The sequence below is a fragment of the Blastomonas ursincola genome (assembly GCF_013607875.1).
Classification (GTDB): Bacteria; Pseudomonadota; Alphaproteobacteria; order Sphingomonadales; family Sphingomonadaceae; genus Blastomonas; species Blastomonas ursincola.
The window spans coordinates 209363-266086 of sequence record NZ_VDES01000003.1; the positions used below are offsets into that span (position 1 = coordinate 209363).

Genomic DNA, 56724 nt, shown 5'->3' on the forward strand with positions numbered 1-56724 from the left:
TGCCAGCTCGGCCGCTGGACGAAGGGATGCACGGTGCCGCGCCAGGCCATGACCACGCCGGTGCCGCGCAGCGAGATCTGCGCGACGACATGACCACCGGTGCGGTTGGCCTCCTCGCAGGCGGCCATCTGCTCCGTCCAGTGCATCTGCTTCATCGGCGATTGCAGCATCGCGAAGGTCACGGGCAGCCCGGTCTCCTTCGACAGCGCGGTCATCCAGTCGAACTCCTTCCATTCGGGAACGAGGTCGGACGCCATTTCGAACACGCCATAGCCGACATTGCCCATCGCGCGGCCGATGCCGATGAGCTCGCGCGCGGTGGCTGTCGTGCCCGGAACCAGCTCGCCATCGACTGACTTGTGCAGCACGGTGCGCGACGAGGAAAAGCCGAGCGCGCCTGCGCGCAGGCCATCCTCGACGATTCTGGACATCGCAGCGATATCGGCGTCGGTCGGCTCCTCATTGGCCGCGCCGCGCTCGCCCATCACATAGGCGCGCACAGCGCCATGCGGCACGTGCGTGCCGATATCGATCGTCCGCGGCAGGCGCTCGAGCGAGTCGAGATATTCGGGGAAAGTCTCCCAGTCCCAGCTCATACCTTCGGCCAGTGCGGTGCCGGGTATGTCTTCGACCCCCTCCATCAGACCGATCAGCCATTCGTGCTTGTCGGGCGCGGCGGGCGCGAAACCGACGCCGCAATTGCCCATCACCACAGTGGTCACCCCGTGCCAGGACGATGGCGCCATGACGTCATCCCAGGTCGCCTGGCCATCATAATGCGTGTGGACATCGACAAATCCGGGGGTGACGATCAGCCCTTCGGCATCGATTTCTTGGCGTCCCGGTCCGTTGACCTTGCCCACCACCGCGATGGTGTCGCCGGTGATGGCGATATCGCCGACAAAAGGCGCTCCACCCAGGCCATCGTAGATCGTGCCATTGCGAATGATCAGGTCGTACATCGGTTCAGGCTCCTCATCCTTGCAGCTGCGCCGGGTCTGCTGCCCGGTCGTCTGGCGGTTTGGTGAGGATGCTACGCGAGTTTCGGCGAAAGGAAAGGGGGTAGCGGTATGGTTGCGCAACCGCTCAGGTCGTCTCCATCGCCCGCGCCACCGACAGGAACTCCTCCACGCTCAGCGTCTCCGCCCGCCGCGCCGGATCGATGCCCACGGCTTCCAGCGCCGCGAGCGCGCCGGGCAGCCCCTTGAGGCTCTGCCGCAGCATCTTGCGCCGCTGGCCGAACGCGGCGGCCGTGATCGCCTCGAGCCGCGCGGCCCTGATCCCGTCGGGCATGTCCGCAGGCGTCAGATGCACGATCGCCGACATGACCTTGGGCGGCGGGGTGAAGGCGCTGCGATGGACCTTCATCGCCAGCCGCGCTTGGCAGCGCCACTGGCTGAGGATAGCGAGCCTGCCATAGGCATCGCTGTCGGGTGCGGCGACGATCCGGTCGGCGACCTCGCGCTGGAACATCAGCGTGAGCGATCGCCATTGCGGCGGCCAGTCCTGGCCGCTCAGCCAGCCGATCAGCAGCGCGGTTCCGACATTATAGGGCAGGTTCGACGCGATATGGCACGGACCGGGCATCACGCTCGCGAGCGGGATCTCGAGCGCATCGCCCTCGATCACCTTCAACTGACCCGGAAAGGCCTCGCCCAGCTCGGCGAGGGCCGGCAAACAGCGCCGATCGCGTTCGATCGCGGTAACGTTCGCGCCCGCGCGCAGCAGCGCCCGTGTCAGCCCGCCAGGTCCGGGGCCGATCTCGAGCACATCCTGCCCATCGAGGTCGCCGGGCACCGCCGCGATCCGGTCGAGCAACTGTTCGTCGAGCAGGAAATTCTGCCCGAGCGCCTTGCTCGCGGCCAGGCCATGACGCGCGATCACCTCGCGCAGCGGGGGCAGGGCAGTGACGGGCGTGCGCATCAGCCCTCGTACGACTGGCGATGCGTCCAGGCCGCTCGCGCCATGCGGATCGCGGCGATCATCGAGCGCGGGCTGGCCAGCCCCTTGCCCGCGATGTCGAACGCGGTGCCATGGTCGGGCGAGGTGCGCACGATCGGCAGGCCCAGCGTCATGTTGACCGCATCGTCGAAATGCAGCGCCTTGACCGGGATCAGGGCCTGATCGTGATACTGGCACAACGCGACATCATAGCGATCGCGCGCAGCGGCGTGGAACATCGTATCGGCGGGCAGCGGACCTGCGACCAGAAAGCCCTCGTCGCGCAGCAGGTCGATTGCGGGCTGGATGATCTCCATCTCCTCGCGGCCCATGCTGCCTTGTTCGCCCGCATGCGGGTTGAGCCCGGCAATGGCGAGGCGCGGGCGCTCGATCCCGAAATTGCGCGCCATGCCCTTGGCCGCCGCGCGCGCCCGGTTGACGATCAGCTCGGTCGAAAGCGCCCCCGGCACATCCGCGATACCGATATGCACCGTGATCGGAATGACGCGCAGATCGGGACCGGCGAGCAGCATCGCGACATTCTGGCGCGAAACGCCGCAGGCCTCGGCGATGAATTCGGTCTGGCCGGGAAAGTTGAAACCGACCTTCTGCAGCTGGATCTTCGAGATCGGCCCCGTCACGATGCCGCATGCGGTACCTGCGCGCGCCAGACCCACGCCCATTTCCAGTGCTTGCAGCGCGCAGCGCGCGCCGTCGAGATCGGGTTCGCCGGGGATCACCGGGCCGCTGTCGATGACCGGCAGCACGGGCAAGGCAGTGGCAAAGGCATCTCGCGCCTCCCCGGGGTCGCCGATCACCTCGATCGGTCCGTGCCAAACAGCCTCGAACGCGCGTGGGTCGCCTACCGCGAAAAACGGCGTCAGACCCTCGGCCTCGCGCGCGTCCCAGCTCTTGCCGATGATTTCCGGGCCGATACCGGCAGGATCACCGGCCGAAATGGCCAGCAATTGCGTCACGCGAGGCACCGACCGGGGTGCATCAGTTATACTCGATCACGGCGTCGCGGCGAAGGTCGCGCAGATAGATCTGCGCGCGACGATTGACCTTGTCCTCTTCCATATTGGCCATCAGCTGTTCGGGGCTGGGGCCGCCATCGGCCGAAGGATCATCGCGGCCGCACAGGACGAGGACGCGCACGCCGTCCTTGACCGAGCCGAAGGGCTGGGTCGCTTCGCCGATCGACAGCGCGATCAGCGTGTCCTGCAGCGGCGCAGGCAGTTCGCGCACGGGCACCTGATCGTTGTTGGTGACGGTGGCGCCGAGCTGCTTGGCGATCTCGTCGGCCGCGCCGCAACCCTTGATCTGCCGTGTGGCCGAGGCGAACTCGGACGCGCGCCTGGTCGCTTCAGCTTCGGAGATGCCGGGCGGAAAGGCGATCGACAGCTGCTTGAGGCCGAGCAGGGCATCGCGCGGGTTGGCGGTCAGCACCTGGCGCTTGTCGATCAGATAGATCAGCGAGAAGCCGCCGGGAATTTCGATCGGCCCCGCGAGCTGGCCGACCTGCATGTCGCGTGCAACGACGCCCAGCGCTGGCGGCAGCTGTCCAAGCTGGATCCAGCCGAGATCGCCGCCCACCGCTGCGGTCGACGCTTCGGAAAACTGGCGAGCATAGGCGACGAACGATCCGCCCTGCTGCAGCTGCTGCACGATCTGTGCGGCGTTCTTTGCGACTTCGGCGCGGTTCTGCGAGTTGGCGGAGAGGTAGATCTCGCCGATGCGATATTCCTCGGTACCCTTGTTCGCCTTCAAGCGCTCGATGACTTCCTTCACCTCCTCTTCGGAGACGTTGATGAAGGGTGTGACGTTGCGGCCGAGCAGGCGCTGCCACGCGAGTTCGCCGCGGATCTGGCGCTTGAGCGAGCGCGGCGAGGAGCCGATGCTGGCCAGATACTTGTCGAGCGCGCCGGTATCGCGACGGAAATTCTGCTGCGCGACCTGCGCATAGGTCCGCTCGACCTGGTTCTCGTCGACCTTGATGTCGTTGGCGGCAGCTTCCTGGATCTGCAGTGTCTCGTCGATCAGGTTACGAAGGACCTGCAGGCGCAGGCGTTGACGCTCTTCTTCCGATACGGGCGCATCGTTGGCTGCGAGGATCAGCGCCACGCGCTCGTCGATATCGGTACCGGTGATGATCTCGCTGTTGACGATCGCGGTGGCGCGGCGGACATTCGGGTCCTGCTTGCCGAAGATCGTCAGCCCCTCGGGCACTTTGAGCGAGGTGTCGGGCATCGCCGCCGCGTCATCCTGCACCGTCTGGCCGGTGGCGGGGAGGGCGAGGCCGGCGATCAGCGCGCTGGCCAGCGTGGTCCGGGCCAGCTTGCGGGTACGGATCGCGATAGTGTTCAATGCGTGCAAGCTCATATCTTCCTGAATGGGACAAAGCGACCCCTTGCCCAAAATCGGCTTAACCGTGGCTGAGCGGGGCGGTGAATATCGCCTTTGCGATCAAAAGCCAAGGTTGCGCAGGGCGACACGCAGCAGAAAGGTATCACCGCGCTGGGCATCGCCCACCGGGATATAGTCGCGCCGCCAGGTAACGCCGAGCTCGAGGCAGTCATCCTCATAGGCGACGCCCAGCCGCGTGCGGATCGGCTGGAAGCCGTCCGCCTGCAGCGCCGGGTCTTCCTCGCGGTCGCTGAGATCGAACACGCCTGCGCCGAAGATCGACCAGTAGCGCGCGATGCGCACCCGGCCTGCAACACGCAGTTCCTCGCGGTCCTGCAGGTCCTCGATTTCCGGACCTATATCGCGGTTGAGTCTGAGATAGCCGACCTGGACATAGGTCTGGCGACCACCCACGGTGACATCGACTTCGTTCCGGCGCACGGCCAGGTTGTCCTTGTCGAGCCGGAAGCGGTGGGTGTAGCGGATGAAGTTGCGCAGCTTCAGGTCGAGCCGGCCGACCACGTCCGACGTGCGGTTGCCGAGGCCCGTGCCTTCGGGCAGGAAATCGCGCTCGTCATCGAAGCGATAGCTCTGTCCGACGACGGCATTCAATTGCATGCCCGGGCGCTGGAGCGACCATTCGACACCGTAGACGACGCGCACGCCTTCTTCCATCCGGTCATAGCCGGGCAGGCGATTGAGCGAGAAGAGGTTGCTGTCTTCCAGTTCGATCGCGCGCGAATCCTCGTTGGGCAGTTCCAGATTGCCCGTGGTGGGAGTCGCTACGACCTGCACGCGCGGGCTCAGCACCTGGGTGCCGCCAAAGGCCTCGCCGACGAACGGCCAGCGCATGTCCGCCGCGATCGATCCGCTGGCGCGCGCCCTGAGTCCGGACTCGCCGCGATAGATCAGCGTGTTGGTGAGCGCATTGTCGCTGCTGTTGTAGACGTCGCCGCGCGCCAATGCGGTCAGCGTGAATTCCTGGCCCAGGCCGGTCAGGCGGCGCATGTCCCAGCGGGCCTGTGCAAAGGCCCGCTGCGTGTCCTGGCCCGAGGTGCGGCCGATGGCGAGCGTGTTGAGCTGGAACTCGACCTTCCCGCCTGCAACCTGGTTGGGCATGCGATAGCGCCAGTCGACCACCGGCAGCGCGATTGGCACCTGGCCCTGCGGATCATTGACGCGCAAGGTCTGCGTCGCCCAGCCAGCCAGCGAGAAATAGCTGTTCGGCCCGATCCGCTCCGCCTCGATCGTCGAGCGCAGCCGGTCTTCGCGGCTCACGTCATAGCGGCGCAGGAAGGTGCGGTCGGTAACCGCACGGATCGATCCGCTGATGCTCCACGCCTCGTCCAGCTGGAACCGCCCGGTCGCATCGAAATAGCCGCGAAAATCGTTCTGGCTGTCCGGCGCGACATTGCCGGCACCCACGGGAATGCGCGATCCGGCAGTGGCATAGCCGGTGATCTGATAGGCGCCGCGATCGGTGAGCGCGCGATAGGTCGCATTCACCATGGGAAGCGCTTCGGTGAACACCGATCCGGTGACGGTCAGGTCGCGATTGGGCGCCAGGCTAATATAATAAGGCAGGCTGAGCTGAACGCCATTGGCCTGGCTGAAGCGGATATCGGGAACGAGTATGCCCGATCCGCTGCCTTCGCCGACCGGGTGGCTGAGCCCTGGCATCGGAATGACCGGAAGGCCGAACAGCTCGAGCCGCGCGCCATCATAGCGCACGCGCTTGTCGGCAGGGTTGTAGACCACCTTGATCGCGCGGAGCTGCCAGCTCGGCTTCTTGGGCTTGCCGGTGGGGGTTTCCACCAGACAGGCCGAATAGGCGGCATTTTCGAGCGTGATGACGCCATCGGTCCGGGTGCCACGGCTGGCGACCATGCGGCCGCCGGCTTCGAGCACGACCAGGATATTCTCGATCACGCCGTCGCGGATCGATTCGGTCAGCTCGATCGAATCGCCATAGAGCTTGTTGCCTTCGGCATCGGTGATCTGGACGCCGCCATTGGCGCGGACCTGGCCGGTCTTGCGATCCCAGGTGACGCTGTCGGCGACCAGCGACTGGTCTGCGCGGACCAGCAGCACGTTGCCGGTGGCAGTGACGACATCGGCATTGCTGTCGTAATCGAGCCGGTCGGCGGTAAACTCGATGACCTGCTGTTCTTCGCCGGCGGCGCCTGCGGCAGGCGCGTTCTGTTCATCGGCATATTGCACGATGTCCTTGCGCGTGAACGTCAGATTTTCGCCGAGCAGATAGCTGGTGCGCGTGCAGACGGGTTGCGCTGCGGCCTGATCGGCGGCGAGCGCAGGGGCTGCCTGCGCTGCGAGCAGCGCTGATCCCAGCAACAAACCTGTCCGTGAAAAGCGCAAGCCAGCCATCCGTCGATTCATGCGGTGGTTGTCATCGCCCAGAATCACGGGCCGTCCACGCGCCAGAATCGCGCCTATTGCACTGCAAAAGCCCGAGCGCAAACCGCTTTCGATGGTCCGTTTAAGGCTGCGGCAAATGCTGGCAAACAAACCGAACCTGTCCTATCGCTTGCAAGCTGCGATCTGCCACCAATATGGCACGCAGCGCCGTGTCGCCCCTTTGCGCCGCTCCGTCTTAGGCGCGACATGGTTCACAATCGATTAACCGGCCGACCGGCCCGCCTTTCGGGGACCCTTTGATGAACATTGTTTTCGACGCTTCCGCAGACGCTTATGCCGTGATCGCCTATCCGGTCGCCAAGGATGAGCTGGCCAGCCTCAACCTGCCGCTCGAATCCGGCAAAGTGGTGATCGATGGCGCGAAAGCGGCGCGTTTCGAGGGCGGCGCGGGCGAGGTGTTCGACATTTTCGTGGGCGAAGGCGGCAAGACGCTGCGCGTCGCGCTGGTCGGCACTGGCGGTCAGTCGCGCACCGATCTGGAGCGAGCTGGCGGTCAGCTGGTCGCCAAATATCAGCGCTCGGGCGTGGTCTCGCTCGCCGTCGACATGGGGCTTGGCGCGCTGGGCGGCAATCGCGAGGGCGCGAGCCAGTTCCTGTTCGGTGCGACGCTGCGCAGCTGGGCGCACGATCATTATCGCACCAAGTTGCCCGCGAAGCAGAAGGTGAGCCTGGGCGAGATCGGCGTCGTCAATGGGCCAGCGGGCCTTGGTGCGGTGTGGACCGACCAGGCCGCGATTGCCGAGGGCGTCGCCTTCACCCGCGATCTGGTGACCGAGCCGGCCAATGTCATCTATCCCGAAAGCTTTGTCGAACGCTGCAGGCATCTGGAATCGCTCGGCGTCGAGATCACCGTGCTGGGCCAGGAAGAAATGGCCAAGCTGGGCATGGGCGCGCTGCTCGGCGTTGCGCAGGGCTCGGTCCGTCCGCCGCGGCTGATCGCGATGCGCTGGAACGGCACCGGCGACGCAAAGGCCAAGCCGGTGGTTCTGGTCGGCAAGGGCGTGACCTTCGACACCGGCGGCATCTCGATCAAGCCCGCTGCCGGCATGGAAGACATGAAATGGGATATGGGCGGCGCAGGCGCGGTCGCGGGCACGATGAAGGCGCTCGCCGGACGCAAGGCCAAGGCGCATGTCGTCGGCATTTGTGGGCTGGTCGAGAACATGCCCGACGGCAATGCCCAGCGCCCCGGCGACGTGGTGACCAGCATGTCGGGCCAGACGATCGAGGTGATCAACACCGACGCCGAAGGCCGTCTGGTGCTGTGCGACGCGCTGCACTGGGCGCAGGAGAATTACGAGCCCGAGTATATCGTCGATCTCGCGACGCTGACCGGAGCAATCATCATCTCGCTGGCGGACCAGCATGCCGGGCTGTTCAGCAATGACGATGGCCTTGCCGAAAAGCTGACCGCAGCAGGCAAGCTGGCGGGCGATCCGCTGTGGCGCTTCCCGCTGAGCAGCGCCTATGACAAGATGATCGACAGCCCGATTGCCGACATGAAGAATGTCGGGGCCAAGGGCGGCGGGTCAATCACGGCGGCGCAGTTCCTCCAGCGCTTCATCAAGCCCGGTGTCAAATGGGCGCATCTTGACATTGCCGGCATGGTCTGGGCGGACAAACCCGGCCCGGTCTGGGACAAGGGCGCGACCGGTTATGGCGTTCGCCTTCTGAATCAGTGGATTGCGGATAATTTCGAGAATTGATCCGAACTCTCGAGTGGTGGTTTTCGAGGTCACCCCCGCGAAGGCGGGGGGGCCGCTTTTGCACAAGGGTCACTGCCTGATCAGGATTTCCGCTTTCGCGGGAATGACGATGCATGATGCGAAGGGGCTGAAATGCAGGTCGATTTCTATCACCTGACGCGCGATCCCGCCGAGCGGGTGTTGCCGCTTCTGGCGGAGCGCACGCTGGCGCTTGGGCAGCGCATGCTGGTGCTGTCATCCGATGCCGCGCATCGCCAGGCGTTGAGCACCGCCTTGTGGTCGCTCAAGCCCGACAGTTTCCTCGCGCACGGGGAGATCGACGGGCCTAATCCCCAGGTGCAGCCGATCCTGCTCGCCGATCGGGTGGAGCCCGCCAATGGCGCGCGGTTCATCGCGCTGGCGGACGGGCAGTGGCGCGACGAGGCGCTGGGCTTCGACCGGGTGTTCCTGCTGTTCGGCGAAGCGACGATCGCCGATGCGCGCAAGGCCTGGGTCGCGCTGGGCGAACGCAAAGGGCTGGAGCGGCATTACTGGAAGCAGGATGGCGGCAAATGGGTTGAACAGACCCCCGGCAAGCGTCAGGATGCGCGCGAACCATAGGAGACGGTGGAATGCGCAACTCTTTGATGGCAGTCGCAGCGGTGGTGCTGCTGGCAGGCTGCGGCGGCGAGAAGACCGTCTATAGCGATGCCGAGGGCAACGAGGTGAAGGTCACCCGCGAGGGGGACGGCGACGCGTCGGAGGTCAAGATCACCAGTGCGGACGGCTCGGCTACCGTCAACATCAACGCCGGCCCAACCGATGCCAAGCTGCCGTTCGGGCTCGAAGTCTATCCGGGCGCCAAGGTCGTCTCGACGATGAACAGCAACAGCGATGGCAACAAGGGTGCCATGGTCGTCATGGAAAGCAGCGCCAAGCCCGATGCCGTCATCGCCTGGTATCGCAAGTCGGTCGAGGGCAAGGGCTTCAAGGTCGAGACAGAGATCACCACCGGTGACATGCGCGCGATTGCAGGAGCCAAGGACGGTGGCTCGTTCACCTTGCAGGTTGCCCCTGCCGATGCCGGATCGTCGATCACGCTGATCGCAGGGGCCGGCTGAACGGGCGTACCCGACCGGTCTTTCGGCGGTTTTTCTTGCAGCGCACCATACGGCCCGCTAGGGGCGGCGGCGAATCGCGCCGTGCGTGCGCGAGGCATATCACCTAAAGCAGGAGCATCCCCATGGCCGTCACCCGGACCTTTTCGATCATCAAGCCCGACGCCACCCGTCGCAACCTGACCGGCGCGGTCACCAAGATGCTGGAAGAAGCCGGCCTGCGCGTCGTCGCTTCCAAGCGCATCCACATGACCCGCGAGCAGGCCGAGGGCTTCTACGCCGTCCACCGCGAGCGTCCGTTTTTCGGTGAACTGGTCGAGTTCATGATCTCGGGCCCCGTCGTCGTGCAGGTGCTGGAAGGCGAAGACGCCGTGAAGCGCAACCGTGACATCATGGGCGCCACCAACCCCGCCAATGCCGAACCCGGCACCATTCGCAAGGAACTGGCCGAAAGCATCGAAGCGAACTCGGTCCACGGTTCGGACAGCGAAGAGAATGCCGCGATCGAGATCGCCTATTTCTTCAAGCCGGAAGAAATCGTCGGCTGATCATCATGCCACGCGCTGCCGGGCCCGACCTGAACCCGGCAGCGCTGGCATCGCCGCCCATGCGCGCCACCCGCGATCGCCTGGCCAGGCTGCGGATCGCGATGACCTATTTCTGGCGGCACCATCGCCTGCCGGACCTGGAAGATCCCCGACGCTTCACCGAATTCGTCCAGCGCCGCAAGCTGATCGACCGCGACCCGCGAATGCCGGTCTGCTCGGACAAGGTCGCCGCCAAGGCCTATGTCGCCGACCGGCTCGGACGCGAATGGACCACCCCGACGCTCTGGCAGGGTGACGTGCTGCCGAAAATTCCAAGCTGGCCCCTGCCGCTGGTCGTCAAGTCGCGCCATGGCTGCAATCAACGCGCCTTTGTCCGCAGTTTGCGCGATGACTGGGAGGCGGTGCGACGCAGGAGCAAGGCCTGGATGGCCCAGCCCTATGGCCTCTGGCTCGATGAATGGCTCTATCTTGAGATCCCGCGCGGGCTGCTGGTCGAACCCTTTATCGGCACAGATGGGCAGCTCCCCATCGACTACAAGCTCTATGTCTTCGGCGGCGAGGTGGCGTGCATCCAGGTGCATCTGGAACGCGAGACGCGGCATCGCTGGATGCTGTTCGACCGCCAATGGCGGCGCTTCTCGTCGCCGACACGCGATCCCGACCCTGCCAGGCCAAGCTCGCTGGACCGGATGATCGAGGCTGCCGAAACGCTGGGGCAGGGCTTCGATTTCGTCCGCGTCGATTTCTACGAGATCGACGGAGCACCGCGCTTCGGCGAGATGACCTTCTATCCGGGCTCGGGGCTCGATCCGTTCGATCCGCCGGAGATCGACCTGATTCTGGGGCGACTCTGGGCGGAGGCCCGCAGGTAACGCCGCCGATCAGAATTCCGCCGCGATGTCCATGAACCTGGTCAGCCGCTTCGGCGCGACGCTGCGCCAGCTGCGGTGCAGCCAGTCGGCAATATGGTCCCAATCGGTGCGGCCCGTGTCCAGCCGGATCGCGATCCAGCCCGACGGCGCGTAGAATTTGGGCAGGTAATAAAGTTCGGGGTCCTGATCGACCAGCGCGGCCTGTTCGTCCGCGCCGCTCGTCTTGACGAGCAGCGCGATCGCTTCCTCGCCATGATGGTGGATCGAGACATAGGCGAAATATTTGCCGGCCTTCTCGCCGCCGACGCGCCAGCCGGGCGCGCCGTGCGAGGGGCGCGCGTCGGTCTCGGGCAGCGCCAGCGCCAGTTCGCCGACCTTGGCGACGATCCAGTCGGGATCGCTCTCGCGCGCGACATAATCAGCGAGCGTGCGCGAATAGAGCTGATGCTCGGCGATCAGCACGCGCGCGGCGAGGCTCTCGGCGCTGTCGCCGGGCAGGATCGCGACCTCGGTCTGGCCGAGCACCGGGCCGTCATCGAGCTCTGCCGTCACCAGGTGCACGCTGCACCCCGCGACCTTGTCACCGGCGTCGAGTGCGCGCTGGTGCGTGTGCAGCCCCTTGTACTTGGGCAGTAGCGAGGGGTGGATGTTGAGCATCCGTCCTTCCCAGCTGCGCACGAAGCCCGGGGTGAGGATGCGCATGTATCCGGCCAGCGCGACATGGTCCGCACCCGATTGCCGGATCGCCTTGTCCATCGCCCCATCATGGCTCTCGCGGTCCATGCCCTTGTGCGACAATGCGAAGGTCGGGACGCCTTCGGCCTCGGCGAGCTTCAGCCCGCCCGCGTTCGGATCGTTCGAGGCGACGAGCACCACCTCATAAGGACAGGCCGGTGCGCGCGAGGCGTAGAGCAACGCGGCCATGTTGGTGCCGCTACCGGAAATCAGGATGGCGACGCGCGCCTTAGCCGGCATGGGTGGCGCTCCAACCCGATTTCGCGCTCCAGGTCTCGATCGATCCGCTGACGGTGCAGCCCTTGTCGCCTGCATCGATGCGGCCGATGCGGTGAACGGTCTCGCCCGCCGCTTCCAGATCGGCGGTCACGCTGGCGACATCGCTTTCGGCCACCACCAGCACCATGCCGATGCCGCAGTTGAAGGTGCGCGCCATTTCCTCGGGCTCGATATTGCCCTGTGCCTGGAGGAACGCCATCAGCCGGGTCTGCGCCCAGGCATCGGCATCGACATGCGCATGGGCGCCCTCCGGCAGCACGCGCGGGATATTCTCGAGCAACCCGCCGCCGGTGATATGCGCCATCGCGGCAATGCGGCCCGATTTTACCACCGGCAGCAGTGAGGAAACATAGATTCGCGTCGGCGCGATCAGTGCGTCGATGAGCAGAATCTCCTGGTCGAACAGCGCGGGGCGGTTCATCTTCCAGCCCTTGTCCGCTGCCAGACGGCGGACAAGCGAATAACCGTTCGAATGCACGCCCGACGAGGCAAGGCCCAGCAGAACGTCGCCCGGCTTCACGCGGTCGCCGGTCAGCACCTCGTCGCGCTCGACCGCACCGACGCAGAAGCCCGCGAGATCATAATCGCCCGGCGCATACATGCCCGGCATCTCGGCGGTCTCGCCGCCGATCAGCGCGCATCCGGCGAGCTTGCAGCCATCGGCAATGCCTGCGACGACACGCTCGGCCACGCCCGTATCAAGCTTGCCGGTGGCGAAATAGTCGAGGAAAAACAGCGGCTCGGCACCCTGTACGATCAGATCGTTGACGCACATCGCGACGAGATCGATGCCGATCGCATCATGCCGGTCATGATCGATCGCGAGCTTGACCTTGGTGCCCACGCCGTCGTTCGCGGCGACCAGCAGCGGGTCCTTGAACCCGGCGGCCTTGAGATCGAAAAAGCCGCCAAAGCCGCCCAGTTCGGCATTGGCGCCGGGGCGGGCCGTCGCCTTGGCCAGCGGGCCGATCGCCTTGACCAGCGCATTGCCCGCGGCAATCGAAACGCCCGCCTGGGCATAGCTGTACGAAGTCGGATTTGGCGCGTCGCCGGTCTTGTCAGTCATGGCCAGAGCGGTTAGCGACTTCTCGCTTGGATTTCCACGCCATTGTCGCCAAAAGAGCGGCCACGCCGCCGCCGGAGACGGGCAGGGGGCGACAAGCTCGTTTTCGCGCGGTTGTTTGAAGCTAGGATACATTGATCACCAGCCTGCCCCTGCAACGTCCGGCGCCCCGATTTTCCCGCGTCTGGATCGCCTTCGCCCTGTTCGCGCTGCTGCTTGGCGCGGGCGCGCTGGTCTATGCCCAGATCGAGGGCGATCGCGGCATTCCGCCGATTGCCAGCGGCGGCGATTTCGAGGTGAGCGGGGTCAAGGTCGATGGCTCGGGCAAGAATGCCGATGAGGCGCGCTCCAACGCCTGGCGCGACGCGCAGCGCAAGGGCTGGCAGAAGCTGTGGTCGCAGATGAACCGTTCGGGCGCAGCGCCCAAGCTCAGCGATTCGGCTCTCGACGGCATCGTCTCGGCGATCGTCGTGGAGAACGAGCAGATCGGCCCGCGCCGCTATATCGCCACCCTGGGTGTGCTGTTCGATCGTGCGCGTGCCGGTGAGCTGCTCGGTGTCAGCGGATCGGTGCTGCGATCGGCGCCGATGCTGGTGGTGCCCATCTATATCAGCGGCGGCTCGGCGCAGACCTTCGAGAACCGCACGCCCTGGCAGGCAGCCTGGGCGCGTTATCGCACCGCCGAAAGCATTGTCGATTATATCCGTCCTTACGGATCGGGCGCGGATTCGCTGCTAGTCAACGCCGCGCAGACCGGACGCCGCAGCCGCACCTGGTGGCGCCTCATTCTCGACCAGTTCGGCGCTGCCGATGTGGTCATCCCGGTGGTGCAGGTCGAACGGCAATATCCCGGCGGGCCGATCACCGGGCGCTTCGCTGCGCGCTTCGGCCCGGATAGCCGCCTGCTGGGTAGCTTCACGCTGAAGGCCCGCAACAGCGACGGGCTGGCCGCGATGCTCGATCAGGGCATCAAGCGGCTCGACCGCATCTATGCCGGCGCCGTCCGCTCCGGCGAACTCCGCCCCGATTCCTCGCTGATCATCGAGAAGCCGGTCGAAGTGGTCGAGGAGATGCTCGACGACAGCCTGGCCGAGGATATGCCCGTCGAATCGGGCGGTCTGACCACGGGCACGCAGATCATCTCGATCCAGTTCGACACCCCCGATGTGGCGGCCGTGCAGGCGGGCGAACGGCTCGTGCGCAGCATTCCGGGCGTCAATTCCGCCAGCACCGCCAGCCTTGCCCTGGGCGGCACGTCGGTGATGCAGGTCAATGCGCAGATCGATATCGATGCGCTGCGGGGTGCGCTCGAGGCGCGCGGTTTCCGCGTCCAGCAAGGGGCAGGGGTGCTGCGCATATCGCGCGCGGCCCCGGCGCCCGGCGGCGGATGACATGACTCGCCAGTTCGCTCTGCCCTTTGCGGCAGCCGGACCGGACGGTGACAGCGAATTCCTGGTCACTGCCGCGAACCGTGCGGCGATCGACCGGCTGTTCGACTGGACCCGGCTGCCCTTTGGCGCGGCGGTACTGATCGGCCCGACGGGATCGGGCAAGACCGTGATCGGCAGGGCCTTTGCCGCAGGCTCTGGCGGTGACTTTATCGACAATGCCGATGGCGAGAGCGACGAGGCACTGTTCCATGCCTGGAACCGGGCGCAGACTCAGGGGCTGCCGGTGCTGTTTGCCGCGAGCACGCCGCCGGGCGAATGGGGCATTAAGCTGCCCGATCTGCTGTCGCGCCTCGGGGCATCGTTGCTGATCGAGATTCCGCCGCCCGACGAGGAGATGACGCAGCTGCTGTTGCAGAAGCTGCTCGCACGGGCCGGGCTCGCCTTGCCCGATGGCCTGGCGCATTATGCCGCGTTGCGCACCGAGCGATCCTATCCCGCCATTCGCGACCTGGCGCGCACGATCGACGAGATGGCGCTGGCAATGCAGCGCCCGATCGGCCAAAGACTGGTGCGCGAGGCACTGGTGAAACTGGCAGGAACCGATGGCAGCCCAACCGACTGAGATCGAAGCGAAACCGGCGGGTTCTATCGAATCGCAACGCCGCTATTTCAACCGAGAGCTGAGCTGGCTGGCGTTCAACGATCGCGTGCTCGAAGAGGCGTGCAATCCGCGCCATCCCTTGCTCGAACGGCTGCGTTTCCTGTCGATCTCGGGCAACAATCTCGACGAGTTCTTCATGGTCCGCGTCGCCGGGCTGGTCGGTCAGGTCGCGCAGCATGTCGAGGAGCGCTCGGCCGACGGGCGCACGCCGGTGCAGCAGCTTGCCGCGATCGAACGGGCCGTCGACCGGCTGAATGCCGAGCAGCAGCGCGTGTGGAGCGAATTGCGGACGCTGCTTGCCGATACCGGCGTGGTCGAAGCCAATGTCGAGGATCTGGGCGAAACCGACCGCGCCTGGCTGCGCGAGCATTTCGTGACGCAGATCTTCCCGGTGCTCACCCCGCAGGCGCTCGATCCGGCGCATCCCTTTCCGTTCATCCCCAACAAGGGGCTGAGCCTGATCTTCGATCTCAAGCGCCGGTCGGATGGCAAGACGGTGCGCGAACTGGTGATGCTGCCGGCCACCATGCCGCGTTTCCTGCGCATTGCCGGGGGGCGGGGCCTGTATCTGGCGCTCGAGAAGATCGTCGTGGCGTTCGCCGACAAGCTGTTTCCCGGCTATGATGTGCGCGGATCGGGGCTGTTCCGCATCATCCGTGACAGCGATATCGAGGTCGAGGAAGAGGCCGAAGACCTGGTGCTCTATTTCCGCACGGCGCTGAAACGCCGGCGGCGGGGGCAGGTGATCCGCCTGGAGACTTCGCGGCTGATGGACAAGGGGCTGGCGCAGCTGCTCGACGACAATCTGCTGCACGAGGGCGGGACCAAGTCGTCGGATGACGGCTTTCTGGGTATCGGCGATCTTGCCGCGCTGGTCGACGAGGATCGCCCCGACCTGAAATTCCCAGCCTATACGCCGCGTTTTCCTGAACGAATTCGAGAGCATAACGGCGATTGTTTCGCAGCTATCCGAAGCAAGGACATCGTCGTCCACCACCCTTATGAAAGCTTCGAGGTCGTCATCGCCTTCCTCAAGCAGGCCGCGGCGGACCCCGATGTGGTGGCGATCAAGCAGACGCTGTATCGCGCCGGCAAGCAGTCGGCGGTGATCAACGCGCTGATCGCTGCGGCGGAGGCGGGCAAGTCGGTCACGGCCGTGGTCGAACTCAAGGCCCGGTTCGACGAAGAACAGAATCTGCTCTGGGCCAGCGCGCTCGAACGCGCCGGAGTGCAGGTCGTCTATGGCTTTATCGAGTGGAAGACCCACGCCAAGATCTCGATGGTGGTGCGGCGCGAGCCCGAGGGATTCCGCACCTATTGCCATTTTGGCACCGGCAACTACCACCCGATCACCGCGCGCATTTATACCGATCTGAGCTTCTTCACCGCCGATCCGCGCGCCGGACGCGATGCCGCGCAGCTGTTCAATTACATCACCGGCTATGTCGAGCCTGAGCAACTCGAACTGCTCTCCATGTCGCCGCGCGATCTGCGCAAGGATCTGATCGCGCTGATCGATCACGAGATGGAAGAGGCGCGGGCCGGGCGGATCGGAGCGATCTGGGCCAAGATGAACTCGCTGGTCGACCCCGCCATGATCGAGAAGCTCTATGCGGCGAGCAGCGCCGGGGTTCAGATCGAGCTGATCATCCGCGGCATCTGCTGCCTGCGCCCCGGCGTGCCCGGTCTGTCGGACAATATCCGGGTGAAGTCGGTCGTCGGGCGGTTTCTCGAGCACAGCCGCATCTGGGCCTTCGGCAATGGCGATGCGCTGCCCAATGACAAGGCGAAGGTCTTCATCAGTTCGGCCGACTGGATGCCGCGCAATTTCGATCGGCGCGTCGAGTACATGCTGCCGATCGAGAACCCCACGGTGCACGATCAGGTGCTTGAACAGGTCATGGTTGCCAATCTGCTCGACAACGAACAGAGCTGGGAACTGGATGCCGATGGTTGCTATCATCGGATAAAAACCGAGGACAAGCCATTCAATCTGCACCGCTATTTCATGACAAATCCGTCGCTTTCGGGCCGTGGCAAGGCGCTCAAGCATAGCGAGGACGTGCCCAAGCTCAGCCTGCATCGGCGCGCCGCGAAGATCGATTGAGCCGGACGTCCCCGTGAATTTCTTCATTCGCAAGCAGAACCAGCCGGTTCACCTCTATCGTACCGCGATCATCGATATCGGCTCCAACTCGGTGCGCCTGGTGGTGTTCTCCGGACCGCGGCGCAATCCGGCGCTGATCTTCAACGAGAAGGTCATGGCCGGGCTAGGGCGCTCGCTTGCCGAAACCGGCATGATCGACGAGCCATCGATGGCGCGCGCCATCCAGGCGCTCGAACGTTTTCGGATCGTCGCGCGCGAAATGGATGTCGACGAGACCGTGTGCGTGGCGACCGCGGCGGTGCGCGATGCCGGCAATGGCGAGGAATTCACCCGCAAGGTCGAGGCGCTGGGTCTGGATATCACGATCCTGTCGGGCGATGACGAGGCGCGCACGGCGGGCTTGGGCGTGATTTCGGCTATTCCCGATGCCGACGGCATTGTCGGAGACCTGGGCGGTGGCAGCCTCGATCTTGCGCGCGTCGCCGGCGGCGAGGTGCTCGATACCGCCACCCTGCCGCTCGGCGTGCTGCGCGCGGCCGCCATCCGGCGCGGCGATTCGGCGGCGCTGTCGCGTACGTTCAAGAAGATGGTGGCGGCCTATCCATGGCTCGCCACGCATCCGGGCAAGCCCTTCTATCTCGTCGGCGGCTCCTGGCGCGCTTTCGGGCGGCTCGACATGCACCTGACGGCCTATCCGCTCAAGGTTCTGCACCAGTACCGGATCGATGTCGCACGGCCCGAAAAGGTGCTGGCGGGCTATCGCAGCATGGAGCGGGATGCGCTGCGCCAGGCGACCGGGCTCGCACCGTCGCGCATCGAGACGCTGCCCGATGCGATCGCGCTGCTCCGGATGATGCGAGACCTGGTGAAGCCAAGCGCCTTCGTGCTGTCGTCCTTCGGCCTGCGCGAGGGCCTGCTCTACGCCCGGATGGACCCGGAGGTACGCCAGCGCGATCCGCTGCTCGTCGCCACCGAACGTTTCGGCCAGCTGCAGTCGCGCTTCGGTGAGGATGCGCGCCCGCTCTTCGACTGGATATCGCCGGTGTTCGGCGACGACCCGCCCGAATGGCAACGCTGGCTGATGGCGGCGTGCCACCTGTCCGATGTCGCCTGGCAGGCGAGCCCTGATTTTCGCGCCGAACGCGGGCTGGAGATCGCGCTGCACGGCAACTGGGTCGGCATCGATGTCATCGGGCGGTCGATGATCGGGCAGGCGCTCTATACCAATTTCGGCGGTGGGCCGCGTCCGTTCCCGCTCGAACGCCATGTCGCATCGGATGCCATGCTCAACCGGGCGATCGGTTGGGGACTGGCGATGCGCCTGGCGCAAAGGCTCGCGGCGGGCACGCACGATGTCTTGCGTCGATCGCGATTGCAGCGCAGCGGCGATGCGCTCGAACTGGTGCTGGAACCGCGCGACAAGGCCCTGATGGGCGAGGTGGTCGAGCGCCGCCATCGGCGTTTGGCGCAGTTTCTCGGGCTGCGGGCAACCGCAATCTGAGCGGCCCTACTGGTAAAACGCCAGACCAGGGTTTATCTAGCGGCAAACGCAGCTGCAAAGGGATGGCGCATGTTCGGCGCACTGAGCGAATATCTGGACTCGATCCGCGTGCGCGACCCTGCTCCGCGCTCCCGCTGGGAAATCCTGCTTTATCCGGGTGTGCTTGCGCTAGGTCTGCACCGCGTGGCGCACTGGCTGTTTACCGGAGAGCTGTATTTCCTCGCCCGGTTGGTCAACCATATCTCGCGCTTCCTGACGGCGATCGACATCCATCCGGGCGCGCAGATCGGCAAGTTCTTCTTTGTCGATCATGGCTTCGTCGTCATCGGTGAGACCGCCGTCATTGGCGACAATGTCACAATTTATCAGGGCGCGACGCTGGGCGGGCGCAACCCCACCGATGGCGTAGGCGGCAAGCGTCACCCCACGATCGAGGACGATGTCATCGTCAGCCTGGGCGCGGCGATCCTGGGCCCGGTGACCGTCGGCAAGGGCGCCCGCATCGGCGCCAATGCGGTGGTGACCAAGGATGTCGCTCCGGGATCGGTGATGGTCGGCATTCCAGCGCGGCCGACGCCGGTCGACGCTGCCGAAAAGCAGCGCGGGTTCGTGCAATATGGCACGCCGTGCAGCCAGACGTTCGATCCCAATACGCAGAAGCTCGAGCTGCTGCAGTGCGAGATCCGCCAGATGCAGGAGAGGATCGCGCAGCTGATCGACGAGCGCGACGAGGCTCGTCGCGCCGCGCTGCCTGCCGAGCCTGATCGTGACAGCGGGACCGCTGCTTGAGCATCGGCGGCAACGTTTCGCTCTTTCCGGTGCCGGGAGCCCCGGGCCAGGTCGGTTTCGACCGAGAGGAGCTTGGCCGCATTCTCGACCTGTATGGCCGTATGGTCGCAGCCGGCTTGTGGCGCGATTATGCGATGGACCTGGGCCGCGATGCGGCGGTGTTCTCTGCCTTCCGCCGGGCGACCGAGCGGCCCGAATATCGCATCGAGAAGCGTCCTGCGCTGCGCCGCAAGCAGGGCCAATGGGCGCTGGTGGGAGAAGGCGGTGCGGTGCTCAAGCGCGGACACGAACTGTCCGGCGTACTCGCCCCGCTCGAGCGCAAACTGGTAAGGGTCGTCGACTGACCCCGGCTCAGACGTCCATCTCGTGCTCGCCGTGCGGCTCGAGACTGGCCGTGTGGAGCAACTGGCCGAGCCAGGCCGCAATCACGCACATCGCGGCACTCAGCAGCAGCTGGTAGATCACGTCGAGCCCGGCGACGCTGAGGCCGATCGCGATCAGCGAGCCGATCACCATCGCGCCCGAATTGACGATATTGTTCGCCGCAATCGTGCGCGCCGCCTCGCTCTTGTGCACGGTGGTTGTAAGAAACGCATAGAGCGGCACCACGAACATGCCGCCGGCGACCGCAATGCCGAGAAGCGAGAGCAGCAAGGGGATCGCCATCGGATGGGTGACGAACTCGCCCACGCTGAACAGCGATCCGGGCTCGTCGGGCACCCATTGACGGCAGACGAAGAAGAACGCGACGACGAACAGACCCATGACGATCACCGATACCGGCGAATAACGTGCCGACACGGTGCCCTTGAGCAGCGCGTTGATCGCGACCGATCCGATCGCGACGCCGATCGAGAATACCACGAGAAACAGGCTCGCGACCTCCTTGCTTGCGGTCAGCACGTTCTTGGCGAGCGGCGGGAACTGGATGAACAGCACCGCGCCGATCGTCCAGAAGAAGCTGATCGCGATGATTGCCAGGAATACGCGACGCACCCGGGTGGTCGCCTTGATCAGCGCGATCGAAGCGCGGATGAAGTTGAAATCGAGCTTGGTCGCTTCGGTCATCGGCGGGGCGGGCGGCACCTGGCGTCCGGTGAAATAGCCGATGATCGCGGTCAGCACGACCGCGATGCCTGCGACCTCGACCGGAATCCAGCCCGCCAGGATGGTGCCGAGCAGGATCGCGATATAGGTCCCCGCCTCGACCAGCCCGGTGCCGCCGAGCACCTCTTCATCGTTCAGGTGCTGCGGCAGAATAGCGTATTTGATCGGCCCGAAAAAGGTCGAATGCACGCCCATGGCGAACAGCGCCAGCATCATCAGCGGTATGGCGACCGTGTGCACCGCGGTGCCCGCCCAGGCCATGTATAGCCCGGTTCCGCCGACCAGCATGATGATGATCTCGCAGAACTTGACGATGCGGATGATCACCGCCTTGTCGCGTGTATCGGCAAGCTGTCCGGCCAGCGCGGACAGCAGGAAGAACGGCAGGATGAAGATCGCGGTCGCAATCGCGCTAAACCAGGTTTCCGCCGTCTCGTCGTTGTACACGCTGTACACGACAAACAGAACCATGGCGTTCTTGTAGAGATTGTCGTTGAACGCGCCGAGCAGCTGGGTCACGAACAGGGGGAGAAAGCGCCTCTTGTTCAAAAGCGCGCCAGCTGAAGCCATGCTGAGTGTTCCTCGGTGGTTTGCCCGCAAGGCCCTCCGCCATCCGGCCCGCCCGGTGCGGGCGAGCGGCGATACGAAAAGCCTTGGCCGCCGTATCGGGTTCATGGGGCAGACGGTCAAGCCATTTCCATTGTCGGATAATCCGGTTATGAGGCGCACAGCCTATGCTCACCGTGCCCAACATCCTCACGCTCTCGCGGATCGTCACCGTGCCCTTGCTGGCCGCCCTGCTATGGTGGCCCGAATGGGCGACCGGCTATCTCATGGGCTTTGTCGTCTATTGCCTGATGGGCATTACCGACTATTTCGACGGCTATCTGGCACGTGCACAGGGCGCGGTCTCCAGGCTCGGTATCTTCCTCGATCCGATTGCAGACAAGATCATGGTCGCGGCGGTGATCCTGATTCTGTGCGCCAATGGCAATATCCACGGTCTGCACGTCATCGCCGCGCTGATCATCCTGCTGCGCGAGATCACCGTTTCGGGCCTGCGCGAATTTCTCGCCGGATTGCAGGTTTCGGTGCCGGTGTCGCAACTCGCCAAGTGGAAGACGACGCTGCAGCTGCTCGCGCTCGGCACGCTGATCTTCTCGGGCGGCTTTCCCGACCAGCCATGGATGCAGCAACTGGGCCTGGCCGCGCTATGGACCGCAGCGATCCTGACGCTGATCACCGGCTGGGACTATCTGCGCGTCGGTATCAAGCACATGGATTGACCGCTTTCTCCGCTCGCGCAAGCGGGAGGGGAGAAACGCGTTTCAACCCGCGCATTTCCCCTCGGCATGGCCGCGCCGCAGGATGTCAGCGAGCATGCGGAATTCCTCGGCGCGGGGGCTGTTGCGGCGCCAGATGATCGCGATGTCGCGCGAGGCATGGTCTGCGAGCAGCGGGCGCGCAACAACATCGGTGTTGTTCAATATGCCCGCATCGATCGCGATCTGCGGCAGCAGGGTCAGGCCCAGCCGGTTGTCGACCATCTGCACCAGCGTGTGCAGCGAGGTGCCGAACATCATCGCGCTCGCGCGCAATTCGGGCCGGTTGCAGGCGGCGAGCGCATGGTCCTTGAGGCAATGGCCGTCCTCGAGCAGCAGCAGCCGCGATTCGTCGATCAGTTCGGGCGCGACCTTTTCCGGCGGGTCGCGCGGATCGTCCTTGGGAAAGGCGACATAAAGAGCATCGCTGAACAGGATTTCATGCTCAACATCGCCCGCCGGAAAGGGCAGCGCCAGCAGCACGCAATCGACCTGGCCGTGGTGCAGCGATTCGACCGCTGCGCCGCTGACCTCCTCGCGCAGGAACAGCTTGAGCTCGGGCTGCTCGCGGCGCAGACCCGGCAGCAGCCGTGGCAGCAGGAACGGCGCGATGGTGGGGATCACGCTCATCCTGAGGTCGCCCGACAGCGGCTTGCCCGAAGAGCGGACGAGATCGGCAAGCTCCTCGGCCTCGCGCAGGATGCGGTGTGCCTTGGCGACCACCTTGTTGCCGAGCGGGGTGAAGCGCACCACGCGCCGCGTGCGTTCGACCAGCACCACGCCGAGCAGAGTCTCCAGCTCGCGTAGGCCCGCCGACAGCGTCGACTGCGTCACGAAACAGGCGTCTGCTGCCTTGCCGAAATGCCCATGCTCCTCGAGCGCAACGAGATATTGCAGCTGCTTGAGCGTGGGAAGGTACGAGGTCATGGCTGCTCCGCGAGCGCGGCGGTCACCACCACCTCTTCGGGCTCGACGGCGAGTTCGGTGCGGGTCATCTTGATCCGGCCATCCGCGATCGCGAAGGCCATGCGCCCTTCGACCAGCGCCAGCGCATCGCGCCCGAACTGCTCGAACCGCCAGCCTTCCAGGATCGGCAGTCCCTTGCGCACGCCTGCCGCCAGGGCCTCCAGATCGTCGCTGCGCGCCAGCAGCCGAGCGGCCACGTCGATCTCGCGCGAGCGGATTTTGAGCAGCAGCTTGAGCAGGTCAGCGACGAGCGCGCCTTCCTTTCCCAGCGCGGGGCCACGCGGGCTCTTCGGCGGCATCTCGGCAGCGGTCAGCGGGCGCGCCGCGAACAGCGCGTCCATCATTCGCGCGCCAATGTCATTCTCGCGCCAGGCGCCGGACAGCCCGCGGACCTTGCCGAGTTCGGCCTGGGTCGAGGGCGGATGCGCGGCGATATCGGCGAGCGTCTCGTCCTTCATGATGCGGCCGCGCGGCAGGTTCTTGTCCTGCGCTTCGGTCTCGCGCCACCAGGCGAGCGCGCGCATGCGGCCCAGAATCTGCGCGCTGCGGCCCGGCGGGCGGATGCGCTGCCACAGGGTGTCGGGATCGGGCTTGTACTGGCGCGGGTCGCCCAGCTTCTCCATCTCGATATCGAGCCACGCGCCGCGTCCGGTACGGCGGAGCTTGTCGAGCATTTTGGGGAAGATCTTCGCCAGATGCGTGACATCGCCGATCGCATAGTCGATCTGCCGCGCCTCGAGCGGGCGGCGCGACCAGTCGGTAAAGCGCGCACCCTTGTCGACGGTCAGCCCCAGCCAGCTTTCTACCAAATTGGCATAGCCAATCTGCTCGGCCTGACCCAGCGCCATGGCCGCGATCTGCGTGTCGAACAGCGGGGACGGCGTCTTCCCGGTGAGGTTGAAGATGATCTCGATATCCTGCGGCCCTGCATGAAACACCTTCAGCACATCGTGATTTTCGGTGAGCAGGTCGAGAAGGGGGCCAAGGTCGATCCCGGGCGCCTTGGGATCGATTGCCGCTGCCTCTTCCAGATTGCCGATCTGTACCAGGCACAGTTCCGGCCAATAGGTGTTTTCGCGCATGAATTCGGTGTCGACCGCGACGAAATCGGATTGGGCGAGGCGATCGCACAGCTGCGCGAGGGAATCGGTGTCGGTAATCAGCGGATGGATTTTCATGGGCAACCTATACAGCCTGCGCCTGCCGCCGCAAACCATCGCGCAAGTCCACAATCAATCCGTATTGGATGAGAATAACAAATTGGTATCTTTGAGAATCATGGGCTCTCCGTCTATGTAACGCACCGTATTCGCGGATGCCGGGGGCAAGCATGTGGGTGTATCAGCTGATCATCGTTGTTCTGGCATTGGCATTGTTGGGCCAGTTGCTGGCTCAGGGCGGTGACGCGTTTCTCGTGCTGGAAAACTCTCGGCCCGTAGGTGGCGATCGCGAGGTGCTGACAATATTGGCCTGGGGCTTTGCAACGCGGGCCGGGCGAAGCGCCTGTATCTCCGATCCGGTCGGGCACGGGATCAACGATATGCGCTTTTCGATGAGCATGGGGCAGATTCTGCTGTCGCTGATCACGCTGGGTTTCGTGCGTCGGGTGAACATCGATTACCGCCTGCATTCGGGCAACAGCCCGGTCGGTGGAACCTGATGCCTCGTCCCTTGCGCCATGGCCCGCGTCACTGGGTCAATTATCATGGCACGGAATCGGCAGAGCTCGGCGATCTGATCGAGCTGCTGAACAGCGAACGGGAGGGCGGGCGCAACGTCCTGCACGAAGTGGCCACTGACGTGCTGGCCTTGTTGCAGGATGCCAGCCGAAGCGGGGCGAGGCTGCGCCCGCTGGGTGCGGGCTGGTCGCCATCGCCGATCGCGATCGTGCAGGGAGGCTGGCTTGTCGAGACGCGGCGGATCAACCGTTGCTTCGGCCTCACCGCGCAGGATGTCGTTCGGGGGACCGATCCGTCACGATTGATGCTGGTGCAGGCGGGGGCCACCGTCGACGAGGTCAATGACTGCGCCGAGGAACTGGGTCTCAGCCTGCGGACCGGTGGTGCGAGCAATGGCCAGACCTGGGCAGGAGCCTGCGCCACGGGCACGCATGGCAGCGTTCTGGATGCAGGGGGCATTCAGGATCATATCCGTGCGTTGCAGGTGGTGACGCCTTCCGGAATATTCTGGGTGGAGCCGCACAGGCCCGTCATGTCGCCGGAATTCGTTGCGGCGACCGGGAGCACGATCTTTCGCGATGATGATGTCTTTGCGGCCTGCCAGGTCGCCGTCGGTGCGATGGGCTTCATCACCGCGATGGTGATCGAATGCGTGCCCATATACATGGTGCGCAACATCCAGAAGCGCGCGCGCATCGAGAGGGAGGATATCTCGCGCCTCGCCGAGGGCGACTTTCGCGGCTTCTCCCGCGCGTTCGGGCTGAACGAGGAGCCGCATTTCCTGCAGGTGATCCTCAACCCGTTCGCCCCGTTCGAAAAGGATGCGCTGCTACGCATGCTCTATCTGCGCGATTTCGACCCCGCTATCCCGCCGCCCCCGCGTCCGCTGACCGGCGCGGGCTATGATGCGCTTACCCTGATCGGCAAGGCGATGGCGGGCATCGATCTGCTCCGTGCCGACATCCTGCAGCTGGCGATGCGTGCGGGCTATGCGGTGCAGCGCGACATTCATGATCCCGAAGCGGTCGCCACCTGGGGACACACCACCGAGCCGCACAATCCGATCGCCAATCTGTTCAACGGTTCGGTGACGATGCAGCGGTCCGATCTGGAACGCGCCTTCGATCCGCTGATCGAGGCGTTTCTGAGCGGTGGGGGAGGAACGGTTGTCACGCTGCGCTTCATGCAGCGTGCTGCCGGTCTGCTCGCCCCGGCGCGGTTCGACAGCAACGTCGTGATCGATTTCGATGGCCCGCGCAGCGACGTCAGCCATCGCAGCTATCGCGCGGTGGTGGCGAAGCTCGATGCTCTGGGCATCCGTTTCACCCGTCACTGGGGCAAGACCAACGATCTCGATGCCGTGCGCGTGGCCCGCGATTATGGCGACGACTATCGCCGCTTCCGCGTTGCGCAGCGCCGCCTGATGCCCGATTCGGCAGATATAGCGGTGTTCCGCTCCGACCCATTGGTGCATCTCGGGCTGATCGACTGATCCGGTTCGGGGCGCGATCGCGCTGAAAGCTTGACAAAAGCGCACCGGCACGGTGTTAGCCGCGCTATCGGCTGGCCTTGCTATCGGGCAGGCTCATCATCGCCCATTTTCGATCAGGATCCATGGTTCTCATGCACGCATATCGCACTCATAGCTGCACCGCGCTTCGCGCTTCCGATGTTGGCCAGCAGGTCCGCCTGTCGGGCTGGATCCATCGCAAGCGCGACCATGGCAACCTGCTGTTCATCGACCTGCGCGACCATTACGGACTCACCCAGATCGTTACCGACAGCGACAGCCCGGCCTTTACCGCGCTCGAGCGGCTTCGCGTCGAAAGCGTCGTTACGGTGACCGGAACCGTCGTCGCGCGTTCGCCCGAGACGGTGAACGCCAACCTGCCGACCGGCGAGATCGAGGTCCGCGCTGCCGAGGTCGTGATCCAGTCCGCCGCCGAAGAGCTGCCGATGCCGGTCGCGGGCGAGCAGGAATATCCCGAGGATATCCGGCTGCGGTACCGCTTCCTCGATCTGCGTCGCGAGCGGCTGCACCGCAATATCATGCTTCGTTCGCAAGTGATCGCGTCGCTGCGCCGCCGGATGGTCGAACAGGGCTTTACCGAGTTCCAGACGCCGATCCTGACCGCATCCTCGCCCGAAGGCGCGCGTGACTATCTGGTCCCCAGCCGCGTGCATCCCGGCAAGTTCTATGCGCTGCCCCAGGCACCGCAGATGTTCAAGCAGCTGCTGATGGTGGCGGGCTTCGACCGCTATTTCCAGATCGCGCCGTGCTTCCGCGACGAGGATGCGCGCGCCGACCGCAGCCCCGGTGAATTCTATCAGCTCGACCTCGAGATGAGCTTCGTGACCCAGGACGATGTTTTCGCGGCGCTCGAGCCCGTGCTCGCGGGCGTGTTCGAGGAATTCTCGGGCGGCAAGCATGTCACACCCGCTGGCACCTTCCCGCGCATTCCCTATCGCGAATCCATGCTGAAATATGGCTCGGACAAGCCCGACCTGCGCAACCCGCTGGTGATCAGCGATGTGACCGATCATTTCGTCGGATCGGGCTTCGGCCTGTTCGACAAGATTGTCGGCAGTGGCGGCAAGGTCCGCGCGATCCCGGCTCCGGGTGCCGGCGCGATGAGCCGCAAGTTCTTCGACGACATGAACGACTGGGCGCGCAGCGAAGGGCATGCGGGCCTGGGCTATATCAACATCAAGGATGGCGTGCCCGGCGGCCCGATTGCCAAGAACCATGGTGAGGAAGGCACGGCCAAGCTGATTGCCGAACTCGGCCTCGGCCCGAATGATGGCGTCTTCTTCGCCGCGGGCAAGGAACTTCAGGCCGCCAAGCTGGCCGGCGCCGCGCGCACCCGCGTCGGCGAACAGCTCGGACTGATCGAGCAGGGCGTGTACAAGTTCTGCTGGATCGTCGACTTCCCGATGTTCGAATATGACGAGGACGCCAAGAAGATCGATTTCAGCCACAACCCCTTCTCGATGCCGCAGGGCGAGATGGAAGCGCTGGAAACGATGGACCCGCTCGACATCCTCGCCTGGCAGTATGACATCGTCTGCAACGGCGTCGAGCTGTCCTCGGGCGCGATCCGGAACCATCGCCCTGACATCATGTACAAGGCGTTCGAAATTGCTGGGTACAGCAAGGAGGATGTCGAGAAGAACTTCTCGGGCATGCTCAACGCGTTCAAATATGGCGCGCCGCCGCACGGTGGATCGGCGCCCGGCGTCGACCGCATGGTGATGCTGCTCGCCGACGAGCCGAACATCCGAGAGGTCGTGCTGTTCCCGATGAACCAGAAGGCCGAGGACCTGATGATGGGCGCGCCGTCGCCGGTCAGCCTCAAGCAGCTGCGCGAACTGAACATCCGCGTGGTCGAGCCCCAGAAGAGCTGAAGCCGGGCTGATTGTGAAAACTGTGAAACTGTGATACTGCGGTGGTCATGAAAAACGTGACCATCGCGCTTGATGACGAAACGCACCGGCTCGCCCGCATTCGTGCGGCCGAGCTGGGCACGTCGCTGTCGGCCATGGTCAAGGCGTATCTGCAGGGTATTGCAGCGGGCGATGATCCCGCATTTGTGCCCCCAGCCGGAGCGCGTGAAATGCCGATGCCCTATGCCGCCGTTCCTCCCGCCGATGATTTCGTGCCGCTGAAAAAGCCCCGGCAGCCGGGCGCGCTGCGCGGCAAGATCCATATGGCGGACGATTTCAACGAATGGCCGGAGGACATTCTGGCCAGCTTTGAAGCCTGGGATTACGGCAATGGGCCGAAAACGGCCTGACGCTAGCCCTGCATGAAGCTCATCATCGATACCCACATCATGCTCTGGTGGCTGGACGATGATTCCAGGCTTTCCCGTCGGTCGCGGGCCGTCATCGCCGCTCCAGACAATTGCGTGCTGGTGAGCCAGGTTTCGCTTTGGGAGATTGCAATCAAGCATCGCGTCGGCAAGTTGCATGTTGGACCTGCCGATATCTTTCCCCGATTGACAGAATTTGGTTTCGAGCTGTTGCAGCTGGCCAACGCCCATTTGTTCGCCCTGGAACGATTGCCGGTTCTGCATGGCGATCCCTTTGATCATCTTCTGCTAGCGCAGGCCGTCCACGAAGAGGCGGTGATGATGAGCGCGGACCGGATCATGCAGCAATATGGCGTGCCCTGCTTGCCTGCCTGATCCCGTCTTTGCAGTGACCTCTGGCACAGCTTTGCCGCATGACTTGGGCAAGGATTGTGTTACATTTCAACGGAATCGCGCTGCCATGGCGGCGCTGCAATCTGGGGCGAAAGGCATGGGGACTAAGTTTGGATCACGGGCGCGCAAGCTGCGCCTGGCGATGGTCATGGCCGGGCTGGCATGGTCAGGCGTCGGTCATGCCGAGACGCTGACGGTCGACGCGCTCTATCCCGCGCGCGACCGGGACGCCGCGCAGGTCGGCTCGCTGGTGGTCGAACGCTTTGGCGGACGCGATGGCGCGGAACTGTCGTTCGCTCTGGAGGGCGTGCTGAACGAGGTCATCGTCTATGGTCAGCCCTATTTCAAGGTGGTCGCCGAACGATCCTCGGCGCCGGCCGACGCGGTGCTTTCCGGTATCGCCACCGCGCAGGTGCAGAACCAGCCGGTCGAGGAAAATCGCAAGGAATGCGTCGAGCGCGACGGTAACGACAAGTGCATCCGCGAGGAGCAGGTGAAGATCCGCTGCAATCGTCGGATCGTCTCGCTCAACCCGTCGCTGCGCATGGCGCGGATCGACGATGGCGCGATCGTCTATCAGCGCCAGATATTCAAGAGCGACCAGGTGGTGACCTGCCCTGACCGCCAGGCCAATCGCAGCCTGCCCGATACGGTGTCGATGCTGGTGGAGCAGGTCGCGGATGAGGTGCGCGATGACATCGCCCCGGTGTTCCGCAGCGACGCCATCCGCGTGCTGGAAGGCCGCAAGGGGCTCGACAAGGACCAGTCGAACCGGTTCAAGGATGCGCTCAAGGCAACCTTCCGGGACCCCGGCCAGGCCTGCTCGATCTGGCAGTCGCTCGATACCGAGGCGCCGGGACAGAGTTCGGTCGTCTTCAACCTCGCACTGTGCGCCGAGCAGCGCGGCGAGCTTGATGAGGCCATGACGCGCTATCGCCAGGCGCAGACGCTGCTGCCGCGCGAACCGGCGATCCGCGCGGCGTTTGACCGGATTGCCGCCCGGCAGGCTGCAGAAGCCGATTACAACGCCCGCGAGGCGCGACTGGGGGGAACGGGCTCATGACCATCAAGCTATCCGACTATGAGAAGGGCGCCGGCTTTGATGGCGACTACGTTGCCGCTTTGAAGGACCTGCAGGAACGGCTGTCGCATGCGCATGCCCGGCACATCGTCCATGGCCACCGCGCGATCATCGTCATGGAGGGCTGGGACGCGGCGGGAAAGGGCGGCATCATCAAGCGGATGACGGCGGAATGGGACCCGCGCTACTTCCAGGTCTGGCCGATCAGCGCGCCGACGGCATATGAAAAGGACCGGCATTTCCTCTGGCGCTTCTGGCAGAAGCTGCCGGGCAGCCGCGAGATATCGGTCTTCGATCGCTCCTGGTACGGGCGCGTGCTGGTCGAGCGCGTTGAGCAGTTCGCGAGCGAGCGCGAATGGAAGCGCGGCTATGACGAGATCAACGAATTCGAGGCGCAGCAGGTCGATGGCGGCACCGCGATCATCAAGATCTTCCTGCACGTGACGCAGGCAACGCAGGACAAGCGCCTCGCCGACCGGCTGTCCGTCCCCGAGAAGCGCTGGAAGGTGACGCACGACGATTTCCGTAATCGCGCAAAACGCGCGGATTATCTCGACGCGATGCACGACATGTTCCGCCAGACCGACACCCGCTGGGCACCGTGGAAGGTGTTCGACGGCAACAGCAAGAAGGCCGCGCGCATTGCGGTGCTGACGCATATTGCCGAGCGGCTCGAGGCCAGCGTGCCCAAATCGCTGCCCGATGCCGATCCCGAGCTGGTGGCGCTGGCAAAGGAGGCGTTTGGCTACAAAGGCTAGAACAGCTCGCCCTGGGTCCCGTCTGCCGGGGCGCGGAAGTGCGAGGTGTCCAGCACCCATTTGTGCTGGTTCAGTCCTGCGCGTTTCACCGCGAGGCGGAAGCGGGTGCGGATCAGGTCGGCCCAGGGGCCCTTGCCGCGCATGCGCGAGCCGAAATCGGGGTCGTTGTCGCGACCGTCGCGCATCTGCTGGATGATCGCCATGACCTTGCTCGCGCGATCGGGGAAATGCGCGTCGAGCCAGGCGCGGAACAGCGGCGCGACCTCGTGTGGTAATCGGACCGGGATATAGGAGGCCGAGAGCGCGCCGGCCTCGGCCCCGGCGGCGACCAGCGCCTCGATCTCGTGATCGGTGATCGCCGGGATGACAGGCGATACGTTGATATGCGTCGGCACGCCCGCTTTGCTCAGCGCCCGGATCGCGGCGAGGCGCTTGCGCGGAGTGGCCGCGCGCGGCTCGAGCGTGCGTGCCATCGCGCTGTCGAGCGTGGTGACCGAGAGCGCGATGGCGACCAGATCGTACCTGGCCATCTCGGCAAGCAGGTCGATATCGCTGAGCACGCGGTCAGACTTGGTGGTGATCGAGACGGGATGGCGCGCCTCGAGGCAGACCTCGAGGATCGACCGGGTGATACGATAATCCGCCTCGATCGGTTGATACGGGTCGGTATTGGTGCCGAGCGCGATCACCTTGGGCACATAACCGGGCTTGCGCAGCGTCGCGCGTAGCAGCTTGGCCGCGTCGGGCTTGGCGAACAACCGGCTTTCGAAATCCAGCCCGGGCGACAGGTCGAGCCAGGCATGGGTGGGCCGGGCATAGCAGTAGATGCAGCCATGCTCGCAGCCGCGATAGGCGTTGATCGACTGGTCGAACGGCAGGTCGGGGGAGCTGTTGCGCGAGATGATCGAGCGCGGGTGTTCGATCGTTACCGTGGTGCGCAGCGGGGCAGGGCTATCGTCGATCGCGGCGCGCTGGTCGAGCCAGTCGCCATCGGCCTCGCGCACCGGCAGGTTGAAGCGCGCCGACTCGCGGTTCAGCGGTGCGCCTCGGCCTTTGATCGGGGGCAGGTGGGCGGACATGCGCCGAGAATAGAACAATACAGGAACAAATGCCACTGCTTTGGTCATTCCCGCGAACGCAGGAATCCCGCTTAGAATCTCGCAGAAACCAAGCGGGAGCGCTGCTTGCGCGGGGGTGAAGACAGCTGCGATGGATCGAAACGCCTATTTCTCGCGCAGCCTCGGCATCAGCTCGATGAAATTGCAGGGCCGGTTGCGGCTGTCGAGTTGCTCGTTGAGGATGCCGTTCCAGCCATCCTTCACGGCGCCGTTCGATCCGGGCAGCGCGAAGATATAGGTGCCGCGCGCGAGCACCGCGCAGGCGCGCGATTGCACGGTGCTGGTGCCGATGGTCTGATAGCTGAGCCAGCGGAACAGCTCGCCAAAGCCCGGAATGTCCTTATCCTTCACCCGGTCGAGCGCCTCAGGGGTAATGTCGCGTCCGGTGAGGCCCGTGCCGCCGGTCGAGATGATTGCGTCGATTTCGGGATCGTCGATCCAGTTGTTGAGCCGGACGACCAGCCTCTCGACATCGTCCTTCTCGATCGCGCGCGTGATCAGCTTGTGGCCCTTGCCGGTGATCAGCCCGGCCAGGATATCGCCCGATGTGTCGTCGGCGGCGGTGCGCGTGTCCGAAATGGTCAGAAGCGCGATGTTGATGGGCTTGAACGCCCGCGATTCGTCGATGGCCATCGCTCAGTTGTGCTGCACCGTATCCAACCGGACAAGCTCGATTCCGCCAGCATGCGGAAAGCGTGGCCACATGCCCTGGGCCAGGCCCGTCGCACTCTTCGAGTTCACGCCAGCCTGCTTTTCGTACATCCAGTAGTTGCGCAGGATGATGCCCACATAGGCGCGTGTTTCCCAATAGGGGATCGATTCGATGAACAGCAGCGGATCGCCATTATCCCGTACCTTCTCGTTCCAACGGCTGACCGGCAGCGGACCGGCATTATAAGCGGCGATGATCTTGGGCAGCAGCCCTTGGGTCTCGGGCCGGGTGTTGAGGAATTCGAGATAGCGTTGGCCATATTCGAGGTTCACGGCGGGCTGATAGAGCGCGCTGGCATCGAGCGACTGGCCGCGCGCGCGCGCCATGTCCTGCGCCGTGCCGGGGCGAACCTGCATAAGCCCGCGCGCATCGGCAGGGCTGCGCGCATCGCTGCGGAAGTTCGATTCCTGCAGCGTATGTGCATAGACCAGCGCCGGATCGACGCGCCAGCCTTCCACCGGCACCCAGCGAGGCGAGGGGAAGCGTGCGAAGCTGTCCGGGCGGCTGCCCTGCGGTCCGTTCTGCGCGAGCCACATCTGCGTCTGCGGCATCGAAAGATCGCGCGCGAGACGCAGCAGGCAATCGTGCGCGCTGTCGCCGGCAATCTGCGCTTCGTGGCGCAACACCTGGTCGGCCAAGGTCGATTCGCCGATCTGCGTCAGCGCGATGGCACGGCGGACATTGGGTCGGTCCTTGAGCAGTTTCCAGTCGTTGGTGCTGAAATCGGGCGCGCGAACCGAGCTGTCGGCAAGGCCCAGCTGCTCGGCCGCGAGCACGCCATAGAGCGTCTCGCCATATTGGCTGGCCGCACGCAGATTGGCCTGGACCAGATCGGGGCGTCGGCAGCGCGTCGCGGCGCGCGAGGCCCAGTAATATCCGGCAGCGCGCTGTTCCTCGTTCCAGGCATTGGCGGCGGCGCCTTCGAAGCCCTGGAGCGCAGCGGCGCAGTTGCCCAGGCGCCATGCTGCAAGCCCGGCGGTCCAGTGCGCCTCGCCCAGCCACTCGCCCGAACCCAGCGTCGCGGCGCGCGCCATGTCGAGTGCTTCCTGATCGCGGTTCTCGAGATAATAGGACCAGGCGACCCGCTGCTGCAGTTCGGTGCGCGCCTGAGGGCTGAGGAAATCGACCTGATCGGCCAGCGCCGCTGCCGCACCGGCGGGATCGTCGGCGACGATGCGTTCCTGGATCGTCGCGGCAAGCGTGGGTGGCACCGTGCCGTCTGCAACGCTGCGCGGCTTGCCCCGCCGGGTCAGCCCGCCAAAATTCGCCATGCGCACCATCTGGGGGCGGTCGGGCAGGATCGTCGCACCGCGCTTGGTGGCAAGCGACGCCAGACGTTCGGCATGCGGGAGGTCTGGTGCGGCATTGAGCAGGCTGAGCAGCGGTCCCATCTCGACACGCGGCGAATTGGCGGCAAGGAACAGCTCGGCCCGCGCGATATCGTGCAGCACGCCCTTTTCGCGGCTGTCGAGCAGTTCGCTCGCCTTGGCCCAGTTCTGCCCCCTGATCGCGCCGAACACCTGCGAATAATAGTCGCGCTCCGACGAGGAGAGCAGATCGGGCACCTGCGTCTTGGCGACGCGACTGGAAAAATAGCTATAGGATGATTCTTCGGCCATGGCTGGCTGGCAGGAGATCAGGGCCGCACCCCCGGCGATGATCAGCGCTTTCTTCAGCAAGGTCTTACTCCACGAGCAGCTTCTGCCATTGCTGCCACGCCATGCCTTTCTCTTGCGCGATGCGATGAAACATCAGGCTGAGCTTGCGCGTGACCACCGTTTTGACAGTTCGGTCACCATGGTTAAGAAAATGCAAATCGGTTGGCTTTTGCGATGGGTCGTGGCTGAGCAGCGCCCTGGCGGTGTCTTCGCCTGCAACCACCAGCATTTCCGGGGCTGCGAGCCCGATGTGATGCCGGGCGATGCGAGTCCAGGTACCAAGATGCGGCAGCGCCGCCTGGTTGTCGAGAACGACCCGCGGGAACAGCGAGGCACGGTAGACATCCTCCGGCGCAAAACCGCACGCGCGCGCGATCATGTCGAGCAGCCGGCCCGAGCGGCCCGATAGCACCGTGTCCTGGTCGTCACGCTCTGGCGCGCCGGTCAGGACCATCACCCTAGCACCTTGCCGTCCCGCTGGCACAATATGGCGGCCGTCGCCGCCGTCTGCCGCGAGCGACCCGCTGCGCCATGCCGCGGCAAAGGCATCGAGCGTCTCGGGCAGGACAAGTTCTGCGGGCGCCTTGGCAACGGGTGCGCCGGGCGCACGCGCGCCAGCCACCGGCGCTTGCTGAGGCGCGGGGCGCTGCGCCGGCGCTGTACGCACCGGCGGCGCATCATCGGCTAGCCAGTCGTTGGGTGTATCGGCAAAGTCCCAGTCCACGCCGGCCAGCTGCCACCAGTCGACCAGGCTTTGTGCCTCGCGCAGGGGATCGTTCACCGGTGTCAGCACGTTGATGCCCCAAAGCGGGTTGACTTGCGCGCTGCGGCGCTATTGGAGTGAACGGGAGAGGGCATGCCATTGCCTTATGGCACAGGCCCCATCCTGAGCAACGGGGAAGACGAGATGACTGAACGCGAATCCATGCCATTTGACGTCGTGATTGTCGGCGCGGGCCCTGCCGGCCTCGCTGCGGCGATCCGGCTCAAACAACTGGCAGCGGAAGCGAATGCCGAGATCGAGGTGTGCGTCATCGAGAAAGGCTCGGAAGTCGGTGCGCACATCCTGTCCGGCGCGGTGTTCGATCCGCGTGCGCTCGACGAGCTGATTCCCGACTGGCGCGAGCAGGATTGCCCGATGGCCGCCACCCCGGTGACCGAGAACCATCACTGGGTGCTGACCAAGACCAGGAAGATGGCGATCCCGCATATCGCGACGCCCTCGTTCATGCACAACAAGGGCACCTATACCGGCAGTCTCGGCAATCTGTGCCGCTGGCTGGCGGAAAAGGCCGAAGAGCTGGAAGTCCAGATCTTCCCCGGCTTCGCTGCGGCGGAAATCCTGTACAACGAGGACGGCTCGATCAAGGGCGTTGCTACCGGCGACATGGGCATCGGCAAGGATGGCGAGCACAAGCCCGACTATACGCCGGGTCTGGAACTGCATGCCCGCTACACCTTCTTTGCCGAAGGCGCGCGCGGCCATCTCACCAAGATCCTCAAGCGCCAGTTCGATCTGGAGGCCAATTGCGAACCGCAGGTCTATGGCATCGGCCTCAAGGAACTGTGGGACATCGACCCCAAGAAGCACGTGCCGGGCCGCGTGATCCATACCCAGGGCTGGCCGCTCGACGACGCCTGGGGCGGCGGTTTCCTCTATCACCAGGCCAATGGCCAGGTGGCATTGGGCTTCGTGGTCGCGCTGTCTTATCAGAACCCGCATCTATCGCCCTTCCAGGAATTCCAGCGCTGGAAGACGCACCCGGAAATCCGCAAGATCCTCGAAGGCGGCAAGCGCGTGTCCTACGGCGCGCGCGCGATCAACGAGGGCGGCTGGCAGTCGGTGCCCAAGCTCGCCTTCCCGGGCGGCGCGCTGATCGGGTGCAGCGCTGGCTTCGTCAACGTGCCGCGCATCAAGGGCAGCCATACCGCGATGAAATCGGGCATGCTCGCTGCCGAAGCCGCGTTCCGCGCGATCCAGGCCGATCGCACGTCGGATGAGCTCTCGGATTATCAGGAAAATCTCAACGCCAGCTGGATCGCCGAGGAACTGAAAAAGGTCCAGAATGTCGAACCTTGTGTCGACAAGTTCGGCGGCACCATCGGCACCGTTCTCGGCGGCATCGACATGTGGATGCGTCAGCTGGGTATCGGCCTGCCGATCACGATGAAGCACGACCCCGATTACAAGCATATGGGCCGGGCCGATCTCTACAAGCCGATCGATTATCCCAAGCCCGATGGTGTGATCACCTTCGACCGGCTGTCGTCGGTGTTCCTGTCGAACACCAATCATGAGGAAGACCAGCCGGTCCACTTGCAGCTCAAGGACCCCAGCATCCCGATCCAGGTCAACCTGCCGCTCTATGACGAGCCGGCGCAGCGCTACTGCCCTGCGGGCGTGTACGAGGTGGTCGGGCAGGAAGAGGGCAACCCGCGCTTCCAGATCAACGCGCAGAACTGCGTCCACTGCAAGACCTGCGACATCAAGGAAATGAGCCAGAACATCAACTGGGTGGTGCCCGAAGGTGGCGGCGGCCCGAACTACCCGAACATGTGACCTTCGAAATTCCTCCCCTTGCAGGGGAGGATTTGAGGAACGGAAGCCCCGGTGCTGACCGAAACCGCCTATGCCAAGGTCAACCTCGCGCTGCACGTCCGGCGGCGGCGCGAGGATGGCTATCATGATCTCGAGAGCCTGTTCGCCTTTGTCGATCGCGGGGATGAACTGAGCGCGAACGCTCGCGCGGATGGTGGGCTGTCTCTGACGATCAGCGGGCCATTCGCGCATGGCCTCGATAGCGACGATGACAATCTGGTGCTCCGCGCCGCTCGGTCGCTGCAAATTTCCGTTTGTCCCGAGCGAAGTCGAGGGACGTATGCGCAACGTCCCTCGACTTCGCTCGGGAACTTGGCGGGGGTGGGTGTTCATTCTAGCGGAAAACTTGGCGCCAATCTGCACCTCACCAAGAATCTCCCCGTCGCTTCCGGAATAGGCGGTGGCTCTGCCGATGCCGCCGCCGCGCTGCGCCTGCTCAATCGGCTCTGGGGCTGCAACCTGACCGACCGCGCGCTGTGCGTGATCGGCGAGACGCTCGGCTCCGATATCCCTGCCTGTGTCATCAGCCAGAGCCTGCGCGTCGAGGGCAGGGGCGAAGCGCTGGAACCGCACGATCTGCCGGGCCTTTCGGGCATGCCGATCCTGCTGGTCAATCCTGGCATTCCGCTCGGCACTGCGCCGGTGTTCCGGGGCTGGGATCAGGTCGATCGAGGCCCGCTCGATACGTCCTGCCTGGAGGCAGTCATCTCAAGTGGTCGCAATGATCTGGAAGGCCCCGCGCGCGCGCTCGTACCCGAGATCGCGGATGTGCTCGAACGGCTGCGCTCGACCTCCGGCGCCACCCTGTCGCGCATGTCGGGCAGCGGCGCGACCTGCTTTGCGCTGTTCGATTCGCCAGCGGCCTGTGCCACCGCCGAACAGGCGTTGGCGGCCGAGTACCCAGCATGGTGGCTGATGTCAGGAATGCTGCGATGAACGGCTTTCAACCCTATGAAATCATTGCGCCTCGGCTAGGGTCCGCTGGCGAGAATATCGTCATCATCGCCGACCATGCCAGCAACCATGTGCCCGATGGCATCGACCTGGGCGTCGCGCCGGACGTCATGATGCAGCATGTCGCGATCGATATCGGCGTTGCCGATGTCACGCGGGTGCTGTGCGAGACCATCGGTTGCGGCGCGGTGCTGGCGCGCGTCTCTAGGCTGGTGATCGATTTCAACCGCGAGGAGAATGCGCCTGGCCTCATTCCGCTGACCAGCGACGGCATCGCGGTTCCGGGCAATGCCGGAGCAGACCCCGAAGCGCGCCTTGCCGCCTACTATCGGCCGTATCATGACGCCGTGACGGAGACGTTGGCGGACATGCGCAATCCCTTCATCCTCTCGCTGCACAGTTTCACGCCGCAGCTCGCGACGCGCCCAAACGAGGCAAGGCCCTGGGATATCGGGATATTGTACAATCGCGACGACCGCGCCGCGCGGATCGCCATTCCGCTGCTGGCCAAAGCAGGGCTTCATGTCGGCGACCAGCTGCCTTATGCGGGCACATTGCTCAACGCGACGATGAACCGCCATGCCGAAGAACCGGGGAGGCCCTATCTGGGCGTCGAGATGCGGCAGGACCATGTGTCGCACCCCCAAGGCGCGGTCCGAATGGCGGAGATATTGGCACCTGTCGTCCTCGCGTGCCGCAATAGCCTTGCGTAACGCGCGGCTTTTTGGAAAGAGCGCGGCCAGAGAAAGGCCCGATCATGACACATAATTTCGACAAGTCGAAGCTCCCCAGCCGCCACGTCTCCGTGGGGCCCGAGCGCGCGCCGCACCGCAGCTATTATTACGCGATGGGCCTGACCGAGGAAGAGATTGCGAGGCCTTTCGTTGCAGTGGCCAGCGCCGGCAATGACAGTGCGCCGTGCAACACCACGCTTGATGCCCAGGCCGATGCCTGCCGCGAGGGGGTGAATGCCGCAGGCGGCATGCCGCGCCGCTTCAACACCATCACCGTGACCGATGGCATCGCCATGGGCCATCAGGGTATGAAGAGCTCGCTCGTCAGCCGTGAGGTCATCGCCGATTCGGTCGAGCTGTCGGTGCGCGGCCATTGCTACGACGCGCTGGTCGGCTTTGCCGGATGCGACAAGTCGCTGCCCGGCATGATGATGGCAATGCTGCGGCTCAACGTCCCTTCGATCTTCGTCTATGGCGGCTCGATCCTGCCCGGCCATTATGACGGCCGCGACGTCACGGTGAAAGACGTGTTCGAGATGGTCGGCCAGCACGCGGCGGGCAATTGTCCGCTCAAGGACCTGATCGCGCTCGAAAAGGTTGCCTGCCCCGGCCATGGCGCGTGCGGCGGACAATATACCGCAAACACCATGGCGTGCGTCGGCGAGGCGATCGGTCTTTCGCTGCCCAACAGCAACATGATGCCCGCGCCCTATGAAAGCCGCGCCGAAATCGCGGTTGCGGCGGGACGCCAGGTCATGGAACTGCTCGCGCGGAACCTCAGGCCACGTGACATCTGTACGCGTGAAGCCTTTGAAAATGCTGCTCGTGTTGTCGCCGCGACCGGCGGGTCGACCAATGCCGGGCTTCACCTTCCCGCCATGGCGAGCGAAGCGGGGATCGAATTCGACCTGTTCGACGTCGCCGAGATCTTCAAGACCACCCCCTATATCGCGGATCTGCAACCTGGCGGCCGCTATGTCGCGCGTGACATGTACGAGGCAGGTGGCGTCTACATGCTGATGAAGACGCTGCTCGAGAACGGCCTGCTGCACGGCGACTGCATGACGGTCACCGGCAAGACGCTGGGCGAGAATATCGACCAGGTCACCTGGAACCCCGACCAGAAGGTCATCTACGATGTGAAGACCCCGCTGAGCCCCACCGGCGGCGTCGTCGGCCTCAAGGGTTCGCTCGCGCCCGATGGCGCCATCGTCAAGGTGGCAGGCATGGCGCGGTTGCAATTTACTGGCCCCGCCCAGGTGTTCGACTGCGAGGAAGAGTGCTTCGCTGCGGTCGAGGCACGCCAGATTCGCGAAGGATCGGTCATCGTCATCCGCTATGAAGGCCCCAAGGGCGGCCCCGGCATGCGCGAGATGCTGTCGACCACGGCGGCGCTCTATGGCCAGGGCATGGGCGAGAGCGTCGCGCTGATCACCGACGGACGCTTTTCTGGCGCGACGCGCGGCTTCTGCATCGGCCATGTCGGCCCCGAAGCCGCCGATTGCGGCCCGATCGCGCTGGTCGAGGATGGCGACATCATCGCGATCGATGCCGAAGCGGGTACGATCGACCTGCATGTCGACGAGGCGGTGCTGGCCGAGCGCCGCAAGACCTGGCAGCCGCGCACCAACGACTATCAGGCGGGTGCGCTGTGGCGCTATGCGCAGAATGTCGGCCCCGCGAGCAAGGGCGCGGTGACGCATCCGGGAGCCAAGGCGGAACGCCATGTCTATGCGGATATCTGAGACATTGGTCGTTTCCGCTGCCCTGGCGGTGCTGGCGGGGTGCTCCGGCGAAACCCAACCAGATCCGGTGGCAGGGGCGGACGACAGCCGCGTCGCCTGCGCGCTGGGCAGCGATACCGAATTTGCTCAGAAATGCGATGTCGAGCGCGTGCAGAATGGTGACAGGCGCGAATTGGTGTTGCGGCACCCCGATGGCGGCTTTCGGCGGTTCGAGATCGTCACCGACGGGCGCGGACTTATCGCGGCCGATGGGGCAGAACAGGCGGTCGTAACCCCTCTGGCAGACGGTCGCATCCAGCTTTCGGTCGGCGATGACCGCTATCGTATCCCCGCCACGATCAAGCCTGGCGCTGGCGGTGGCTGATCGCGGATCAGCCGTGCTGACGGTCGCCGAGATGGTGGCGGCCGAACAGGCGATCTTTGACACCGGCGTCTCGGTTGATGCGCTGATGCGGCGCGCGGGCGAGGGGGCAGGCCAGATGATCTGGCGGATCGGCGGCACGACGCCGACGCTGGTGCTGTGCGGTCCTGGAAACAATGGCGGCGATGGCTATGTTATCGCAGAGTTTTTGCGTGCAAAGGGCGTGCGGGTCACCGTTGCCGCATTGTCCGAACCGCGCACCGACGCCGCGCGCAATGCGCGGGCGCGCTTTTGTGGCGAGGTTGTAAGGTTCGATGAGGTCGAACCCGCTACGCAGGTCGTCGATTGCCTGTTTGGTAGCGGTCTGACACGCCCGCTCGACGGTGCCGTCTGGCATCGTTTTGCCGAACTGGTCGGCCAGGCACGGCGCAGCTTCGCCATTGATCTGCCCAGCGGCGCGGATGCCGACCGCGCGGTCTGGCTCAACGAACCGCTGCGCTTCGACCATGTGCTGGCGCTGGGCGCGTGGAAATATGCCCATCTGCTCGAGCCCGTCGCGAGCGATTGCGGCGCGCTGAGCCTGATCGAGATCGGAGTCGATACCGAAGCCGCCAGGGTGCGCAGGATCGCCCGGCCCTCGATTGTCGCGCCCGATGCGCGTTCGCACAAGTACCGCCGCGGGCTGGTCGCGGTGTTGGTTGGCGCGATGCCGGGTGCGGCGCTGCTCGCGGCACATGCAGCGCAGGGGGCAGGGGCCGGGTATGTGAAGCTGATCGGCGAGGGCGATCCGCCGCCACAGCTTCCTGCCGATATTGTCTGGCAGCGCACAGACGGCGCGGGCTCGGTCGCCGAAGCGCTGCAAGACTCGCGCATCGGCACCGTCGTGGTCGGCCCGGGCCTGGGGCGGGACGATCAGGCGCGCGCGCTGCTCGAGACCGCGTTGGGGTGCCCTCATCCTCTGATCGTCGATGCCGATGCCTTGCATCTGCTGCCCGGTTATTTCGCGAGCCTGAAGGGGCGGGGCGCGCCGGTGCTGCTGACCCCGCACCAGGGCGAATTCGATGTGCTCGCGGGCGAGACCGGTGCCGATGCGATCAATAAGGTCGCTCGGGCCGAGGCGCTTGCCCGGACGCTGGATACGTTCGTGCTCTACAAGGGTGCGGATACCGTCATCGCCGCGCCCGATGGCCGCGCGGTCATTGCCGACCGCCGCTATTCCTGGCTGTCGGTCGCGGGCACCGGTGATGTGCTTGCCGGCTGCATGGCGGCGCGGCTTGCGGGCCATGCTCAGCCGTTCGACGCCATGACCGAGGCCGCCTGGCTGCACGACCGCGCCGCGCGAATCGCAGGACCGGCGTTCAGCGCGCTGCAGCTCGCCAACGCCTTGCCGCGAGCGCTGGAGACCTGTCTTGAACGATGATCTGATCGTGCGCCTCGCGGCGCGCGGCGATGGCGTCACCGCCGCGGGCCGCCATGTCGCCGGAGCCGCTCCGGGAGACACGATCGCGCCTAATGGCAGCATCATGCCAGGCCCGCATCACGCGGTGCCGCCATGCCCGCACTTCGGGTCGTGCGGCGGCTGTCAGCTGCAGCATGTCGACGATGCCGCGCTCGCCGATTTCGTGCGCGACCGCGTCACTGGGCCGCTGACGGCCAAGGGCATTGTCGCGCGTGACGTTCGACCGGTGCACCTCTCGCCACCGCGCAGCCGCAGGCGAGCCTCATTGCGCTATGTGCGCAAGGGCGGGCAGGTGGTGCTGGGCTTTGCCGGGCAGGGCAGCCACGATCTGGTCGATATCCGTGCCTGCGAGATCGTGACGCCACGGCTGCATGACGTCATGATGGCGGTGCGCGGCCTGATCGTGAAATGGCCGGAATCAAGGCTTTCCGGCAGTGTCGAGCTGACCGAGATAGACCAGGGCGTCGATGTGCTGATCTCGGGTCTCGCGCCGACGACACTGGCGCAGCACGAGCTGCTCTCCGGCTTTGCCGAGGCGCAGAAGCTGGCGCGGCTGTCGATCGACCAGGGCTTCGGACCCGAAACGCAGTACGAGCCGGTGCCCGCCACGATCAGCTTTGGCGACATTGCGGTTCGGTTTCCGCAGGCGAGCTTCCTGCAGGCCACGCGCGATGGCGAGGCAGGACTGGCCGCGGCCGCGCGCGAGGCGCTGGACGGTTGCCGGATGGTAGCGGACCTGTTTGCGGGGCTGGGCAGCTTCGCTTTCCACCTGATCGCGCCGGGCCGCCGCATCTATGCCGCTGAAGCCGCGCGCGATGCGATCCTGGCACTCAAGGCCGCGGCCGATGCGCGCCAGCTGCCGGTATTCACCGAGCATCGCGACCTGTTCCGAAATCCGGTGCAGCGCGACATGCTCGACCGGCTCGAAGGCTTGGTGCTCGATCCACCGCGCGCAGGGGCCGAGGAGCAGGTGCGCGCCATCGCCGGATCGTCGATCAGGCGGGTCTGCTATGTCAGCTGCAACCCGGCAACCTTCGCGCGCGATGCCCGCATCCTGTGCGATGCCGGGTTCGCGCTCGATACCTTGTGGCCGGTGGGTCAGTTCCGCTGGTCGACGCATGTCGAGCTGGCCAGCCTGTTCCTCCGTCAGCCCTGATCGCTCCACACGACGCCATCGCGCGGGCGGGTGTCAACGCGAAGCTCGAACACGTCCGGGCGCGCATAATGGCCATCGGTGTCGAGCGCAGCCAGCCCCTGGCCGATGCTGGCAAGGTCCAGATCGGCGACCAGCGTTTCGGGGCCAGACCCGGCTTGAGCGAGCACCATGGCATCGGGCGCGATGATCGCACTGCCACCGAACTGCAACTGCCCCTCGGGCATGGCCTCGAGCAGTGCGCGCGCGGCCTTGCGGGCTGTGGTGTCAAGGTTGCAATGATCGAGGCCCAGCAGAACATCGTCGCGGCTCTGGATCGTTCCGGCGGCCAGCACGAAACACCGGCCTTCAAAGGCATAATGGCGTGAGGCCATGGCGTAAGTCTCGCGCACCGTTGGCCAGGCGGCGATGTGCACCACCTCGCCCTGGTTGTGCATCGCGGCGCGTGCGAGCGGCATCCAGTGCTCCCAGCAGATCAGGCTGCCCACAGGTCCGAAGGGCGCGTCGTGCGTGCCGAGCGTCGACCCGTCGCCGCGCGCCCAGATCAGCCGCTCGCCATGCGTGGGCACCAGCTTGCGGTGGAGCAGCGGCTGCAGACCGGGGCGCAGCAGCAATTGGCAGTTGTAGAGGCTCGATCGCACGCGCTCGTGCGCACCGATGCTGACCAGCGCGCCCGAGCGATCGACCAGATCCTGTACCGGCGCGAGGCGCGGATCGCCGATGCGGATCGCTTCCTCAAGCAGCACCGCATGCAGCGCGCGCGTACCCGGGTGGTCCCACAAGGCCGCTCCCGGCGCTTCGTCGAGCCAGAGCGGATAGCCGCCAAGGAACGTCTCGCCAAAGGCTATGATTTGCGCACCCTGATCGAGCGCCGGTTCAATCAGGGCGGGCAGGGCGGCAATGCCCTGCGTCACGGAGAGCGGAATAGGCGCGGCCTGGACGATCGCCGCACGGATGCGGCGCGGATCAGCCATGTAGGTGCAGGTCGAAGATTGGAATCGCCGCGTGGAAGATCAGCACCATCAGGCACAGGCTTGACGAGGCGAACAGCAGGAAGCGCACGGCGACGCGGTTGACCGTCGCCTGGACGAGGCTGTGTGCAATACGAAGCGCGACATAGAGCCAGGCGACCGCGACGTTGATCCCTTCGCCATGGCCGATGATCGCCAGCACGATGCACACTGCATAAAAGATTGTCGGTTCGTCGAGCAGGTGATTGTAATTATGCGCTTTCCACTGGATCGGTTGCGGCAGGACAGCATCGAGGTCCTTGCCCGTGCCGCCCTTCAGGTTGGCGACATCGATCTTCGCCTGCTGCATTGCCGGGATGCGGGTGACATACATCCATGCCCACATCACCATGGTCCAGGCGAGCAGGATGACGACGGGTTGCAGAATTGTCTGGATCATGGTGGCGGCTCCCTCAAAGCGTGGCGATCAGTGCACGGATCGCGAGCACGATCAGGCAGAAGGTGGAGGCTAGGAACAGCAGGAAACGCGTTTGCACCTTGTTCACGGTGGCCTGCCAGATGCTATGCACGATGCGGATCAGCACATAGCCCCAGGCCAGTGCGACATTCAGGCCATCGGTGCCTGCGCCGGCGATCGCCACGATCGCGATGGTGGCGTAGAAGATGGTCGGCTGCTCCATCAGATGCGCGTAATTGTGCGATTTCCACGCGGCTTGCGGCGGGAGCATCGGATCGAGATCGCTGCCACGCCCTCCGACGGCCTTGGAAATATCGACGCCCAGCTTCTTCGCATTGGGCAGTCGTGCGCCCGCCATCCAGAAGAGCATGACGAGCGACCAGAGCACCAGCACGGCGGCTGGCGTCAGAACATTGGCAGACATGAAGCAGTTCCTCCCCCGCTTTACGGAGGAGGAAACTGCGGCAGCGCTATTAGATTGTCAATCGCAACCGATCGGCGCGATCAGCGGTTGATGCTGACCACATTGTCGGCGCGCCAGTGCGGGCGGGCCTCGCCGGTGTACATGGACTGCATCGGCTCGTCGGCGACGGTATAATGCTCGCTCGTGCCGAAGCCGTTGAAGCCGGTACGCATCGCCGCACCATAGGCGCCGATCATGCCGATCTCGATATAGTCGCCGGCCTTGATGTCCGCGGGCAGCGGGAAGGGACCTGCCATGTAATCGATATCGTCGCAGGTCGGGCCGAAAAAGCTGAAATCCTCGGTCGTGCTGCTGCGCTGGGTGCCGAGATAGCGGACCGGGAAGCGCCAGCCGATATGCGCGGCATCGAACAGCGCGCCATAGGCGCCATCGTTGATGTACAGTTCCTCGCCGCGGCGACGATCAACGCGCACGATGATCGAATTGTACTCGGCGCAGAGCGCGCGGCCCGGCTCGCACCACAGTTCGGCCGAATAGCTGATCGGCAGGCTTTCGAAGGTGCGCTCGATGATCGCGAAATAGTCTTCCAGCGGCGGGGGCTGCATGCCCGGATAGGCGGAAGGAAAGCCGCCGCCGACGTCGATCACGTCCACGGTGACCGATGCGTCGACGATCGCCGCGCGCACGCGATCGAGCGCCTGCACATAGGCATGCGGGCTCATCGCCTGGCTGCCGACATGGAAGCAGATGCCCAGGCTGTCCGCCGCCTGGCGGGTCGCCATCAGCAGTTCGCGCGCATCGATCAGTTCGGTGCCGAACTTCGATGCGAGGCTCAGTTCCGAATGCTCGGACGATACACGCAGGCGCACGCACAAAGTCAGATCGTCGGGCGCGCCGGTGGCGGCGACGATCTTGTCGAGCTCTTCACGGCTGTCGAGCGAGAACACGCGCACGCCATGAATGTGATAGGCTTCGGCGATCGCTTCGGGGGTCTTGACTGGGTGCATGAAGCACAGCGTCGCATCCGGCAGCGTCCCCGCGACCAGCCGAACTTCGGCGATCGAGGCGACGTCGTAATGCGTGATCCCCGCGTTCCACAGCACGCGCAGCAGGTCGGGCGAGGGATTCGCCTTGACCGCGTAGAGCGACTTGCCAGGAAAGCGATCAACAAAGAAACGCGCCGCGCGGGTGGCCGCTTGCGGACGGTTCAGCGTAACCGGCTGTGCCGGGTTCAGAGCCTGAATCAGCTCCAGCGCATCAAGATATTCGTGCAACTCAAGGGACCCCCAAAAAACAGTCAAACAACAAGGCTGCCTTGCGGTTATTGGAAGTCCCCATGGGGCAGCGGACCGCGTAAATAGGGTCCACAGCCCCGGGTGTAAAGCGGAAAATTGCTACCGAATTGCTAACCCAGCCGGTCGCGGAACGTCTCGTAACCGAACGAGGCAATCTCGCGCAGGCTGTCGTCATCGCTGTTCCACAGCCAGATCGAAGGCAGCGGTACGCCGTTGAAAGTATTGGTTTTCACCATCGAATAATGCGCCTGGTCGAGGAACGCGAAGCGCTGGCCCGGCTCGAGCGGGACGGGCAGGCCATAGTCGCCGATAATGTCCCCGGCGAGGCATGAGGGGCCGCCGAGCCGTATCGGCTGTGCGTCGGACCGTTCGTTCAGCATCGCCGGGCGATAGGGTGCCTCGATCACGTCGGGCATATGACAGGTCGCCGAAATGTCGGTGATTCCCACCTTCATTCCGTTGTCGAAGACATCAAGCAGCTCGCCCACCAGGATGCCGGCATCTAGCGCAACCGCCTCGCCGGGTTCGAGATAGATGTCGCAGCCCGTGCGTGCCTTGACCGCGATCAGGAACTCGACCAGCTCGTCGCGCTGGTAATCGGCGCGGGTGATGTGATGCCCGCCGCCAAAATTCAGCCATTTCAACTGGTTGAAATAGGGTTCGAGCAAGGGTTCCAGCTTGGCCCAGATCTGCTGCAACGGGACCAGGTCCTGCTCGCACAGCGAGTGGAAATGGATGCCGGACACGCCTTCGAGATGCTCGGGGCGCAATTGGTCGATAGGATGGCCGAGGCGGCTATGCGGCTGGCTGGGGTCGTATTTCTCGGTCTCGCCCAGCGGCAGCGCGGGGTTGATGCGCAGGCCGATATCGAAGCTCTGGCCCGCAATGCGCGCTTCTTCGATCAGCGGGGCGAATCGCGCGATCTGGCCGGGGCTGTTGAAGATGACATGGTCGGAGAGCTTGAGGATCTCGCGCAGGTCCTCGGCCTTGTAGCCCGCGCAATAGGTCGCGATCTCGCCATGATAATGGTGCGAAGCGAGCTTCGCCTCCCACAGGCCGGACGAGCAGGTGCCGTCGAGATAGTCGCTGACCACATCGCCCAGTTGCCAGAAGGAGAACGCCTTGAGCGCGGCGAGCATCTTGATGCCCGCCCGGTCGCGCACATCGGCGAGCACCGCCAGATTGCGCCGCACCGCCGCCTCGTCCACGACAAAGGCGGGCGAGGGTACGCGGTTCAGGTCGAAATGCCGAAAGGCACCGGGATCACCGGCCTTGGTTTCCATTGAATGCCTCCCCCTCTCCCCTTGAGGGGAGAGGGCCGGGGAGAGGGGAACACGCTCTCCAGGTTGTCAGACGTTCGAGAGGCCGTAGCCCCTCTCCCAACCCTCTCCCCTGAAAGAGAGAGGGCTTTATGTTGCATCAGAACGCCAGCGGCGCGTCCAGCTCCTTGACCTGCCAGGGCAGGCCGTGCTGGTTGAGCATGTCCATGAACGGATCGGGATCGAACTGTTCCATGTTGAACACGCCTTCGCCCTTCCACGCGCCGGTGAGGATCATCGCTGCGCCGATCATCGCGGGGACGCCGGTGGTGTAGCTCACCGCCTGGTTACCGGTCTCGGCATAGGCATCCTCGTGGTCGCAGATATTGTAGACATAGACCGTCTTTTCCTGGCCGTCCTTCACGCCGGTGGCGATGTCGCCGATATTGGTCTTGCCCTTGGTCGTCTCGCCCAGCGAGGCGGGTTCGGGCAGCACGGCTTTCAGGAACTGCAGCGGAATGATCTCGCGGCCTTCGTACATCACCGGATCGATCCGGGTCATGCCGACATTCTGCAGTACTTCCAGATGCTTGAGATAGGCATCTCCAAAGGTCATCCAGAAGCGGATACGCTTGATCTCGGGATAGTGCTTGGCGAGCGATTCCAGCTCCTCATGGTACATGAGGTACATGTTCTTCTCGCCGACGCCCTCGAAATCGAAAACCTGCTTGTGGCTGAGCGCGGGGCCTTCGACCCATTGCCCATCCGCCCAGTGGCGCGAGGGCGCGGTCACTTCGCGGATGTTGATCTCCGGATTGAAATTGGTCGCGAAATGCTGGCCATGGTCGCCGCCATTGCAGTCGAGAATATCGAGCGTGTCGATCCGGTCGAGCAGATGCTTCTTGATATAGCTCGCGAACACGCTGGTGACGCCGGGATCGAAGCCCGATCCGAGCAGCGCCATCAGGCCTGCGTCCTTGAAGCGGTCGTGATAGGCCCATTGCCAGCCATATTCGAACTTCGCCTCGTCGCGCGGTTCGTAATTGGCGGTGTCCATATAATGCACGCCGGTCTTCAGGCACGCATCCATGATGCTGAGGTCCTGATAGGGCAGGGCGAGATTGCAGACCAGATCGGGCTTCACCTTTTCGATCAGTGCGGCGGTCGCCTCAACATCGTCGGCATCGACCTCGGCCGTCGCGATCTTCACGCCGGTGCGCTTCAGCACCGATTCGGCGATGGCATCGCATTTGGCGATCCGGCGGCTCGCCAGCGTGATCTCGCTGAAAATGCCGGTGTTCATCGCCATCTTGTGCACCGCGACCGAACCCACGCCGCCCGCACCGATCACCAGAATCTTGCCCAAAGTCCGTTTTCCCTTATTGCTGGAATTGCTGTCAGCGGGTGCATATAGAGGCTCTGCATGACAGAACCAAGTGATCCCCTTTCCCCGGACCGCAAACCCAGCCGCGAAGGCATCGAGCGCGCCGCGAAGAAGATCTCCGCGATCCTGCCGCCGACGCCGCTGATGCCCCTGAAGCATGAGGGCATGACCTTGTGGTGCAAGGCCGAGTGCCTGCAGCCGATCGGCGCGTTCAAGATTCGCGGGGCATGGCACCGTCTGTCCGATCTCACCGAAGACGAGCGCGCACGCGGTGTCGTCGCCTTTTCGAGCGGCAACCATGCGCAGGGCGTCGCCTGGGCGGCCAAGCGCCTCGGTATCCGTGCGACGATCGTGATGCCCGCCGATGCGCCAAAGCGGAAAATCGAATCCACCCGCGGCTATGGTGCCGAGGTCATCACCTATGACCGCCGCGCCGAGGACCGCGTCGAGATAGCCAATCGCATCGCCAGCGAAACCGGCGCGGTGGTGGTGCCGAGCTTCGACGATCCGTGGATTATTGAAGGGCAGGGCAGCACCGGGCTGGAGGCGCTGGTGCAGATCATCGCGCAGGCGGGGATCAATCCGCACCGCGTCGTCTCTTGCTGCGGCGGCGGCGGTCTTTCTGCCGGGATCGCACTGGCCATGCCCGGCGCGAAGATGACGATCGTCGAGCCCGAAGGCTGGGACGATATGGGGCAATCGCTGCGCAAGGGCAAGATCGTCCCCGTGCCCGCAGATGCCCCGAACACGGTGTGCGATGCGCTGCAGACCCCGGTGGTCTCGCCGCTGACCTTCGAAATCCTCAAGGAACGCAAGGCCGATGCGGTGAGCGTCTCCGACGAAGAGGTGTTCCGCGCGATGCGCCATGCGCACGAGCGGCTGCGTCTGGTGCTCGAACCCGGCGGCGCGGTCGCGCTTGCGGCGGTGCTCGCCGGCAAGGTCGAGGTCGACGACCGCACCTTGATCATCCTGTCGGGCGGCAATGTCGATCCGGCGCTCTTTTCGCGGGCCCTGGCCTCGTGAGCGCCCGTTGACCCCCGCCAGCCTCGAACGCCGCGCCGATCTGCAGGCCGCGCTGCTGCGGGTGGCCAAGCAGGACCGCGATGCGCTTCGCACGGTCTATGCGATGACGTCGGCGAAACTGCACGGCGTTTGCCTCCGTATCTGCATCGACAGGGGCGCGGCGGAGGACGTATTGCAGAACGTGTATCTGAAGGTGTGGCAGCGTGCCGGGTCGTTCGATCCGGCCAAGGCGAGCGCGATCGCCTGGCTGTGCGCCATCGCACGGAACGCCGCGATCGACTGGCGTAGAAGCCAGCGTTATGAGGACCCGCTGCCTGCCGATCTGGCCGAAACACTGGTCGACGACGATGCCGATCCCTCGGCAGCACTGTCGCAGGACAGCGAGCGGGCACAGATCTACCGCTGTCTCGACGAGCTGGAACCCGCGCGCGCCAGCGCGATCAAGGCGGGATTTTATCAGGGCCTCAGCTATCCCGAGATCGCCGAGGCAATGGACAAGCCGGTGGGGACCGTGAAGAGCTGGATTCGCCGGGGATTGATGCAGTTGAAGGAGTGCCTGTCGCGTGAGCAGTGATGCCATGCCTGACCGGTCTGCCATGGCCGCCGAACTCGCTCTGGGCCTGCTCGAAGGCGCCGAGCGGGCGGAAGCCCTGCGCCTGATGCTCGCCGACCCCGCTTTCGCCGCCGAGGTCGAGGCCTGGCGCGCACGGCTCGCCCCCCTGTACGACGGTTTCGCCGAGACGCCTGCGCCTGCCGGGCTGATAGAGCGGATCGACAGCCTGATCGATGCCGAGCAGGCGGCGGAACGGCCCGCGCCGGTGGTGGCTCCGCTGTCGGCCAAGGCGGGCGGCAATGGCTGGAAGATCGCGACCTTTGCCGCCTCCGCTGTCGCAGCCGTTCTGGCGCTGGCCCTGGTGTTGCCCGGTCCTGCGGTCAAGCAGACGCCGCCTGCCAATCCCGATATGGCGGTGGCGCAGCTCACCGGCCCGATCGAGGGGCTGCTGCTCACCGCGCGCTATGACAGCCGCACCTCGCAGATGCTGGTCCGGGTCGAGGGCATGCCGGTCACCGATACTGAGCCCGAATTGTGGATCGTCCCCAAGGACGGCCAGCCGCGCCGTCTGGGTCGTCTGATGCGCGGCGGGGTCACGCGGATCGAGATTCCCGAAGGGCATCGCAAATTCATCGACCCGCTGAGCAATCTCATCCTGACGATGGAACCCAAGGTGCTGCCCGATCCCGACAAGCCGAGCGCGCCGACCGTGGCGCAGGGCCGCCTGCAGCGGATTTGATCGCGCTCATCGATAGTCATCTCCATTCGTCATTCCCGCGAACGCGGGAATCCCGCTTTGCGCTGCCGTCGTTGGAAAAGCGGGACGCCCGCCTGCGCGGGCTGACGGAGCAAAAGACCGCAGGTGATCAGCCCCGATTCCACTTTTGTTAATCTCCGCCGCATCCGGCCCTGAACCCGCTCCGTAGCTGCCCCCGTATCCAGACTTCCCCATGAGGATACGGAAAAATGACGGAGAAACAGATGCTCAAGACTCTTGCCCCCAGCCTTCTTGCTGCCACCGCCGCTGCGACGCTTGCGCTCGCCGGCCCTGCCATCGCCAACCACCACAAGAGCGGTGAAGGCCATTCGATGGTTGGTGGCGCCGCAATGTACCCCGCCAAGAACATCGTCGAGAACGCCAGCGCTGCGCCGAACCTCAAGACGCTGGTCGCTGCGGTCAAGGCTGCCGGCTTGGTCGAGACGCTTGCCTCGCCCGGACCGTTCACCGTTTTCGCACCGACCGACGCTGCCTTTGCCAAGTTGCCCGCCGGCACCGTGGAAACGCTGGTAAAGCCCGAGAACAAGGCCACGCTGACCAGCATCCTCACCTATCATGTCGTTGCCGGCAAGGTGACCGCTGCCGATGTCGTCGCGCTCATCAAGAAGGGCGGTGGCAAGGCGCAGATCAAGACCGTGCAGGGTGGAACCCTCACAGCCTCGCTGCAGGGTCAGAATGTCGTCCTGACCGATGCCAAGGGCGGCAAGTCGATCGTGACCCAGACCGATGTCATGCAGAGCAACGGTGTGGTGCACGTGATCGACACCGTGGTGATGCCGGGCTGATCCCCTCCATTTACCTGGCACATCACAGGCCCGCTGGTCCCCCCAGGCCAGCGGGCCTTTTGATTCGGGGGCCCGCGCAAATGTGACAGCGGCTGACGCGGTTCCGTCATGCACGGGTCACGCAACCGTCCTAGCGGCGCGATTGGAACGACCGTTCCACGCAACATGCAGCGAGGGAGATGGGCAGCATGGCCGGACCAGTGCGCAACACCAAGATCGTCGAAGCCGTCACGCAATCGGGAACGACGACCAAGCAGGGGTTTCTCGACCGTGCCTTTGCCTTCGCCTTCAAGGGCCTGGTCTATGCGCAGATCTGGGAAGATCCGGTGGTCGACATGGAGGCGCTGCAGATCCAGCCCGACAGCCGCATCATCACGATCGCCTCGGGCGGCTGCAACGTCCTGTCTTATCTGGTGGCCGATCCCGCCCAGATCATCGCGGTGGACCTGAACACCGCGCATGTCGCCTTGGGCAAGCTCAAGATCGCGGCGGCGAAGCATCTGCCCGATCATGCGCATTTCCACCGCTTCTTCGCCGAAGCCGACAGCAAGCAGAATATCCGCGTCTACAATCACTTCATCCGCCCGCATCTCGACGAAACAAGCCGCCGCTATTGGGAGGGCCGCGATCTTGCCGGGCGCAGGCGGATCGGCGGGTTCGGCAGCGGGTTGTACAAGCGCGGCTTGCTCGGCGGGTTTATCGGCACCGCGCACCTGCTCGCCAGGCTGTACAAGATCGACCTCAAGCGCATGCTCGGCGCGAAGTCGCTCGAAGAGCAGCGCGCGATCTTCGAGCAGCATCTGGCGCCGGTGTTCGACAAGAAGTTCATCCGCTGGCTCACCGATCAGCCGCCTGCATTATTCGGCCTAGGCATCCCGCCCGCGCAGTTCGATGCGCTAGCAGGCGATGAAAAGATGGCCGATGTGCTGCGCAAGCGGCTCGAGAAGCTCGCCTGCGATTTCGCGATCCGTGACAATTATTTCGCCTGGCAGGCGTTCGGACGCGGCTATGGCAAGGGGCCCGACCAGCCGCTGCCGCCCTATCTGCAGGCGCAGCATTACGCCGCCGTGCACGCCCGGGTCGATCGGGTCAGCTTCGAGCATGCCAATTTCGTCGAGCGGTTGCAGGCGAGCGCAGATGCGAGCCTCGATCGCTACATCCTGCTCGATGCGCAGGACTGGATGAGCGACCAGCAGCTCACCACGCTGTGGACCGAGATTACCCGCACTGCCCGGCCTGGCGCGCGCGTGCTGTTCCGCACCGCTGCCGAGCCGAGCCTGCTGCCGGGTCGCATCCCCGATGAACTGCTGGCGCGCTGGGACTATCGCGCAGACGAGTCGCTCGGCTTCACCGCGCGCGATCGGTCGTCGATCTATGGCGGGGTGCACCTCTATGTCCTCAAATGAGGGGGCGGTGCAGCCGCGCAGCCATGCCGAGGCGATGGACGCGATCTACCGGACGCAGCGGCATATCTACGATCTGACGCGCAAATATTATCTGCTTGGGCGAGACCGGTTGATTGCCGATCTGGCGCCGCCGCGCGGCGGCACGGTGCTGGAACTCGGCTGCGGTACCGCGCGCAACCTGATCCTCGCGGCTAGGCGTTATCCCAATGCACGTTTCTTCGGCTTCGACATTTCCGAAGCGATGCTCGAGGCCGCGCGCGAGTCGGTGCGCAAGGCGGGGCTCGAAGGGCGGATTTTCCTGACGCGCGGCGACGCCACCGCGTTCAGCGCGCAGCACCTGTTTGGGCTGCAGGGCTTCGACCGGGTGTTCTGTTCGTACACGCTGTCGATGATCCCGGGCTGGGAGAGGGCCATTGCTGCCGCAGCGGGATCGCTCGCTCCGGGTGGTCGGATGCACATTGTCGATTTCGGCACGCAGGACGAGTTGCCGCGCTGGTTCGCCGCAGGGCTGCATGCGTGGCTGGCGCGCTTTCATGTGACGCCCAGGCGCGATCTCGGGCCGATCGCCCGCAGCATTGCCGAGGACGCTGGGTTGGCGATCGACCACCGCCCGCTCTATCGCGGCTATGCGCAATATGCGGTGATCGGCGGCTAATTTCCCGTCATTCCCGCGAACGCGGGAATCCCGCTTCTGCTCTCGATCGCCGAAAAAGCGGGACCCCCGCTTTCGCGGGGGTGACGGGCAAGGATGGCTTAAGTGATGAACGCCCGCAGGGCCGACACCGTATCCGCTTCTGCCGCCGGCTTGTCGCGCCGCAGCCGCGCGATGCGGGGGAAGCGCATCGCGATGCCCGACTTGTGCCGCTTCGATTCATGGATCGAATCGAATGCCACTTCGAGCACCAGCGACTTTTCGACCTCGCGCACCGGGCCGAAGCGGTTGACCGTGTTCTGCCGGACGAACTTGTCGAGCCACTTCAATTCACTGTCCGAAAAGCCGGAATAGGCCTTGCCGACCGGCACCAGCTCGCCCTCGTCGTTCCAGCAGCCGAAGGTGTAGTCGCTGTAAAAGCTCGACCGCTTGCCGCTGCCGCGCTGGGCATACATCATCACGCAATCGGCGGTCAGCGGATCGCGCTTCCACTTGTACCATAGCCCAACGCGGCGACCGGGGACATAGAGGCTGTCGCGGCGCTTGAGCATCACGCCCTCGATCGCGGCATCGCGCGCGCCGTCGCGGATTCGGCCGAGCTCTGCGAAATCGGCCGCCTCGATGATCTGCGACAGGTCGAACCGATCGGCGGGAAGGGCAGGCAGCTTCGCCTCGAGCCGCGCCCGGCGGACATGCCAGGGCTGGGTGCGCAGGTCCTCGCGGCCGTCGATCAGCAGGTCGTAGAGCCGCACGAACGCCGGAGCCTCTGCCAGCATCTTGGCCGACACCGTCTTGCGACCCAGCCGCTGCTGCAGGGCGTTGAAGCTCGCCGCCTCGCCCATCTGCGCTTCGCCGCGCACCAGCAGCTCGCCATCGAACACGCCTTCGACCGGCATGTGCTGCGCGATATCCGGAAAGGCGAGGGTGATGTCGTCGCCGCCGCGGCTGAACAGTTTCACCTGCTCGCCGATCCGCACGATCTGGATGCGGATGCCGTCCCATTTCCATTCGGCAGCATAATCGGCGAGATCGACTGTGCCGTCCTCGAGCGGATGCGCGAGCATGAACGGGCGGAAATAGGGCGTGCCCTCGGGATCGGGGCGCGGCCCGCCTTCGCCCCAAGCGAACAGGCTGGCATAAGGCGGGGCGAGCGCATGCCACACTTCCTCGACCGCATCGACTTCGAGCCCGAAACCTTGAGCGAACGCGGTCTTGGCGAGCCGCGCCGAGATGCCGACGCGCATCGCGCCGGTGGCGAGCTTGATCAGCGCATAACGGCCATCGCTGTCGAGCCGGTCCATATATTCCGCGAGCAGGGCAGGGGCGCGGGCGCGGCTGACGTTCGCAAAGCTGTCGACCGCATCGGCGAGGCGCAGGTCGTTGCTCGGCGTGCCGGTCTCGGGCCAGATCAGCGCGACGGTCTCGGCCGTATCGCCGACGAAATCGCGGCTCAGGCGGAACAGCTCGGGATCGACCCGCTCCATCGCCATCGCGCGCACCGCCGAGGCCTTGACCGCGGAGAAGTCCGCCTCGCCGGTCAGCGCCGCAAGTGCCCAGCCGCGATCGGGATCGGGCGTGGCCCGCAGATAGTCGGCGATCAGCGCCACCTTGGCATTGCGCGAGCGGGTATAGCCCAGCTGCGTGACGAGCGCGGCAAAGGCGCGCATCAGGCGTCGTCCTCGTCTTCGCGCCCAACCAAAGCGAGCGCGCGCGCGCGAATCTGGTGCAGCTGGCACCAGCGCAGCAGCGCCTCCTCGCGGCCATGCGTGACCCAGACCTCGCGCGGGGCGACATCGCGGATGGTTTGGGTGAGCTCGTCCCAGTCGGCATGGTCGGAGATGATCAGCGGCAGCTCTACCCCGCGCTGACGCGCCCTTGCACGCACCCGCATCCAGCCCGAGGCCATGGCGGTGACCGGATCGGGCAGCCGGCGGCTCCACCTGTCGGCCAGTGCTGAGGGCGGGGCGAGGATGACCCGGCCCATCAGCTCGCTCTTGTCGGTTCCCGCCACGGGCCGCAACTCGCCCAGATTGACGCCATGCTCGCCATAGAGCGCGCACATCTTTTCCAGCGCGCCATGCAGATAGATGGGGTCATGAAAACCGGCGTCACGCAGTTCGGCGATGACACGCTGCGCCTTGCCCAGCGCATAGGCCCCCACCAGCACGCAGCCCTGCGGATGCGCCTCGAGCATGGCGAGCAGCTTGGCGATCTCGTCGGGCGTGGGCGGATGGCGGAAGACGGGCAGGCCGAATGTCGCCTCGGTGATGAAGATGTCGCAGGGGACAAGTTCGAACGGCGCGCAGCTGGGGTCGGGCCGCCGCTTGAAATCGCCGGTGACGACCACGGTCTCGCCCTGATATTCGAGGCGGATCTGCGCCGATCCCAGCACATGGCCCGCCGGATGGAAGGACACGCTGACACCGTTCAGGTCCACCGCATCGCCATAGCCGACCGCATTCTCGCCTGTGTAGCGGCCATAGCGCAGGTTGATGATGTCGAGCGTTTCGGGCGTCGCCCAGACCGAGTCATGCCCGCCGCGCGCATGGTCGGCATGGCCGTGTGTGATCAGCGCGCGCGGGACGGGTCGAGAG

General features: G+C 64.9%; 54 protein-coding genes (2 of these 54 only partly in view). 32 read left to right on the top strand and 22 right to left on the bottom strand.

Annotation, left to right across the window (positions count from 1 at the left end; all coding sequences use genetic code 11):
* The 5 genes from FG486_RS14855 to FG486_RS14875 all read right to left on the bottom strand — a co-directional run.
* Nucleotides 1–962, bottom strand: partial view of an N-acyl-D-amino-acid deacylase family protein gene (locus tag FG486_RS14855; protein WP_181268121.1) — the 5' portion only. The gene continues 781 nt to the left of window position 1, outside the view; only the first 962 of its 1743 coding nucleotides appear in the window; the start codon lies at nucleotides 960–962; its stop codon lies off the left edge, out of view.
* 124 nt (nucleotides 963–1086) lie between these two features.
* Entirely contained in the window at nucleotides 1087–1923 is an 837-nt protein-coding gene (gene rsmA, locus FG486_RS14860; RefSeq protein ID WP_181268122.1) for a 16S rRNA (adenine(1518)-N(6)/adenine(1519)-N(6))-dimethyltransferase RsmA, read from the bottom strand.
* A complete protein-coding gene (gene pdxA, locus FG486_RS14865) occupies nucleotides 1923–2918 on the bottom strand; it encodes a 4-hydroxythreonine-4-phosphate dehydrogenase PdxA (RefSeq protein WP_066278190.1) in 996 nt (331 codons plus the stop codon). The genes rsmA and pdxA overlap by 1 nt, the downstream gene beginning before the upstream one ends.
* 22 nt (nucleotides 2919–2940) lie before the next feature.
* A complete protein-coding gene (locus tag FG486_RS14870; RefSeq protein ID WP_181268123.1) occupies nucleotides 2941–4323 on the bottom strand; it encodes a peptidylprolyl isomerase in 1383 nt (460 codons plus the stop codon).
* 84 nt (nucleotides 4324–4407) lie between these two features.
* Nucleotides 4408–6732, bottom strand: a complete 2325-nt coding sequence (locus FG486_RS14875; protein WP_425543259.1) for an LPS-assembly protein LptD — start codon at nucleotides 6730–6732, stop codon at nucleotides 4408–4410.
* A gap of 290 nt (nucleotides 6733–7022) precedes the next feature.
* On the opposite strand from FG486_RS14875, the gene FG486_RS14880 reads away from it, so the two are divergent.
* From FG486_RS14880 to FG486_RS14900, 5 genes are all read left to right on the top strand, one after another.
* Nucleotides 7023–8489, top strand: coding sequence for a leucyl aminopeptidase (locus FG486_RS14880; protein WP_066278196.1), 1467 nt, complete (start codon nucleotides 7023–7025; stop codon nucleotides 8487–8489).
* Nucleotides 8490–8621: 132 nt separating this feature from the next.
* Nucleotides 8622–9089 carry a DNA polymerase III subunit chi gene (locus tag FG486_RS14885; RefSeq protein WP_181268124.1) on the top strand — a complete coding sequence of 156 codons (468 nt, stop codon included), beginning with the start codon at nucleotides 8622–8624 and terminating at the stop codon, nucleotides 9087–9089.
* An 11-nt stretch (nucleotides 9090–9100) separates the two neighbouring features.
* A complete protein-coding gene (locus tag FG486_RS14890; RefSeq protein WP_181268125.1) occupies nucleotides 9101–9589 on the top strand; it encodes a hypothetical protein in 489 nt (162 codons plus the stop codon).
* A 122-nt stretch (nucleotides 9590–9711) separates the two neighbouring features.
* Nucleotides 9712–10134 (top strand): nucleoside-diphosphate kinase, encoded by a 423-nt coding sequence (gene ndk / locus FG486_RS14895; protein WP_023837915.1) that lies wholly within the window; start codon nucleotides 9712–9714, stop codon nucleotides 10132–10134.
* A gap of 5 nt (nucleotides 10135–10139) precedes the next feature.
* Nucleotides 10140–11006 carry an ATP-grasp fold amidoligase family protein gene (locus FG486_RS14900; protein ID WP_241695838.1) on the top strand — a complete coding sequence of 289 codons (867 nt, stop codon included), beginning with the start codon at nucleotides 10140–10142 and terminating at the stop codon, nucleotides 11004–11006.
* Nucleotides 11007–11015: 9 nt separating this feature from the next.
* Here FG486_RS14900 and purN read toward each other — a convergent pair whose 3' ends face one another.
* Nucleotides 11016–11981, bottom strand: coding sequence for a phosphoribosylglycinamide formyltransferase (purN, locus tag FG486_RS14905; RefSeq protein WP_181268126.1), 966 nt, complete (start codon nucleotides 11979–11981; stop codon nucleotides 11016–11018).
* The gene (gene purM, locus FG486_RS14910) at nucleotides 11971–13086 is read right to left on the bottom strand and encodes a phosphoribosylformylglycinamidine cyclo-ligase (RefSeq protein WP_181268127.1); all 1116 of its coding nucleotides are present in this window, start codon (nucleotides 13084–13086) and stop codon (nucleotides 11971–11973) included. The genes purN and purM overlap by 11 nt, the downstream gene beginning before the upstream one ends.
* A gap of 131 nt (nucleotides 13087–13217) precedes the next feature.
* Here purM and FG486_RS14915 point away from each other — a divergent pair, with 131 nt between their 5' ends.
* From FG486_RS14915 to FG486_RS14940, 6 genes are all read left to right on the top strand, one after another.
* Entirely contained in the window at nucleotides 13218–14474 is a 1257-nt protein-coding gene (locus FG486_RS14915; protein WP_066278216.1) for a hypothetical protein, read from the top strand.
* Nucleotide 14475: 1 nt separating this feature from the next.
* Entirely contained in the window at nucleotides 14476–15096 is a 621-nt protein-coding gene (locus FG486_RS14920; protein WP_181268128.1) for a P-loop NTPase family protein, read from the top strand.
* Nucleotides 15077–17242: an RNA degradosome polyphosphate kinase gene (locus FG486_RS14925; RefSeq protein WP_066278220.1), complete on the top strand. Its 2166-nt coding sequence runs from the start codon at nucleotides 15077–15079 to the stop codon at nucleotides 17240–17242. Before FG486_RS14920 ends, FG486_RS14925 begins: the two co-directional genes overlap by 20 nt.
* A 13-nt stretch (nucleotides 17243–17255) precedes the next feature.
* Nucleotides 17256–18743, top strand: coding sequence for a Ppx/GppA family phosphatase (locus FG486_RS14930; protein ID WP_181268129.1), 1488 nt, complete (start codon nucleotides 17256–17258; stop codon nucleotides 18741–18743).
* Between the two features lie 69 nt (nucleotides 18744–18812).
* The gene (epsC, locus tag FG486_RS14935; RefSeq protein WP_181268130.1) at nucleotides 18813–19532 is read left to right on the top strand and encodes a serine O-acetyltransferase EpsC; all 720 of its coding nucleotides are present in this window, start codon (nucleotides 18813–18815) and stop codon (nucleotides 19530–19532) included.
* Nucleotides 19529–19876 (top strand): DUF2794 domain-containing protein, encoded by a 348-nt coding sequence (locus tag FG486_RS14940; RefSeq protein ID WP_194249927.1) that lies wholly within the window; start codon nucleotides 19529–19531, stop codon nucleotides 19874–19876. Before epsC ends, FG486_RS14940 begins: the two co-directional genes overlap by 4 nt.
* 7 nt (nucleotides 19877–19883) lie before the next feature.
* Here the strand turns inward: FG486_RS14940 and FG486_RS14945 are convergent, their stop codons facing one another.
* Nucleotides 19884–21209: an MFS transporter gene (locus FG486_RS14945; RefSeq protein ID WP_181268131.1), complete on the bottom strand. Its 1326-nt coding sequence runs from the start codon at nucleotides 21207–21209 to the stop codon at nucleotides 19884–19886.
* A gap of 164 nt (nucleotides 21210–21373) precedes the next feature.
* On the opposite strand from FG486_RS14945, the gene pgsA reads away from it, so the two are divergent.
* Complete coding sequence (pgsA, locus tag FG486_RS14950) at nucleotides 21374–21925, top strand: CDP-diacylglycerol--glycerol-3-phosphate 3-phosphatidyltransferase (protein WP_181268132.1); 552 nt, start codon at nucleotides 21374–21376, stop codon at nucleotides 21923–21925.
* A gap of 42 nt (nucleotides 21926–21967) precedes the next feature.
* On the opposite strand, the gene FG486_RS14955 is transcribed toward pgsA, so the two are convergent.
* Nucleotides 21968–22888 carry a hydrogen peroxide-inducible genes activator gene (locus tag FG486_RS14955; RefSeq protein ID WP_066278236.1) on the bottom strand — a complete coding sequence of 307 codons (921 nt, stop codon included), beginning with the start codon at nucleotides 22886–22888 and terminating at the stop codon, nucleotides 21968–21970.
* Nucleotides 22885–24105, bottom strand: coding sequence for a ribonuclease D (gene rnd / locus FG486_RS14960; protein WP_066278240.1), 1221 nt, complete (start codon nucleotides 24103–24105; stop codon nucleotides 22885–22887). The genes FG486_RS14955 and rnd overlap by 4 nt, the downstream gene beginning before the upstream one ends.
* A 152-nt stretch (nucleotides 24106–24257) precedes the next feature.
* On the opposite strand from rnd, the gene FG486_RS14965 reads away from it, so the two are divergent.
* From FG486_RS14965 to FG486_RS14995, 7 genes are all read left to right on the top strand, one after another.
* Nucleotides 24258–24587, top strand: a complete 330-nt coding sequence (locus FG486_RS14965) for a hypothetical protein (RefSeq protein ID WP_181268133.1) — start codon at nucleotides 24258–24260, stop codon at nucleotides 24585–24587.
* Entirely contained in the window at nucleotides 24587–26098 is a 1512-nt protein-coding gene (locus tag FG486_RS14970; RefSeq protein ID WP_181268134.1) for an FAD-binding protein, read from the top strand. The genes FG486_RS14965 and FG486_RS14970 overlap by 1 nt, the downstream gene beginning before the upstream one ends.
* Before the next feature lie 131 nt (nucleotides 26099–26229).
* On the top strand, nucleotides 26230–28011 hold the full coding sequence (gene aspS / locus FG486_RS14975) for an aspartate--tRNA ligase (protein ID WP_181268135.1): 1782 nt from the start codon (nucleotides 26230–26232) through the stop codon (nucleotides 28009–28011).
* A 47-nt stretch (nucleotides 28012–28058) separates the two neighbouring features.
* Entirely contained in the window at nucleotides 28059–28400 is a 342-nt protein-coding gene (locus FG486_RS14980; protein ID WP_181268136.1) for a hypothetical protein, read from the top strand.
* Nucleotides 28401–28412: 12 nt separating this feature from the next.
* The gene (locus FG486_RS14985) at nucleotides 28413–28793 is read left to right on the top strand and encodes a type II toxin-antitoxin system VapC family toxin (RefSeq protein WP_181268137.1); all 381 of its coding nucleotides are present in this window, start codon (nucleotides 28413–28415) and stop codon (nucleotides 28791–28793) included.
* 115 nt (nucleotides 28794–28908) lie between these two features.
* Nucleotides 28909–29874 (top strand): tetratricopeptide repeat protein, encoded by a 966-nt coding sequence (locus FG486_RS14990; protein ID WP_137775360.1) that lies wholly within the window; start codon nucleotides 28909–28911, stop codon nucleotides 29872–29874.
* On the top strand, nucleotides 29871–30650 hold the full coding sequence (locus tag FG486_RS14995; RefSeq protein WP_181268138.1) for a polyphosphate kinase 2 family protein: 780 nt from the start codon (nucleotides 29871–29873) through the stop codon (nucleotides 30648–30650). Before FG486_RS14990 ends, FG486_RS14995 begins: the two co-directional genes overlap by 4 nt.
* On the opposite strand, the gene FG486_RS15000 is transcribed toward FG486_RS14995, so the two are convergent.
* The 4 genes from FG486_RS15000 to FG486_RS15015 all read right to left on the bottom strand — a co-directional run bounded on the left by FG486_RS15000 (nucleotide 30647) and on the right by FG486_RS15015 (nucleotide 34931).
* The gene (locus FG486_RS15000) at nucleotides 30647–31729 is read right to left on the bottom strand and encodes a PA0069 family radical SAM protein (RefSeq protein WP_181268139.1); all 1083 of its coding nucleotides are present in this window, start codon (nucleotides 31727–31729) and stop codon (nucleotides 30647–30649) included. The two genes, FG486_RS14995 and FG486_RS15000, sit on opposite strands and share 4 nt — an antisense overlap.
* A gap of 144 nt (nucleotides 31730–31873) precedes the next feature.
* Nucleotides 31874–32401, bottom strand: a complete 528-nt coding sequence (moaB, locus tag FG486_RS15005) for a molybdenum cofactor biosynthesis protein B (protein WP_181268140.1) — start codon at nucleotides 32399–32401, stop codon at nucleotides 31874–31876.
* Nucleotides 32402–32404: 3 nt separating this feature from the next.
* On the bottom strand, nucleotides 32405–34159 hold the full coding sequence (locus tag FG486_RS15010) for a lytic transglycosylase domain-containing protein (RefSeq protein ID WP_066279019.1): 1755 nt from the start codon (nucleotides 34157–34159) through the stop codon (nucleotides 32405–32407).
* 4 nt (nucleotides 34160–34163) lie between these two features.
* On the bottom strand, nucleotides 34164–34931 hold the full coding sequence (locus FG486_RS15015; RefSeq protein ID WP_181268141.1) for a uracil-DNA glycosylase family protein: 768 nt from the start codon (nucleotides 34929–34931) through the stop codon (nucleotides 34164–34166).
* A gap of 114 nt (nucleotides 34932–35045) precedes the next feature.
* Between FG486_RS15015 and FG486_RS15020 the strand changes: the two genes are divergently transcribed.
* Genes FG486_RS15020 through FG486_RS15050 form a run of 7 tightly spaced genes read left to right on the top strand, consistent with a single transcriptional unit; the run spans nucleotide 35046 to nucleotide 43146 of the window.
* On the top strand, nucleotides 35046–36698 hold the full coding sequence (locus tag FG486_RS15020; protein ID WP_181268142.1) for an electron transfer flavoprotein-ubiquinone oxidoreductase: 1653 nt from the start codon (nucleotides 35046–35048) through the stop codon (nucleotides 36696–36698).
* 51 nt (nucleotides 36699–36749) lie between these two features.
* Nucleotides 36750–37673 carry a 4-(cytidine 5'-diphospho)-2-C-methyl-D-erythritol kinase gene (locus FG486_RS15025; RefSeq protein WP_181268143.1) on the top strand — a complete coding sequence of 308 codons (924 nt, stop codon included), beginning with the start codon at nucleotides 36750–36752 and terminating at the stop codon, nucleotides 37671–37673.
* Complete coding sequence (locus FG486_RS15030) at nucleotides 37670–38404, top strand: N-formylglutamate amidohydrolase (RefSeq protein WP_181268144.1); 735 nt, start codon at nucleotides 37670–37672, stop codon at nucleotides 38402–38404. Before FG486_RS15025 ends, FG486_RS15030 begins: the two co-directional genes overlap by 4 nt.
* Nucleotides 38405–38448: 44 nt before the next feature.
* Nucleotides 38449–40170 carry a dihydroxy-acid dehydratase gene (gene ilvD / locus FG486_RS15035; RefSeq protein ID WP_181268145.1) on the top strand — a complete coding sequence of 574 codons (1722 nt, stop codon included), beginning with the start codon at nucleotides 38449–38451 and terminating at the stop codon, nucleotides 40168–40170.
* Nucleotides 40151–40534, top strand: a complete 384-nt coding sequence (locus FG486_RS15040) for a hypothetical protein (protein WP_241695840.1) — start codon at nucleotides 40151–40153, stop codon at nucleotides 40532–40534. The genes ilvD and FG486_RS15040 overlap by 20 nt, the downstream gene beginning before the upstream one ends.
* Complete coding sequence (locus tag FG486_RS15045) at nucleotides 40527–41951, top strand: NAD(P)H-hydrate dehydratase (RefSeq protein ID WP_338401626.1); 1425 nt, start codon at nucleotides 40527–40529, stop codon at nucleotides 41949–41951. Before FG486_RS15040 ends, FG486_RS15045 begins: the two co-directional genes overlap by 8 nt.
* Nucleotides 41941–43146 carry a class I SAM-dependent RNA methyltransferase gene (locus FG486_RS15050; protein ID WP_181268147.1) on the top strand — a complete coding sequence of 402 codons (1206 nt, stop codon included), beginning with the start codon at nucleotides 41941–41943 and terminating at the stop codon, nucleotides 43144–43146. The genes FG486_RS15045 and FG486_RS15050 overlap by 11 nt, the downstream gene beginning before the upstream one ends.
* Here FG486_RS15050 and FG486_RS15055 read toward each other — a convergent pair.
* The 6 genes from FG486_RS15055 to FG486_RS15080 form a co-directional block, all read right to left on the bottom strand.
* On the bottom strand, nucleotides 43137–44117 hold the full coding sequence (locus tag FG486_RS15055; protein ID WP_181268148.1) for a carbon-nitrogen hydrolase family protein: 981 nt from the start codon (nucleotides 44115–44117) through the stop codon (nucleotides 43137–43139). The genes FG486_RS15050 and FG486_RS15055 overlap by 10 nt on opposite strands.
* Nucleotides 44110–44553 (bottom strand): MAPEG family protein, encoded by a 444-nt coding sequence (locus FG486_RS15060; RefSeq protein WP_066282918.1) that lies wholly within the window; start codon nucleotides 44551–44553, stop codon nucleotides 44110–44112. Before FG486_RS15060 ends, FG486_RS15055 begins: the two co-directional genes overlap by 8 nt.
* Nucleotides 44554–44566: 13 nt before the next feature.
* The gene (locus tag FG486_RS15065; RefSeq protein ID WP_066282921.1) at nucleotides 44567–44995 is read right to left on the bottom strand and encodes an MAPEG family protein; all 429 of its coding nucleotides are present in this window, start codon (nucleotides 44993–44995) and stop codon (nucleotides 44567–44569) included.
* 80 nt (nucleotides 44996–45075) lie between these two features.
* Nucleotides 45076–46269 carry a type III PLP-dependent enzyme gene (locus FG486_RS15070; RefSeq protein ID WP_181268149.1) on the bottom strand — a complete coding sequence of 398 codons (1194 nt, stop codon included), beginning with the start codon at nucleotides 46267–46269 and terminating at the stop codon, nucleotides 45076–45078.
* A 131-nt stretch (nucleotides 46270–46400) separates the two neighbouring features.
* Entirely contained in the window at nucleotides 46401–47573 is a 1173-nt protein-coding gene (locus FG486_RS15075) for a carboxynorspermidine decarboxylase (RefSeq protein WP_181268150.1), read from the bottom strand.
* Nucleotides 47574–47709: 136 nt separating this feature from the next.
* Nucleotides 47710–48915 (bottom strand): saccharopine dehydrogenase family protein, encoded by a 1206-nt coding sequence (locus FG486_RS15080; RefSeq protein ID WP_066282422.1) that lies wholly within the window; start codon nucleotides 48913–48915, stop codon nucleotides 47710–47712.
* Between the two features lie 57 nt (nucleotides 48916–48972).
* Between FG486_RS15080 and FG486_RS15085 the strand changes: the two genes are divergently transcribed.
* From FG486_RS15085 to FG486_RS15110, 6 genes are all read left to right on the top strand, one after another.
* On the top strand, nucleotides 48973–49956 hold the full coding sequence (locus FG486_RS15085; protein ID WP_181268151.1) for a threonine ammonia-lyase: 984 nt from the start codon (nucleotides 48973–48975) through the stop codon (nucleotides 49954–49956).
* A gap of 7 nt (nucleotides 49957–49963) precedes the next feature.
* The gene (locus tag FG486_RS15090; protein ID WP_066282430.1) at nucleotides 49964–50530 is read left to right on the top strand and encodes a sigma-70 family RNA polymerase sigma factor; all 567 of its coding nucleotides are present in this window, start codon (nucleotides 49964–49966) and stop codon (nucleotides 50528–50530) included.
* A gap of 4 nt (nucleotides 50531–50534) precedes the next feature.
* A complete protein-coding gene (locus tag FG486_RS15095; protein WP_181268152.1) occupies nucleotides 50535–51248 on the top strand; it encodes an anti-sigma factor in 714 nt (237 codons plus the stop codon).
* 227 nt (nucleotides 51249–51475) lie between these two features.
* A complete protein-coding gene (locus FG486_RS15100; protein WP_231750151.1) occupies nucleotides 51476–52072 on the top strand; it encodes a fasciclin domain-containing protein in 597 nt (198 codons plus the stop codon).
* A gap of 188 nt (nucleotides 52073–52260) precedes the next feature.
* A complete protein-coding gene (locus FG486_RS15105) occupies nucleotides 52261–53478 on the top strand; it encodes a BtaA family protein (RefSeq protein ID WP_181268153.1) in 1218 nt (405 codons plus the stop codon).
* Nucleotides 53465–54133, top strand: a complete 669-nt coding sequence (locus FG486_RS15110; protein WP_181268154.1) for a class I SAM-dependent methyltransferase — start codon at nucleotides 53465–53467, stop codon at nucleotides 54131–54133. Before FG486_RS15105 ends, FG486_RS15110 begins: the two co-directional genes overlap by 14 nt.
* A gap of 98 nt (nucleotides 54134–54231) precedes the next feature.
* Here the strand turns inward: FG486_RS15110 and FG486_RS15115 are convergent, their stop codons facing one another.
* Together FG486_RS15115 and FG486_RS15120 are read right to left on the bottom strand one after the other, a co-directional pair.
* Entirely contained in the window at nucleotides 54232–55797 is a 1566-nt protein-coding gene (locus FG486_RS15115; RefSeq protein WP_181268155.1) for a cisplatin damage response ATP-dependent DNA ligase, read from the bottom strand.
* Nucleotides 55797–56724, bottom strand: the 3' portion of a protein-coding gene (locus tag FG486_RS15120) for a ligase-associated DNA damage response exonuclease (protein WP_181268156.1). 77 nt of this gene lie beyond the right edge of the window; only the last 928 of its 1005 coding nucleotides appear in the window; its start codon lies beyond the right edge, outside the window — the gene reads right to left on this strand; the stop codon is at nucleotides 55797–55799. The genes FG486_RS15115 and FG486_RS15120 overlap by 1 nt, the downstream gene beginning before the upstream one ends.

Bases quoted from the DNA above. Each gene is read 5' to 3' on its own strand.
- FG486_RS15085 (WP_181268151.1), top strand. From the start codon at position 48,973: ATGACAGAACCAAGTGATCCCCTTTCCCCGGACCGCAAACCCAGCCGC.
- FG486_RS15000 (WP_181268139.1), bottom strand. From the start codon at position 31,729: ATGTCCGCCCACCTGCCCCCGATCAAAGGCCGAGGCGCACCGCTGAAC.
- moaB (WP_181268140.1), bottom strand. From the start codon at position 32,401: ATGGCCATCGACGAATCGCGGGCGTTCAAGCCCATCAACATCGCGCTT.
- FG486_RS15100 (WP_231750151.1), top strand. From the start codon at position 51,476: ATGACGGAGAAACAGATGCTCAAGACTCTTGCCCCCAGCCTTCTTGCT.
- FG486_RS15020 (WP_181268142.1), top strand. From the start codon at position 35,046: ATGACTGAACGCGAATCCATGCCATTTGACGTCGTGATTGTCGGCGCG.
- rsmA (WP_181268122.1), bottom strand. From the start codon at position 1,923: ATGCGCACGCCCGTCACTGCCCTGCCCCCGCTGCGCGAGGTGATCGCG.
- FG486_RS15075 (WP_181268150.1), bottom strand. From the start codon at position 47,573: ATGGAAACCAAGGCCGGTGATCCCGGTGCCTTTCGGCATTTCGACCTG.
- FG486_RS15110 (WP_181268154.1), top strand. From the start codon at position 53,465: ATGTCCTCAAATGAGGGGGCGGTGCAGCCGCGCAGCCATGCCGAGGCG.
- ilvD (WP_181268145.1), top strand. From the start codon at position 38,449: ATGACACATAATTTCGACAAGTCGAAGCTCCCCAGCCGCCACGTCTCC.
- FG486_RS14875 (WP_425543259.1), bottom strand. From the start codon at position 6,732: ATGGCTGGCTTGCGCTTTTCACGGACAGGTTTGTTGCTGGGATCAGCG.
- FG486_RS15030 (WP_181268144.1), top strand. From the start codon at position 37,670: ATGAACGGCTTTCAACCCTATGAAATCATTGCGCCTCGGCTAGGGTCC.
- FG486_RS15055 (WP_181268148.1), bottom strand. From the start codon at position 44,117: ATGGCTGATCCGCGCCGCATCCGTGCGGCGATCGTCCAGGCCGCGCCT.
- aspS (WP_181268135.1), top strand. From the start codon at position 26,230: ATGCACGCATATCGCACTCATAGCTGCACCGCGCTTCGCGCTTCCGAT.
- FG486_RS14970 (WP_181268134.1), top strand. From the start codon at position 24,587: ATGCCTCGTCCCTTGCGCCATGGCCCGCGTCACTGGGTCAATTATCAT.
- FG486_RS15040 (WP_241695840.1), top strand. From the start codon at position 40,151: ATGTCTATGCGGATATCTGAGACATTGGTCGTTTCCGCTGCCCTGGCG.
- FG486_RS14955 (WP_066278236.1), bottom strand. From the start codon at position 22,888: ATGACCTCGTACCTTCCCACGCTCAAGCAGCTGCAATATCTCGTTGCG.
- FG486_RS14880 (WP_066278196.1), top strand. From the start codon at position 7,023: ATGAACATTGTTTTCGACGCTTCCGCAGACGCTTATGCCGTGATCGCC.
- FG486_RS15105 (WP_181268153.1), top strand. From the start codon at position 52,261: ATGGCCGGACCAGTGCGCAACACCAAGATCGTCGAAGCCGTCACGCAA.
- FG486_RS14885 (WP_181268124.1), top strand. From the start codon at position 8,622: ATGCAGGTCGATTTCTATCACCTGACGCGCGATCCCGCCGAGCGGGTG.
- FG486_RS14920 (WP_181268128.1), top strand. From the start codon at position 14,476: ATGACTCGCCAGTTCGCTCTGCCCTTTGCGGCAGCCGGACCGGACGGT.
- FG486_RS14890 (WP_181268125.1), top strand. From the start codon at position 9,101: ATGCGCAACTCTTTGATGGCAGTCGCAGCGGTGGTGCTGCTGGCAGGC.
- pgsA (WP_181268132.1), top strand. From the start codon at position 21,374: ATGCTCACCGTGCCCAACATCCTCACGCTCTCGCGGATCGTCACCGTG.
- FG486_RS14990 (WP_137775360.1), top strand. From the start codon at position 28,909: ATGGGGACTAAGTTTGGATCACGGGCGCGCAAGCTGCGCCTGGCGATG.
- FG486_RS15065 (WP_066282921.1), bottom strand. From the start codon at position 44,995: ATGTCTGCCAATGTTCTGACGCCAGCCGCCGTGCTGGTGCTCTGGTCG.
- FG486_RS14985 (WP_181268137.1), top strand. From the start codon at position 28,413: ATGAAGCTCATCATCGATACCCACATCATGCTCTGGTGGCTGGACGAT.
- rnd (WP_066278240.1), bottom strand. From the start codon at position 24,105: ATGAAAATCCATCCGCTGATTACCGACACCGATTCCCTCGCGCAGCTG.
- FG486_RS15115 (WP_181268155.1), bottom strand. From the start codon at position 55,797: ATGCGCGCCTTTGCCGCGCTCGTCACGCAGCTGGGCTATACCCGCTCG.
- purN (WP_181268126.1), bottom strand. From the start codon at position 11,981: ATGCCGGCTAAGGCGCGCGTCGCCATCCTGATTTCCGGTAGCGGCACC.
- ndk (WP_023837915.1), top strand. From the start codon at position 9,712: ATGGCCGTCACCCGGACCTTTTCGATCATCAAGCCCGACGCCACCCGT.
- FG486_RS14980 (WP_181268136.1), top strand. From the start codon at position 28,059: ATGAAAAACGTGACCATCGCGCTTGATGACGAAACGCACCGGCTCGCC.
- FG486_RS14900 (WP_241695838.1), top strand. From the start codon at position 10,140: ATGCCACGCGCTGCCGGGCCCGACCTGAACCCGGCAGCGCTGGCATCG.
- FG486_RS15095 (WP_181268152.1), top strand. From the start codon at position 50,535: ATGCCTGACCGGTCTGCCATGGCCGCCGAACTCGCTCTGGGCCTGCTC.
- FG486_RS14870 (WP_181268123.1), bottom strand. From the start codon at position 4,323: ATGAGCTTGCACGCATTGAACACTATCGCGATCCGTACCCGCAAGCTG.
- purM (WP_181268127.1), bottom strand. From the start codon at position 13,086: ATGACTGACAAGACCGGCGACGCGCCAAATCCGACTTCGTACAGCTAT.
- FG486_RS14945 (WP_181268131.1), bottom strand. From the start codon at position 21,209: ATGGCTTCAGCTGGCGCGCTTTTGAACAAGAGGCGCTTTCTCCCCCTG.
- FG486_RS15060 (WP_066282918.1), bottom strand. From the start codon at position 44,553: ATGATCCAGACAATTCTGCAACCCGTCGTCATCCTGCTCGCCTGGACC.
- FG486_RS14925 (WP_066278220.1), top strand. From the start codon at position 15,077: ATGGCAGCCCAACCGACTGAGATCGAAGCGAAACCGGCGGGTTCTATC.
- epsC (WP_181268130.1), top strand. From the start codon at position 18,813: ATGTTCGGCGCACTGAGCGAATATCTGGACTCGATCCGCGTGCGCGAC.
- FG486_RS14965 (WP_181268133.1), top strand. From the start codon at position 24,258: ATGTGGGTGTATCAGCTGATCATCGTTGTTCTGGCATTGGCATTGTTG.
- FG486_RS14995 (WP_181268138.1), top strand. From the start codon at position 29,871: ATGACCATCAAGCTATCCGACTATGAGAAGGGCGCCGGCTTTGATGGC.